Source organism: Streptosporangium sp. NPDC006930 (assembly GCF_040635605.1).
In the GTDB taxonomy this organism is placed as follows: domain Bacteria; phylum Actinomycetota; class Actinomycetes; order Streptosporangiales; family Streptosporangiaceae; genus Streptosporangium.
Genome location: NZ_JBEYID010000015.1, coordinates 169,985 through 212,455, shown reverse-complemented (window position 1 = coordinate 212,455; position 42,471 = coordinate 169,985). Strand labels below are relative to the sequence as shown.

Below are 42,471 nucleotides of genomic sequence, written 5' to 3'. Positions count from 1 at the left end.
ACCCGCCGAACCCGCTAGGATTGCGACCACCCCGTTTCCAGGGCAACCCCTCTAACTTACTCCAACATCCGGTCGCTGTCCAATCACATGGACACGCACGATTTGTCGAGATTTTCAGAGAGGGGGTGCAGGACGCTGCCCTGCATGAAGAACTCTAGCAGTCCTCTAGGGCTGCGATGACCAACTTTCCGGTAAGAACTAGGTCTTCCCTGGGGCACCAACCCTCAAACACGAGAACCCGGGGTCAAGAGACCCCGGGTTCTCGCCAAGACAGCTGCCTGTCCTGGACGCTCATCAGGTCGAGTTCCCGATCACCAGGTCGACCTGACAAGTCGACCCGAGTTCCTGCCGTGAACTCACCCCTCGGCCGGTCAGCCGGCCGGAAGCGATGCCAGCTGGGCGAGCAGTCGTTCGATGTCCTGATCCGCCTGCGCGGCACGGGAACGCACCTTGGTCACCACGTCGTCGGGTGCCTTGGCCATGAACTGCTCGTTGCCGAGCTTGGCGGCGACCTGGGCCGCCTCCTTGCGCGCTGCCGCGAGGTCCTTCTCCAGCCGCTTACGCTCGGCGGCCACGTCGATCGTCCCCGCCGTGTCGATCTCCACGGCGATTCCGGCCACATCGAGGCTGGCGGTCGCGGCGAACGACTCGGACGACTGGTCCAGCCGGAGCAGAGACCTGATCGCCCCTTCGTGAGGAGCGAGTGCCGTACCCGCGAGAGAGAGCCTCGCGGCGACCCTCTGGCCAGGCTTGAGCCCCTGGTCGGAACGGAATCTGCGCACCTCGGTGATCAATCCCTGCATGGCAAGGATCTCCTCCTCCGCCGAGGGGTCCCGCAACGACTCCTGAACCGTCGGCCAAGGTGCGACGACGATCGACTCACGCCCGGTGACCGCACGCCACAGTTCCTCGGTGACGAACGGCACCAGAGGGTGGAGCAGTCGGAGCAGCGCGTCGAAGACGTGGCCCAGCACGAGCCGGGTGTGCTCCTGGCCGGAAGCGATCTGGATCTTGGCAAGCTCCACGTACCAGTCGCAGACCTCGTCCCACGCGAAGTGGTACAGCAGGTCTGAGATCTTGGCGAACTCGAAGTTTTCGAACGCGCTGTCCACCGACGCGACGACCTCCTGGAGCCTGGAAAGGATCCAGCGGTCGGCGGCCGTCAGCTTCTCGATCGGGAGCTCACCCGTCACGGCGCCGTTCATCAACGCGAAGCGGGTGGCGTTCCAGATCTTGTTGCAGAAGTTGCGCGAGCCCCCGGCCCATTCCTCGCTGATCGCCACGTCGGAGCCGGGGTTGGCACCGCGCAGCAGCGTGAAGCGGGTGGCGTCGGCACCGAAGCGCTCGACCCAGTCGAGCGGGTCGACGACGTTGCCGAACGACTTCGACATCTTCTTTCCGTACTGGTCACGGACCATGCCATGGAGCGCCACGGTCCGGAACGGCGGCTCGCCGTCCATGGCGTAGATGCCGAACATCATCATCCGGGCCACCCAGAAGAACAGAATGTCGTAGCCGGTCACCAGGACGGAGGTCGGGTAGAACTTCGCCAGTTCCGGCGTCTTGTCCGGCCAGCCGAGAGTGGAGAACGGCCAGAGCCCCGAGGAGAACCAGGTGTCGAGGACGTCGGGATCCTGGACGTAACCCTCGGGCGCCTGCTCGTCGGGGCCGACACAGACGACCTCGCCGTCCGGGCCGTACCAGACCGGGATGCGGTGCCCCCACCACAACTGCCGGGAGATGCACCAGTCGTGCATGTCGTCGACCCAGTCGAAGTAGCGCTTGGCCAGCTCCGGCGGGTGGATCTTCGTCCGGCCATCACGGACCGCGTCGCCGGCCGCCTTGGCCAGAGGCGAGACGTTGACGAACCACTGGAGCGAGAGCCGGGGCTCGATCACGGTCTTGCAGCGCGAGCAGTGCCCGACCGAATGGAGATAGGGGCGCTTTTCCGCGACGATCCGTCCATCCGCGCGGAGCGCGGCCACCACCGCAGGCCTGGCCTCGAAGCGATCGAGCCCTTGGAACGGGCCGTGTGCGGTGACCACCCCGCGCTCGTCCATGACCGCCAAGGACGGCAGCGAGTGGCGTCGCCCGATCTCGAAGTCATTCGGGTCGTGCGCCGGGGTGACCTTGACCGCTCCCGTACCGAAGGCCGGGTCGACGTGCTCGTCGGCGACGATCGGGATGCGGCGACCGGTGAGCGGCAGTTCCACCTCGCGGCCGATCAGGTGCGCGTAGCGCTCGTCGGAGGGGTGCACCGCCACGGCGGTGTCGCCGAGCATCGTCTCGGCCCGGGTGGTGGCGACCACGATGGAGTCGTCGCCGTCGCCGTAGCGGATCGAGACGAGCTCGCCCTCGTCCTCGCTGTGCTCGACCTCGATGTCCGACAGCGCGGTCAGGCAGCGCGGACACCAGTTGATGATGCGCTCGGCACGGTAGATGAGCCCGTCGTCGAAGAGCTTCTTGAAGATCGTCTGCACTGCGCGGGAGAGACCGGGGTCCATGGTGAAGCGCTCGCGCGACCAGTCGACACCGTCGCCGAGCTTCTTCATCTGGCCGAGGATCCGGCCACCGGACTCCTCCTTCCACTGCCAGACGCGCTCGACGAACGCCTCACGGCCGAGGTCGTGCCGGGACAGACCGTTTTTCGCGATCTCGCGCTCGACGACGTTCTGGGTCGCGATGCCGGCGTGGTCCATGCCGGGCAGCCAGAGCGTCTCCTGGCCGCGCATGCGAGCGCGGCGGGTCAGCGCGTCCTGGATGGAGTGGTCGAGGGCGTGGCCGATGTGCAGGACACCGGTTACGTTCGGCGGAGGCAGGACGATGCTGTACGGCTCGCGCTCGCTGCTCGGGTCGGCGGTGAAGTGTCCCTCCGATACCCAGCGCTCGTAGCTCCGGGTCTCCACGTCGGCGGGTGCGTACTGGGTGGGCAGCTCTGGCGTCGTCACGATGCCCAAGTCTAGGGATGTCCGCGTGTTCCCCGTCCCACGGACCGTCCTGTGGATCGCTTCTCCCGTGACTTCTTCCGGCGAACGAGATGCTCCCCTCCCCGTTGAAGGCCGACGAACACCGAACGAGCACCGACGGATACGAAGCAGGCACCGGCGGACTCCGGCGAATACGTGGCCAGGATCGGCGGATACCCGCGGATGCGAAGCAGGGGCGGAGAGGGGCATCGGCGGGCTCAACCGGATACGTCACCGGCGGGAGTTGGTCGGCCGAAAACAGGCGGTGCCCCCCGCGGGAGAATCCGCGGGGGGCACCACTCGTGCGAGCCTGGAGCGGCTCGCGCGGACTTCTACGCCGACTTCTCCCGCGGCGGCCGCTGCTGCTTGTTGAGCTGGTCGCGCGGGACGAGCGTGGGATTGACGTGCTCCAGAACCGACTCGCGGGTGATCACCACCCGCGCCACGTCCTGCCGTGAGGGCACCTCGTACATCACCGAGAGGAGAACTTCCTCCAGGATCGCCCGCAGGCCGCGGGCGCCGGTGCCTCGGAGGATCGCCTGATCGGCGATGGCCTCCAACGCGTCGTCGGTGAATTCGAGCTCGACGTTGTCCAGCTCGAACAGGCGGCGGTACTGCTTGACGAGGGCGTTACGCGGCTCGGTGAGGATCTGGATGAGCGCCTCACGGTCGAGGTTGTGGACGCTCGTGATCACCGGAAGCCGGCCGACGAACTCGGGGATCATGCCGAACTTCAGCAGGTCCTCGGGCATGACGTTCTCGAAGATGTCGGCGCTGTCGATGTCTTCCTTGGAGCGGATGATCGCGTTGAAACCGATACCCTTGCGGCCGACCCGGGACTCGATGATCTTTTCGAGACCGGCGAAGGCCCCACCGCAGATGAACAACACGTTGGTGGTGTCGATCTGGATGAACTCCTGGTGCGGATGCTTGCGTCCGCCCTGTGGCGGCACGCTCGCGGTCGTGCCCTCCAGGATCTTCAGCAGGGCCTGCTGCACGCCCTCGCCGGAGACGTCCCTGGTGATCGACGGATTTTCGCTCTTGCGAGCGATCTTGTCGACCTCGTCGATGTAGATGATGCCGGTCTCGGCCTTCTTGACGTCGTAGTCAGCGGCCTGGATCAGCTTGAGCAGTATGTTCTCGACGTCCTCGCCCACGTAGCCCGCCTCCGTCAGGGCGGTGGCGTCGGCGATGGCGAACGGAACGTTCAGCATCTTCGCCAACGTCTGGGCGAGCAGTGTCTTGCCGGAACCGGTGGGGCCCAGGAGCAGGATGTTGGACTTGGACAGCTCAATGCCGTCGTCACGCCCGCGCTCGCCGGACTGCACCCGCTTGTAGTGGTTGTAGACCGCCACGGAGAGAGCCTTCTTCGCCTGGTCCTGACCGATGACGTAGGCGTCGAGGAATTCGTAGATCTCCCTCGGCTTGGGAAGGCTGTCCCACTTGAGCTCAGAGGACTCGCTGAGCTCCTCCTCGATGATCTCGTTGCAGAGGTCGATGCACTCGTCGCAGATGTATACGCCGGGTCCGGCGATGAGCTTCTTGACTTGCTTCTGACTCTTTCCACAGAAAGAGCACTTCAGCAGGTCTCCCCCGTCGCCGATGCGTGCCACCCCAGATACTCCTTTGCGTGGGACCGCCCTGGCTACCGCGGTCCGTTTCTTCCGACCGGCCCGATACCCGATCGAAAAGTCATCCCGCTTAGGTTTCGACGTTACCGTCTTCTGAGCCCTCAGTGAGCCCCCTAGCGGCGAGTCGCACCGGAACGTGCCTGATTCGGCACGGTTCCGGTGCGATATGCCTCGTTAGGAGGCTACGGCCTTCGCGAGTTTCTTGCGGGACGGGATGATGTCGTCGATCAGCCCGTACTCCTTCGCCTCGACGGCGTCGAGGATCTTGTCCCGCTCGATGTCCTTACGGACCGCCTCCGGCGCCCTGCCCGAGTGCTGAGCGATGATCATCTCCATCTGCGAGCGCATCCTGAGGATCTCGCGCGCCTGGATCTCGATGTCGCTTCCCTGGCCGCCGCCCTCGGTGGACGGCTGGTGGATCAGCATGCGGGCGTTCGGCAGGGCGAAGCGCTTGCCCGGCGTGCCACCGGCCAGCAGGACCGCCGCCGCCGAGGCCGCCTGGCCCAGGCAGACCGTCTGGATCTCCGGCCGGACGAACTGCATCGTGTCGTAGATCGCCGTCATGGCGGTGAACGAACCGCCCGGCGAGTTGATGTAGATGCTGATGTCGCGGTCGGGGTCGAGCGACTCCAGGGTCAGCAACTGCGCCATGACGTCGTTGGCTGACGCGTCGTCCACCTGCACGCCGAGGAAGATGATGCGGTCCTCGAAGAGCTTGGCGTACGGGTTCATCTCCCGCATGCCGTAGGACGTGCGCTCGGTGAAGGACGGAAGAACGTAGCGGCCGTTGATGTCTCCCGGCCGGATCAACTCACTCACCTTGTGCCCCTTCAGGAGACGGCGCCCGTGGAGGGCACCTGCCGAGCGCTGCGCACGACCTGGTCGATGAAGCCGTAGTCCTTGGCCTCCTCGGCCGTGAACCAGCGGTCGCGGTCGGAGTCGGCCTCGATCTGCTCGAGATTCTGGCCGGTGTGGAACGCGATGCGCTCGGCGAGGGTCTTCTTGACGTAGAGCATCTGCTCCGCCTGGATGGCGATGTCGGCGGCGGTGCCGCCGATGCCGCCAGAAGGCTGGTGCATCATGATGCGTGCGTGCGGCAGGGCGTATCGCTTGCCCCGCTCGCCGGCGCACAGAAGGAACTGGCCCATGGAGGCGGCCAGACCCATCGCGACCGTGCACACATCGTTAGGCACATATTCCATCATGTCGTAAATCGCCATACCAGCGGTCACGGAACCGCCTGGCGAGTTGATGTAGAGCCAGATATCGCGCTCTGAGTCGTCCGCGGCGAGCAGGAGCAGCTCGGCGCAGATCCGGTTGGCGATCTCGTCGTTGACCTGGGTGCCCAGCACGATGATGCGCTCACGCAGCAGCCGCTGGTAGAGCTGGTCTTCGAGCCTGAACGAGCCGGTCGGCTGGCTCATCGACTCGGGCCCGGAGCCGGTCGGCTGGTAGAAGGTCGGCGGGCTGGTCACAGCGTCACCTTCCGATGCGTCGTAATCGATTGGCTTTGCTTGTGACCTTAACGCGCGCCACCTACCGGACATGCCTCCTCAACGCACTGTTCGCTGACGGCGCATGCTGCCCGCCGTCTCCCCACCACGTCCGCGGCTCCCCTGCCGTGCCCCCCCCTGCGAGGGCTGAGAGGCCGGAGCCTCCACGGCGTGTCGCCACTCGCTGAAGCGGCGAAGGTGGGCATGCGAAGAAGAGCGTGCGACAGGTTGGGGCCACAAGATGCCTCGGCGGCTCTCAGAGGGTCCAGGAGCCTTCGAAGCTCTCGGGTAGAGCAGAGGTCCGGGGAGATACCGAAGACCCCCCAGGCATCGCCCTGCGGCACGCGCACCCTCATCCGGGGACGAAGACGCCCCCGTCGCGCGGAACGCGGCGGGGGCGCCGGGCGGCGGAGACAGCGGACGAATCCGGTCTCCCGCTCGGCCGGAGACTACTTGGCGGCGGCCTCGACCTCGGTGTCGTCGGCCTCCTCGGAGACCTCCTCACCGTTGATCTCGGTGTAGATGGCCTTGAGGTCGACCTCGTTGCCGGCCTCGTCGGTCACCTTGGCGGCGTCGCCGATGACGCTCTTGGCCTTGTCGCGGACGATCTCGACCATGGCCAGCGTGAGCTGGTCGTTGTCGGCCAGGTGCTGGGCCAGCGTGTTGGGCGCGACGTTCATCTGCATGGCGCGGCGCACCACGAAGTTGGTCAGCTCCTGCTCGCTGACACCGAGGTCCTCGCTCTTGACGATCTTGTCGAGGACGAAGCCCGTCTTGAGCGCCTTGGCGGCGCTCTCGTCGAACTCCGCGAAGCGCTCCTCCTCGGTGGTCTGGTAGAGGCGGAAATATGCCTCCCTGCTCAGGCCACTCTCGGCGATCTGGTGCTCAAGGTTGTGCTTGCGGTTGTCGACCTCGGCCTTGAGCGCGCTCTCGGGCAGCGGAATGTCGATCTTGTCGAGCAGGGCGGCGAGGGCGTTCTCGCGAGCCTGGACGACCTGGTCGATCAGCTTGTTACGGCGGGCCGTCTCGCTGATGCTCGCCTTGAGCTCGTCGAGGGTGTCGAACTCGCTGGCGAGCTGGGCGAACTCGTCGTCGAGCTCGGGGAGGACCTTCTCCTTGACGCTCTTGACGGTGATGGTGACCACGGCCTCCTCGCCGGCGTTCTCGCCGCCGACCAGGTTGGTCGTGAACTCCTTGGTCTCACCCGCGGACAGGCCGACCAGGGCGTCGTCCAGCCCCTGCAGCACCGAGCCGGCGCCGACCTCGTAGGAGACGTCGTTGGCCTGCTGCTCCTCGATGTTGACGCCGTCGATCGCGGCGGCCAGGTCCATGACGACGAAGTCGCCGGAGGCCGCGGGGCGCTCGACGCCGGTCAGCGTGGCGAAACGCTGACGCAGGCCGTTCAGCTGCTCCTCGATGTCCTTCTCGGAGACCTCGGAGACCGGGACGGTCACCTCGATGCCCTGGTAGTCGGGGACCTCGAAGCCGGGACGAACATCCACCTCGGCGGTGAACTCGACCTGCTGGCCGTCCTCGATCTTGGTGACCTCGATCTCCGGCTGGCTGACCGGGAAGATGTCGCTCTCGTCGACGGCCTGGCCGTAAAGCTTGGGCACCGCGTCGTTGAGGGTCTCCTCCAGCACCACGGCGCGGCCGAACCGCTGCTCGATGATGCGAGCCGGAACCTTGCCGGGGCGGAACCCGGGGACGCGCACCTGCTGCGCGACCTTCTTGTACGCCGCCTGCAGGCTCTCGCCGAGCTCCTCGAACGGCACCTCGACGGTAAGCCTTACCCGGGTCGGGCTGAGCTCCTCCACAGCGGTCTTCACGGGGTCGTCTCCTTGATCAAGCTTCGAGTGATCGCGGGCGCGTCAGGACTTAACGGCTACCGCGGCAAGCTCGCGCGCCGCGCCCACATGAGCGGCACCTGGCACAGCCGTCGAGACACGCGAGATTAGGGCATGCTCCACAGCGGCGGGTGTTCAGCGCCGCTGGCCAGTCTAAGGCAGAGCGGCACCAGGGAGCGACCAATGGCCGCTCAGTCCTCCTTGATGATTCGCCGCAGGATGTCGTTCGTCTCGCCGGGCGTGGTGCTGACCGCGCACAACCGCTCCATGACCTCGCTGTAGCGGTCGACGTCCTCACGCTTGTCCAGGTAGAGGGCGCTGGCCAGCTGTTCGACGTAGACGACGTCGGGGAGTTCGTTGTCGTTGAAGCGGAGCACGCTGAAGGCGCCGCCCTCCGCGCTGTGACCGCCGAAGCTGAAGGGCATGACCTGGATCGTGATGTTCGGCTGCCGCATGAGGTCGAGCAGATGCTCCAGCTGGGCCCGCATGACGTCCGCGCCGCCGATCGGACGCCGCAGGGCGGCCTCGTCGATCACGGCCCAGAAGAAGGGGCCGTCGGGTCGGCTGAGCACCTGCTGGCGCTGCATGCGCAGATCGATGCGGCGGGCGATCTCCTCGGGCGCGATGCCGGCGCTCCCCGCGGTGATGACCGCCCTGGCGTACTCCTTCGTCTGCAGCAGGCCCGGTACGAACTGCACCTCGTAGGTACGGATCCGGGAGGCCGCCTCCTCAAGGCCGACGTACGTCTGGAACCATGAGGGCAGCAGGTCGTTGAACCGGTGCCACCAGCCGGGCTCGTTGGCTCTGAGCAGCAGATCCATCACCGCCGACCGGGCTTGCTCGTCCTCCACCCCGTAGAAGGTGAGCAGGTCCGCCACGTCGCGTTCTCTCAGGCCGACCCTGCCGAGTTCCATCCTGCTGATCTTGGACTCGGATCCGCGGATCAGATGGCCCGCCTCCTCGCGCGACAGCCCCTTGGCCTCACGCAGGCGGCGCAGTTGGGAGCCTAAAAGGATACGCAGCGCTGTGGGACCCGATCCCGGTTGAACCTGCGTCACTTCGCCTCCCTCTGTACTTGGGCCAGCGCACACAGTGTCACTACTTCCGGCCGCTATGACAAGGTCTCAACTCCCTGCCCAATTCGCCAAGTCGACGTCCTAACCGCCCATGCGGCTGCACATTGCAACTGCACGTGCATTTGGGTCTTGCAGCGGACGTGCCGGTGACCCATGATGGCCTAGTGCATATTGGGCTTATGGTGCACAAGCTCTGAAAACTCTCAAGTAGTACGGAGACTCACGATGACAGCGGGAGGTACCGGCAGGATGGTGGAGGAGCCGAAATCGGCTGCCGACTACCTGCAGGCGACCCGCCAAGTGGGCTTTGACGAGCTACTGGAGGCCAACCACTCCGGCGCCACCGCGTGTCCCCTGCCCAATCAGGCCGACTCGGTGAAGACCGCCAGGGACGTGACACGTTCCACATTCCACGACTGGGGGCTGGCGGAACTCAGCGATGACGCAGCGCTAGTGGTTTCGGAACTCGTCACCAACGCGGTCCGTTACGCGCTGTGTCCGCCCGGCCGGACGGAGATCAACCCGATCACGCTCGTCCTGGTGCACCTCTCGCCCCACGTGCTCCTGGCAGTGACGGACCCGAGCAACGAGGTGCCGACGCCCAAGGAGCCCGACTTCGTCTCGGAGAACGGCCGAGGCCTCTACATCGTGGAGACCTACAGCCAGGGCTGGGGCTGGGACCACCTCAACTGCGGCGGCAAGGCCGTCTGGGCCTTCTTCAGCCCTCACTCCTGACATTCCCACCACAGTGGGATCATTTCCGCGTTTCTCCGCGGGCGCCCTTGACCCGCCCGCCCCGCGCGCGCCGCGAAGAGTGCTGAATGACGGGCTCGTTCAGCTCGGACGGCGCCCGTCCCACGCGAGCGACGCGAAGAGCCACTCGCCCTCCTGAACGAAGAACCGGGCACCGGTCGGAACCGATGCCCGGCACGCGTCGGGGTGACAGGATTTGAACCTGCGGCCCCCTGCTCCCAAAGCAGGTGCGCTACCAAGCTGCGCCACACCCCGTAGGTCGAGTGCGCGCACGCTCCGGAACTCCGGTACGCTTACGCCCTGACGAACGGATGAAGTCTAGACCAGACTGACGCCGGCTCGCGCGGACGTAGCTCAATGGTAGAGCCCCAGTCTTCCAAACTGGCTACGCGGGTTCGATTCCCGTCGTCCGCTCCAACGACGAAAGGCCAGGTCAGCCCATATGCGGCGACCTGGCCTTTCGTCTTTCCCCAAAGCTTCGGAAACTTACGCGCCCGATGGTTTTCGAGCACGTTTTCCCGGACTTTCTTGAATGCCCTGCCGAGCGCCCCCGCGATGACCTGGTCACGGACCCCACTCGTGGGCCGTCGGCTCTCCGATGCCGCCCCGCCATTCGATGCCAAGGCGTTACCGATCCGCCCGAGACCAACGGGCCTTCCAATCTGTTTCCCCCATCCCCGTCCGAGGAGGTCACGGATCTTCGTACGGGATCGGCTGCGGCCTTCGCGCCCCTCCGGCAACCACATCCGCTTCACCCGGTCGAAGGGCTGGGGCGCCGGCGTGACGGGTGAGGCGCCGGATCTCACAAGGAGGCTTTGCGCCTCAGGGCCGTGAGGTGCCCGGCGGCGCGCAGGAAGGTCCTCAGGCCGGCCCGGGCCACCGGGTTCTCGTCCACGAACCGGTGGGCCGCCTTGAGGGAGTCGCGCACGGCGGCGAAGCCGTACTCGCGCATCTTCGCCTCGTAGGCGGCGATGGCAGCGACAGGGTCGCCGCCACCGGTGAGAGCGTCGCGAAGCGACCGGGCGTCGCGTAAGGCGACGTTGGCGCCGATCCCCCGCATCGGGGTCATGCTGTGGATCGCGTCTCCGAGCAGGGTGATGTTCGTGGCGGGCCAGGGGCCGATCGGCACCGAGGTGCGGATCGGCAGCAGCGAGACGGTGTCGGGGTCGGAGGCGGTGACCAGTGTGCGCAGGTCCGGGTGCCAGCCCTCGGTCATCCGGGTCACGGTCTCCCTCAGCCGCTCACCGTCCATCGTGGCGAGGTCGTGGGGGAAGCGGCCGGTCGCGGCGCCGAAGGCCCACATGACGTAGCCGCCGGTGTTGTCGAACAGGGCACCCTCCCGTTCGGTCCTGCCGACCCCCGGCGGCAGGACCGCACTTCCTGCGTCCCCGGCGTCCGCGAGGTCGTGCGGCGCGGCGAACATGCCGAGGCCCCTCGGCGGGATGACCATGTTGATGGTCTCGTACAGGCCGGGGTCGACCAGAGGGCGCGTGGCGGCGGTGAGCGGGAACTTGCCCGCGATCGTGACGATGCCGGTGTCGACGCGGCGCGCGTGCGGCAGGTACTGGCGTCTGACGCGGGAGTTGCCGCCGTCGGCGGCGATCACGATGTCGGCGGTCTCGGCGGTGCCGTCGGCGAAGCGCAGGGTGACGGTGCCTTCGGGGTCACGGGTGTAGCCCTCGAAGGTCTTGCCGAACCGGACGACACCGGAGGGCCCTTCGAGGCCGGACAGCAGGATCTGCCGCAGGGTGATCCTGCTGACCGAGTGGTGGGCGTCCACCGGATCGGTCACGGGCGGACTTTCCAGGGTCAGCAGTGGTCTCATCCGGTGGCTGAGAAAGCGGAAGTCCTGGGCGCCTCGGCCAGAGGTGGCCAGGAACGCCTCCCACAACTCGGGGGGCAGGCAGTCGCGCAGGGCCCGGGAGCCGTCGGGGTCGATGTGGACGCGGTAGCCCTGGAGCCGGTCGGAGGGGGTGCGGTCGCGCTCGTAGACCGTCACGTCGACCCCCGCGCCGTGCAGCCCCTGCGCCAGGCAGAGACCGCCGATCCCGCCTCCGACGACGGCGACTCTCATGTTCGTCATGGCACCACTATCAACTATATGGATGAATCTATCAACCAAAAGGTTGATAGATTCATCCCGACGGTTGGCCGGTGTTACCGTGAGGCATGGACAAGCCCTCTCGCCGCGCCCCCGTGGAGCGCAGGCGTGATCCCGAGCGCACCAAGAGGCGCATCGTCGAGGCGGCCAAGGCCGAGTTCTCCGCCAAGGGATTCGCCGGAACGAGGGTGAGCGAGATAGCCGCCAGAGCCGGAGTGAACAAACAGCTCATCTCTTACTATTTCGGCGGGAAGGAAGGGTTGCTCAAGGCGCTCACGGCGGATTGGCAGGGCAAGGAGAGCACCTTCGCCGGAACGTCACCACCGCCGACGCTGCCCGAACTGGTACGCGGCTACGTCACCGCGACCGTGCGTGACCGCGACCTCGCCAGGATCCTCATCTGGGGCGGGCTGCAGGACGACGGCGAGGAGGACTCCGCGCTGCTCAGGGACATGCGGGACAACGTCGAGGACCTGCGCAGGCGGCAGGCGGAGGGGGAGTTCCCCGCCGACCTGGATCCCGCGTACCTGCTCCTGATGCTCTTCGCCGCGGCAGACGCCGGAGCGATATTCCCGCAGCTGGTCCGCGCGATCTGCGGGGATGATCCGGCGTCGGAGGAGTTCGGGGAGCGTTACGGGGAGCAACTGGCACGCCTGCTCCGCCACCTCAACACCGACAAGTCCTAGTTCGTATGGAAATATCTATGAATCTCTGTTAAACACGAGGTTCGCATGTAGATCATTCTTTACAATCCTCCATAACCAGAAGTCAGACTGCCCCTGGAGGGAAAGTGTCGGAGTTCGACGGCGTCATCGTGGGCGGAGGTCACAACGGCCTCACGTGCGCCGCCTACCTCGCGAAGGCGGGGTTGTCGGTCGCGGTCGTCGAGCGCAATGACGTCGCGGGTGGCGGTTGCAGCACCCAGGAGCTCACCCTCCCGGGGTTCCGGCACAACACTCACAGCAGCTACCACTTCCTGGAGGAGGGCCCGGTCCCCGCGGACCTGGAGCTTCAGCGGTACGGCCTGCGTTACATCTACCCCGAGACCCAGCACGCCACGGTCTTCAGGGACGGCCGGGCGATCACGGTCTACACCGACCCCAAGCGCACCGCCGAATCCTTCGCCCGCTTCTCCAGGGCCGACGCCGAGCGCTGGCTGGAGTTGTACGAGCGCTACGCCGAGGCGGCCAGGGGGCTGATGAACGGCTTCCTGTACTCCAGGCCACTGCCGCCGCCGGTGCTCGCCGAGCGGATCAAGGGTGACCTGGGACGCGACATGATGAGCTACATGCCGCTCTCGCTGTACGAGGCCGTCGACAGAAACTTCGAGAGCGACCAGGTCAGGGTGCTGTTCAAATCCTTCCTGCACGCGATCTCCATCGAGAACGTTCCCGGCACCGGCGGCTTCCTCCCCCGGCTGCTGTCGCGTATCGCCAGGCTCGGGGTGCCGGTGGGAGGTGCGGCCAACGTCGCGAGCGCGCTGCGCGCCGTCATCGAGGAGCACGGCGGCACCGTGGTGACCGGCGCCCATGTCGAGCGGATCCTGGTCGACGACGGGCGGGCCACCGGGGTACGGCTCGCCACCGGCGACGTGCTCACCGCCCGCAGGTTCGTGGCCAGCGCGGTGGACGCCCCCCAGACCGTGCGGCTCGCCGGTCCGGAGAACTTCGGCGCGGAGATCACGGCCAAGGTCGAGGACTACAAGTGGGCCGCGCACAGCCTCGTCACCCTTCACCTCGCGCTCGACGAGGCGCCGCGCTACCGGGCCGCCGAGTTCGAGCCCGACGTGGACCGGGCCTTCCTCGTGGTGCTCGGCGCCGACGACAGCGAGCAGCTCGGCCGTACCTTCGACCAGATCCACCGGGGGGAGCTGCCCGAGCGGCTGGCCGGCAACGGCGCGTGCCCCTCGCTGTTCGATCCCTCGTACGCCCCCGCCGGCAAGCACGTGGCTTTCTGGTGGCCGTGGGCCCCGTACGACCTCGGCGGCGACCCGGCCAACTGGGACCTGCGGCGCGAGGAGGTCGGGGAGCGGCTGCTCGCCGAGTGGGCCGAATACGCCCCCAACCTCGCGGGGGGCGCCGTCCTGGGTAGACGGGTCTTCTCGCCACTCGATATCGAGCGGCACTGCGTCAACATGGTGCGCGGCAGTCATCACGTGGGGGCCTACGAGCCGTCCCAGCTGGGCGGCAACCGCCCGGTCCCCGAGATGGGCCAGTACCGCACCCCTGTCGACGGCCTCTACCTCTGCGGCGCCAGCAGTCACCCGGGCGGCTCGGTCTCCGCGGCCCCCGGATACAACGGCGCCAACGCCATCGCAGAAGACCTCGAACTGGAAACCTGGTGGACGCCGGTTCCCGCACCCCGGTGGAGCGAGTGAAGTCCCGTTTCGTCACAAAAAATCCAGCCACGCCAGGGTTCAGGATGGGCAGCCCCGCGTCCATGCACGAGCAGCTGTCCCTGCTCAACGCCGCCAGCAAACGCATCGGCAGCACACTGGACGTGTTCGAGACCGGCAGGGAGTTGATGGACGTCGCCGTGCCGCGCTTCGCGGACGCGGCGGGCATCCTCGTACAGGACCGGCTGGTGACCGAGGGAGAGTTTCCCCAGGAGACCACCGACGGCTCGGCGCTGGTGCGACGGATCGCGGTCGGCGTGGCCGACCCATCTCCCGGCGAGTACGCCAGGGCGTTTCCCGTGGACGAGGTCGCCGTCTACGAGGCCTGGACCCCCTACGCCCGGTGCATGGCGACCGGCAACCCGATCCTCTATCCGCGCCTGGGGCGCAGGACCGCCGAGGAGATCGGGCGGTTCTGGAAGCGTGACTCGGTGTCGAAGGTGCTGGAGGACAGCTCGTTCCTGGTGGTGCCGCTGAAGGCGCGTGGCCGGGTGCTGGGCTTCGTCATCTTCACCCGCAGACCCACCAGCCAGCCCTTCGACGAGCAGGACGTCAACCTGGCCGAGGAACTGGCGGCCAGGACCGGGGTCTGCCTCGACAACGCGCGCCTCTACAACCGCGAGCGCCGCACCGCGCTGACCCTGCAGAGCAGCCTGCTGCCCGTCGACCTCTCCCAGCCTCTGGGCCTGACGATCGCCTCCCGCTACCTGCCGGCCAGCGACCTGGTCGGGGTGGGCGGCGACTGGTACGACGTGATCCCGCTGCCCGGCTGCCGGGTCGCCCTCGTCGTCGGCGACGTGATGGGGCACGGCATCAGAGCGGCCGCCACCATGGGCCAGCTCCGCACGGCCGCGCGCACGCTGGCCAGCCTGGACCTGAGCCCGGCCGACGTGCTGTTCCGGCTCAACCTGATGAGCCAGGACCTGGACGCCAGCCAGATCGCCACGTGCGTGTACGCCACCTACGACCCTGTCACGCGGCGGTGCGCGATCGCCTGTGCGGGACACGTGCCGCCGATCCTGGTACAGCCCGGCGGCGAGACCGAACTGCTGGAGCTGCCGCCGGGGCTCCCCCTGGGCATCGGCAACGAGCCCGCCGAGATGCGGGAGTTCACGCTTCCCGGCGGGACCGTGCTCGCCTTCTACACCGACGGCCTGGTGGAGAGCCGCAACCGGGACATCGAGGAGGGCATCAACGCGTTGCGCGGCCTGCTCTCCGGTCCCGACCACGACCTGGAGGAGGTCTGCGACCTCACGATCAGGGCACAGCGGCCCGGACACGAGCGTGACGACATCGCCCTGCTGCTGGCCAGGGTGTCGGAGCTGACGGAGAAGGACTTCGCGGAGAAGTCACTGCCCTCCGACCCCCGCTCCGCCTCCCAGGCCCGCCGTTTCGTCCGGGCCACGCTCGACGACTGGGGACTGTCCTCGCTCAGTGACAACACCGAGCTCATGGTGAGCGAGCTGGTCGCCAACGCGGTCGAGCACGGCCGGGGCGAGGTCGAGCTGCGTCTGCTGCGCGGGCCCACGCTGGTCTGCGAGGTGTCCGACGGATCGGTGTCGGAGCCGGTCATGCGGGAGGCGTCCACCAGCAGCGACACCGGCCGCGGCCTGCACCTCATCAACTGGCTCGCCCACCGCTGGGGATCCCGTCTCACCCCGAAGGGCAAGATCGTCTGGATCGAGCAGAGGCTGCCCTAGGCGAGCCCTCAGCGGATCTCGTGGAGGGCGGTGGTGCCGCTGACCTCGTTGCCGACCGCCAGGAGCGGGCGGCGGGTGGGACTGTCGGAGGCGGGGATGAACAGCACGCCCTCGGGACCGACGTCCCCGGCGGTGCCGTCCTTGACCGAGCCGGTGAAGTCACGGGTGTTGACGTAGCCGGCCAGGCGCGGGGCGCGCGGGTCGCCCAGGTCGTAGGCGACGATCCCGCCGACCCGCTCCAGCCCGGCGAAGGCGTAGGTCCGGCCACGCACCTCACCGACCGTGATCCCCTCGGGCTCGGGGCCCTTGTTGTCGCTGCGGCTGTCGAAGGAGTCGTTCTCCTCGTTGTCGGCGTTGAAGGCGCCGGGCAGTTCCCCGGCGACGAGCCGCTCCAACTGGTCGCCGGAGTCCCAGACGAGCGCTCCCGAGGTGGACCTGACCGAAATCGAGCGGGCGCCGAACGCGTGCAGTTCGGTGTAGGCGCCGTTCGCGTCCCTGGGCGAGTCGGCGGCCACGTTCAGCCGGCCGAGCTCGGCGTCCTTCTTGAGGTTCTCCGCGTCGGGCAGCGCGAGGTTCAGCGACTTGACCCTGACCTCGTCGGCGTGGCAGCCCCACTCGCGCCCGTCGCCCTCGTTGGCGGTGACCAGGTAGGTCCGCCCACGGTCGCGGAAGTGCGCGATCGCGTCGGGCTGGTACACGCCCTTCACCGGCCGGGCTCTGATGTCGATCTTCCCGTCCTTGTCCGACGCGTCGAACCCGCTCTTCGACCAGTCCTTCAGCCCCAGCGGGACGACGTCGCGAACCACGACCCGGTTCAGGTCGACGATCGCGAGCGCGTTGTTCTCCTGAAGGGTCACATAAGCGGTGTCGCCGTCGACGGTGACGTACTCCGGCTCCAGATCCTGGGCCACGGTGGCGCCGGGGCCGGTGATCCGCACTCCCCTGGCCCGCAGCCGCTCGGCGTCGAAGTGATGCCCCCATGGCCGGATTCGGCGGTGACCGGAACCGCGGAAAGGGGCAGAAGGAGCAGGCCGGTGACCGCCGCGGTGGCTACCCGGGTGAAAGTCATGGTGCGCATGAGGTGAAGTTTCGCGAAATATCGTGACTTACTGCTGACGTCGATCTGACCGTGGAATGAAGCTCCCCGGTCAGGTGTGCACCCTACGGAATTCCTTGGGCACCTCGGGCATGCCGGTCATGTCCATTGACGCGATGACTACTGGCTGTTCAGGGGTTACGGTCAAGATGAGAGCCGGGAGGAAACCCGGGAGGGCATCGGGAGGGGCATGATGACCATCGACGTACCCGAGGCTTACCACCGCGCACTGGAGGACTTCGGCGCTCTTGTCCATCGGATCGGCCCCACGCAGTGGGAGAACCCGACCCCGTGCGTCGACTGGGACGTGCGTGCTCTCGTCAACCACGTGGTCGGCGAGAACCTGTGGGCCCCCGTGCTGCTGGCCGGGGGGACCTCCGCGGACGTCGGCGACGCCTTCGAGGGGGACCTGCTGGGCGACGATCCCATCAAGGCCTTCGACACCTCGGCCGTACCCGCCATCCAGGCGGCGACAGGCGTTCACGCCCCAGGCCGCCTCGTCCACCTGCCGTTCGGCGACGTGTCCGGCCGGGAGTACATCACCGAACTGTTCGCCGACGCGCTCATCCACACCTGGGACCTGGCCCGCGCCATCGGCGCCGACGAGCGTCTCGATCCCGAGTTGGTCGAGGCCTGCGCCACCTGGTTCAGCGACGCGGAGCCCGGCTACCGGCAGGCCGCGGCCACCGGGGAGCACCGGCAGCCTCCCTCAGACACCGACCCGCAGACCCTGCTGCTCGCCTCCTGGGGCCGCCGCGCCTGACCGCCGGAGCGCGTGCCGTCAGCCGGCCGCCGGCCGCCGGCCGTGGTTGGCCCTGCGCTTCTTGCGTGCCCTGGCCTTGCGTGCTCGTCTGCCCATGCCGACCACCCCTTCGCCGAGGTTCCTCCGGATCCGTACGGGACTCGATCTCACTCGCCCAGACCTTCACATTCCTCCTGGAACGCCCATGACACAAGGCCTGGACGGCGATCGGTCCGGCTCCGGTGGACCGTATTTCCCCGGCGTTTCCCCGGTCTTGACGTTCCCCACCCGTTGGACGGGACGCGTGACCGGGCTCCTCACCCGTCAGGCCGGACTCTAGGCTCCGTCACATGAGCGAGAAGCTGATGGCCCGCTGGCGATCCCTCGCCGGCGCGGGGGCCGACCCCCTCGGCCGCGAACTGATCACCCGGTACGACGAGCCGCACCGCAGGTATCACACGACCGCCCATCTGGAGGCGGTGCTCACCCATGTCGACGCCCTCGCCGACCACGCAGGGCACCCGGACCTCGTACGGATGGCGGCCTGGTTCCACGACGCCGTCTACGACCCGCGACGCGCGGACAACGAGGAGCGGAGCGCGAGGCTGGCCGAGCGCGCGCTGCCGGAGCTGGGGGTGCCCGCAGAGGATGTGGCGACGGTCGCCCGGCTGGTCAGGCTGACCGTCACGCACGCACCCGCGTCCGGCGACACGGACGGGGCCGTGCTGTCCGACGCGGACCTGGCGATCCTGGGCTCCTCCCCCGAGGTCTACGCCGCCTACGCGGCGGCCGTGCGCGAGGAGTACGGCTTCGTCCCCGACGACGCGTTCAGGGCGGGAAGGGCCGCCGTGCTGCGCTCGCTGCTCGATCTTCCGGTGATCTTCCATGTCGCCGACCTGGAGGGGGAGGCGAGGGCGAACATCACGGCGGAGCTTGATCGACTGTGAGCGGCCGACCATCACAATCCAACAACCTCCCCCACCTGGTCGTGGTATTTTGGTGGAATCTGGTGGATTAAGGGGAGTGAGTCAATGCTCGCCCAGCAGCGGCAGCAGGCGATCCTGGAAAGGGTGCGCGGCAGCGGCGGGGTCAGGGTCGCCGATCTCGTCCGGGAGCTCGGCGTGTCCGACATGACGATCCGGCGCGACCTTGAGGTGCTCTCCGAGCGCGGCCTGGTGGAGAAGGTCCACGGCGGCGCCACCGCCGCAGGGCCCGGCTCGACCGAAGAACCGGGCTTCGCCGCCAAGTCGGTGCGCCAGCAGGCGGAGAAGGAGACGATCGCCCGGCACGCCGCCCGGCTCGTCCGGCCGGCCACGGCCGTCGCGCTCTCCGCGGGCACCACGACCTGGACGCTCGCCCACCACCTCGTCGACGTGCCCGAGCTGACCGTGATCACCAACTCGATCCGGGTCGCCGACGTCTTCCACCGCTCCCTCAGGGCCGACCGCACGGTCGTGCTGACCGGCGGGGTCCGCACTCCCTCCGACGCCCTGGTCGGCCCGGTCGCGGTCTCGGCGATCCGCGGCCTCCACGTCGACACCCTCTTCCTCGGCGTGCACGGTATGAGCACCCGCGCCGGATTCACCACCCCCAACCTGCTCGAGGCCGAGACCAACCGCGAGCTGGTCGCCTCCGCGCACCGCCTGGTGGTGCTCGCCGACCACACCAAGTGGGGCACGGTCGGCATCAGCACGATCGCCGAGCTGGCCGAGGCCCACATCGTGGTCACCGACTCCGGCATGACCGAGGAGGCCCGCGAGGAGCTCGCCGCCTCGGTGGGCGAGATGATCATCACCGAACCCCAGCGGGAGAGCGAGATCGCCGGCCGATGAAGCGTACGATCACCCACCTGGCCGACGGCCGGGAGCTTTTCTACTTCGACCGGCGCGACGACGCCGACCGCACGGCACCCGACCGGCGCGACCTGCCGCCCCGCCCCGCCGCCTCCGAGCTGCGCTACGACCCGCTCACCGAGGAGTGGATCGCGGTGGCCGGGCACCGCCAGAGCCGCACCTTCCTGCCCCCCGCCAACGAGTGCCCGCTTTGCCCGTCGACCCCGGGCAATCTCACCGAGGTCCCCTCCTCCGACTACGAGGTGGTGGTCTTCGAGAACCGGTTCCCCTCGTTCTCCGCCCAGCCGGGCGACCACCGGCCGATCGGAGGGCTGAGCGAGGTCCGTCCGGGGGTCGGCAGGTGCGAGGTGGTCTGCTTCACCTCCGAGCACGACTCCGCGTTCTCGCGGCTCTCCCCCGAGCGGGTCGAACTGGTCATGGAGGCCTGGGTCGACCGTACGGCGGAGCTGTCGGCGACGCCCGGCGTGGAGCAGGTCTTCTGCTTCGAGAACCGGGGGGCGGAGATCGGCATCACCCTGGCCCACCCGCACGGCCAGATCTACGCGTACCCCTACGTGACCCCGCGCACCAGGCTCACCCTCGGGGCGGCCGAGCGCCACAGGGAGCGGACGGGCGGCAACCTGTTCGCCGACGTCCTGGCCGCGGAGCGTGAGGCCGAGATCCGGGTGGTGGGCTCGAACGAGCACTGGACGGCCTTCGTCCCCGCCGCGGCGCGCTGGCCCGTGGAGGTCCACCTCTACCCGCACCGCAGGGTCCCCGACCTGGTCGCGCTGGATGCCGGGGAACGCGCGGCGTTCGGCCCCCTCTACACCGACGTACTCCGCCGCCTCGACGGGATCTTCGGCGTGCCCATGCCGTACATCGCGGCCTGGCACCAGGCACCGGCCTCCACCGGCCGTGATCTGTCGTACGCGCACATGGAGCTGTTCAGCATCCGCCGCGCGCCGGACAAGCTGAAATACCTCGCCGGGTCGGAGTCGGCGATGGGCGCCTTCGTCAACGACGTGTCGCCCGAGGCGACAGCACATCTGCTGCGCTCTGTTGTCACGAACTGATTACCGCTTGGTCTCGTCTTGAGGTCGCATGACCTGCTGTTTACCACTACTATCCTTCCCACATCGGCTGTAAACGCTGATTTGCCTAATCCCGGGCACCTTGCCCGGGAGCCGGGGAACCACCGCACCTGGGGTGAAACCACTTCGGTGGAAGGGCTTCCTCCAGCCCGAACCCGTCAGCTAACCCGGTAGGCGTAAGGAGAGGAGAGTGCGTGGCGGCCCCGTCCCCCACGTTCCGTCGGCGTGCGTCTCTGGCCCTCTGCCTGAGCTCGATCGTCGTGTTCACCATCGGCGCCCCCACCGCCGGAAGCGCGGACCCCAAGCCCACCGAGGCCAAGCTCCGCGCCGAGCTGGCCAAGCTCGGCAAGCAGGTCGACAAGCTGATCGAGACCTACGCGGCCACCCGCGAGTCGCTCAAGATGGCGCAGAAGGCCGAGATCGTCGCCAAGCAGAACCTGGAAAAGGCCGAGAAGACCTACGTCGAGGCCAAGCGGGAGGTCGACTCCATCGTCCAGTTGCGCTACCAGAGCAGCGGCGGAGGGCTGCCCGCGCTGATGTTCTCCGGCGACATGGGCGCCGCCGCGGTGATGGAGCAGCTCACGGCCCAGCAGGCCGCCCACCTGGAGGGCTTCGTCAACAGCATCGAACGCAGGAAGAGGGCGGCCGAGACGGCCGCCAGGCTCACCGACGAGATCGGCGACGAGGCCAAGGAGGTGCAGGCGCAGCGCGAGAAGGCCGAGAAGCTGATCCGCGACATGAAGAACAAGCTCGACCGCCTCGCCCCCACCGGTTCCGGCCGTCGCGCCGACGGCAGCTGGGCGCCGCAGCTGCCCACCGGCCCCGACAACATCACCGACCGCACCCGGATCATGCGCAACGCCGTCATGAGGCGCTTCAACCTGCCGTACTCGGTCGGCTGCTACCGGGCCGTCAACGACGGCGGCGAGCATCCTCTGGGCCGTGCCTGCGACTTCATGATGAGCGCCGGTGGCGCGATGCCCACGGCCGCCAACCTCGCGCTCGGCGACGAGATCGCCGCCTGGGCCATCAAGAACAAGGCCAAACTCGGCGTGAAGTACGTGATCTGGCGCCAGCGCATCAACCACGGCTCCGGCTGGAGGTTCATGTCGAACCGAGGCGGCATCACGGCCAACCACTTCGACCATCCGCACATCTCGATGTACTGATCTTCGGGGCGGCGTCCGGTCTCGTGAGCGGCGGCTCACCCCTGGGCGCCCCCGTGGGCGAAGGCGGGCGCCGCACCCGTGGACGCGGGCTCGACGGCGTCCACGCCCGTGTGGAGGGGGGCGAGGTCGACGAATATGCGGTAGTCCGAGATCAGGCCGTCGTCGCGGGTGCGCCAGATCGATACGGCCACGACACTGACGTCCGTGCCGTCGAGCCGCCGGTAGGTCACCTCGGTCTCGGCGATGACGTCGGCGTCCACCTGCCAGTTCCGCACGATCCTGTGCCGCAGGCCTCCGATGGTGGAGAAGAACTCCCGCAACCCGGCGGCGATGGCCTCGCGTCCCGCCCTCGGCTCCGCGTTGCCGAACACCAACGTGGCGTCCTCGGCCAGCAACCGCACGAACTCGTCGGGGTCGAACGAGTCGACCGTCCGGAAAACGCGTCGCACCGCGTCGTCGCTCATGCCGATCCTTCCTCATACCGTCGGGATCACTGGTGGGGACGATACGGGGCGAGGGGCGGGGCACAACTATCGCCGGAGTAGGTGTCCCGTCGCCCGGAGGCGCGCCAAAGGTCTGCGGAACCGGGGCGCGGCGGCCGGGTCGGCGCACCGGGCCGGATCGCGGCGCGTCCAAACCTCCGAACTCCTCGTCGACGGCGCCGGCCCCTGGTTCACCGATGCGCGGCCTTCAGGCCGACCTCCCCCAGACATTCCAGTACGGCGTCGACGGACATCAGGAAGGGGTCGGACTGCAGAATTCGCGTGTGCGTCGTGCTCATCTCCTGGCCCGGCAGGATTCCCAGCTCCCGGTCGAGCAGCACGAGGGTCTCCTGGAACACCTCCAGCGCCTCCCCTTGGCGACCGGTCCGGTAGAGGGCGAGCATCAGCAGGGTGCGGAACCGTTCGTGGAACGGGAAACGCATGATCAGGCTGCGCAGCTCGGGTATGGTCTCGAAGTGGTTCCCGAGGCCGATGTCCGCGCCGATGCGAAGCTCCAGGAGTGAGGTTCGCAGTTCCTCCAGCCGGCTGACCTCGTGGTCCGCGACGGCGCTCTCCGCCAGGTCCGCGTACGGTCTACCGCGCCACATGTCGAGCGCCTCCGCCGAACAGCGCGCCAGATCCTTTATGTCGGAGGAGAGCATGGCGTTCAGCGCCTGCTTGGCGAGCGCCTCGAACCTGTGGACATCGAGTTCGTCGGGATGCGTGACCAGCGCATAGCCCTCACCCCGCTGCTGGATCCGGTCGTGGCCGAGAACATGCCGGAGGCGGAACACGTAGACCTGCATCGCCTTCCGCGGATTCTTGGGCTGTTCGGTCCACAAGATGTCCGACAGGATCCCGACGGGCACCGACTGCCCCGCTCTGCTGAGCAGTATGCTCAACAACTTTCGTGGTTTCTGGGCCGGCATCGGCACCTCGACGCCGTTCACGGTAACCGCCAGATCCCCGAGAACGCGGAACTGTACCTCGCCCTCCGGGAGGGTGTTAGGCGACATGTGTTTTCCTTCGCGGGTGGGAAAGGGACGTCAGCCTCTTCATGGGAATGTCGTCTTCTCCGCCGTGCATGCCGTTACGGAACGACGGTCGCGCACGGATCGGGAACGTGAGGTGTCGGTCGATGACAGGCGCGTACGACGTCTCGACGAAGCGCCGCCTCGATCAGGGCGGAACTGTGCCGCCGCGCTCGGAACGGGTGGCCTGTGGCTCGGCCGGAAACGTGGATCGCGGACCTCGCCGGCCTCGCACCCGATGGGAACACCCGGAAAGGGTGCCCAAAAGGGGGTGGTGAACCGCCTTCGCCTCATGGACGACGGGACGGGACCCGCTGCGAACCCCCTGACAGCGCGTACGATCCCGGGGAAACCATCGCGGGCGCGCTCCGGCGCGACAACCGCGGCTCAGGCCACACCACTCCGGCGAGCGCGGCCGCTTCAGCCGAGGGCCGGATCCCGCCCCGTGCTCCCGGTCAAGGCCCGTACGAGCGGGATGTGACCGGCCTTCGCCCGGCGACTCTCCCGCCTGATCCCGCGCGGCCGCCCTGTGACGTGCCCTTCCTCGACGCGCGGCGACATGAACGCGGACCGCTCGCACCGGCGGCGCCCCAAGCCGCCCATGTGCCTGTCCGCGGTGATTTCAACTTGCCTGAGAACACGAAAACGCACAGCCATCCGGTAGCCCCCATACCTCTTGTCTGCTTCCGGCCATTATACGTAAATGCTGGACACAGTTGTGGCTTTTACCTCAAGCTGAAAAGTTGTCATAAGCGGATATATCTCGCACGAGTTACGGACATGACGTTATGTCTTCATAAGGTCATGTCGTTACCGGCATTCCCGGCGGACAGCGCGCTGTCCCCCCGAGCCCCGGCTCGGCGAACCGCGCGGTGAAGTCACGCGGGCGCCCGCGGCTAGCCGTTCTCCGGAGCGGCCTTCGTCCAGCTCGGCTTCACCGCCATCATCCGCGCGGTCTTGGCGGGATCCCGGTCGACGAGGTCCCCGAGCACCTCGTCCACCCGCTTCAGGACGGCCTCGTCGATCGTCCTGCCGGACGCCGAGGCGTTCTCGGTCACCTGTTCGGGCCTGGTGGCACCGGCGACCACCGAGGAGACCCCCGGCTGCCGAAGCACCCAGGCGATCGCGAGCTGGGCCGCCGAGAGGCCGCACTCCCCCGCGAGCGGGAGCAGGGCCTGCACACGTTCGAGAAGCGTCGTGCCCAGAACCCTCCTGATGAAGGTGGGAGCCCGCCCGCCGGCCGTTCCCCGCGACCCGTCCGGCGGCTCCTGGCCCGGCCGGTACTTGCCGGTCAGCACCCCCTGCGCGAGCGGCTGGAAGGCCAGCTGGCCGATGCCCTCGCGCAGGCACAGCGGGACTATCTCCGGTTCGACGACCCGCCACAACATGTTGTACTGCGGCTGATTGGAGACGATGCGGCTGCGCAGCCCGAGCTCGCCGGCGATGGCCACCGCCGACGCGATCTGCGGGGCCGTCCACTCGGAGACGCCGAGATAGAGGACCTTGCCCTGGCGTACCAGGTCGTCGAAGGCGATCAGCGTCTCCTCCAACGGGGTCGTCTCGTCGAAACGATGCGCCTGGTACAGGTCGAGGTAATCGGTACGCAGCCGGCGCAGGGACGCCTCGCAGGATTCCACGATGTGCTTGCGGCTCAGGCCACGATCGTTCGGTCCCTCGCCGGTGGGCAGGCAGACCTTCGAGGCGAGGACCAGCGACGATCGTCTCACCCCGTCGAGCGCGGCGCCCAGCACCTCCTCGGCCGCCCCCCGCGCGTAGACGTCGGCGGTGTCGAAGGTGGTGATGCCCGCGTCGAGTGCCGCCCGGATGCACGCGACGGCCTGGTCCCGATCCACCAGTTCGCCGTGGGTGAGCCAGTTTCCGAAGGTGACTTCGCTGATCATCAGGCCGCTCTGCCCGAGGTGGCGATATTCCATTGGCCGTCAGGATGCGGCGCCCTCCTACGAGGAGCCCGTCTTCCCGACCCTCCTTTCAGATGAAGGTCACGATACTGCTCCGCGCGCGGCACGGCGGATCGGTCGCGTGGGCGCCGATCCGCCGACGTGTCAGGACGCGCGGCTCCGGTGTGCGTTCCCACCTCTGAACTCGCCCGCCTCGCCCGGACGCGCGTCGTCCCGAGGGAGGGACGGGTCGCCTGGGCGACCTCCGGGGAAGACGGTGGCGAGAGGGTGAAAGGCCCTCCTGTAGTAGATCAGCGGGGCACCGTCACGCACGCTGTACGCCTGCACCGCGCCGATGACGACCTCGTGGTCACCCGCGGTGAGCACGCTGTGCACGGTGCACTCCAGTGAGAAGAGCGCGTCGGGGACGACCGGCGGGCCGTCCGGGGTGAGTGCCCCCCATCCGCCCTTGACCTTGTCCACGGCCGTCGTCGCGAACAGGCGCGCCACGTCGTCGTGGTGCTGGCGGAGCATGCTCACCGCGAAGCGTCCCGACTCCTGTATGGCGGGCAGCGTGCGTGCGGACCGCGCGAGGCAGACCAGGACGAGCGGAGGTTCGGCGGAGACGGAGCAGAAGGCGCTCACGGTCAGCCCGTGCGAGCCTTCCCGCTCCCCCCGTGCCGTGACGACCGTGACGCCGCTGGGAAACCGGGCGAGTGCGGCCCGGAAGCCGTCCACGGTGATCATCGTCGGGACGTCATGCCGTGAACGGACGCAGCACCAGTTCGACCGTGCGGTCCTGGAGGGTGAACGTCGCCTTCTGCCCGGGTACCGCGTCGTCGAGCCAACGGTGGAAGTCCTCCATCTCCTTGAGCGTGACGCCGTCGATGGCGTGGATCTCGTCGCCGGGCTGGATCCCGACGAACTCGGCGGCGGAGTTGATCGCCACATCCTGCACGACCATCCCGGTCTCCGGGGTGACCCCCAGCGGGATGATGCCCGTCTTGGGCGGCGTCAGCGTCTTGTGGAACTGGAACGGGCGGTGCTCCAGGTAGGCCGCGAGCCGCTCCAGGTAGTGCCACCAGTGGTGGTCGTAGGCGTCGAACTCCACCCTGGAGCGCACCGAGTCACTGAAACCGGAGTGGCGCACCTTCACCTCGGTGCTGTCCTCGTCGACCTGGACGAATTCCACCTCCACGGAGGTCGGCTCGTCGTTCCCCGGCACGTCCCAGTCGTAGGAGCACGAGAAACCGGGGTTGACCTCGCGCAGCGTCGCCGTGAAGACGAGGTCGACCCTCCCTCCCCGGTTGAAGTGCCAACGAAGCGGATCACCCGGCTCGACCGGGACGCTCGCGTCGTGCAGGTTCAGCCAGGCGCGGACCTCCTTGGGGTCGGTCCAGGCCTGCCAGACGCGCCCCCGGCTCACCTTGATCTCACGTGCCGTCGATGTTTCGAGTGCCATGACACCGTTCTCCATTCTTGGGATTCGTGCCGACGAGGGCACGGGTTCAGCCGTTGCACCGGTCGATCGCCTACTTGGCTCCCGCCTCGTGCAGGGCCCTCTCGACTGCGGCGTTGGAAAGCGTCAGTAGTCCGATGAGTGACACGGCCGCCCCGAACAGGCCGCCCACCCGGTAAACGGCCTCCAGGTCGGCGTGGGTCGCGATCTGGCCGGCCAGGAATATGCCGACCGGCATCAGCCCGAAGGCCACCAGCCTGTTCACGCTGCTCACCCGTCCGGTCAGCTCCTTCGGGACGATCGCCTGCCGGATCGAAACGGTCGTGACGTTCCAGGTCATCGCCGTGTAGCCGGTGATGGCGAGGCCGAGGGCGACGAGGGCGACCTCACTGGTGAACCCCAGGATCGTGAAGCCCAGCGCGCCCAGCATCGCCCCGCCGAGCGCGGACCTCGCCGGTCCCAGCCGACGGGTGAACATCCGGCACGTGAAGCCCGCCGTCACGCTGCCGACCGCGACCGAGGCGAGCAGCAGACCGTACGCCACGTCGCTGATCAGCATGACCTGGCGCGCGTACAGCACCAGCATCGCCAGCTGGCCGACCGTGCACATGTTGGTGAGACCCGCGACCAGGGTGAACACGCGGAGCACACGATGGCGGGCCAGCCAGCGCACCCCCTCGCCGATCTCCTCGCGCATCGCGCGCCGGGGTTTCGCGCCGGACGCCGTCGCCGCCCGAACACCGTCGGTGCGAAAATCGCCGCGCATGAGGAACGAGAAGAGGGAGCTCAGAGCGAAGCTGACGGCGTCCACGCCCACAGGCAGGGCCCGGCCCACGGTGTAGAGCACGCCGCCGAGCGCCGGTCCCAGAAACTTCAGTGCGACCGTGTTCGCGGTCATCAGCCTGCTGTTGGCCCGCTCCAGCGCCTCCCGGTCCTGCGAGACCGCCATCGGCAGGATCGCCGAGCGTGAGCTGTCGTAGACGGTCTCGATCGACGTGATACTGAAGGCGATCACCATGAGGAGCGGGATCGAGGCCCAGCCGCCGAGCACCGCGACGAACAGGACGATGAGGATCGCGCACCGGACGGCGTCCGACACCCACATCGCCCGGCGCCGGTCCCAGCGGTCGGCGAGCGCGCCTCCCATCAGGGCGAGCAGCAGCCAGGGGAGCTTGTCCGCCATCCCGACGAGGGAGAGCGTCGCCGGATCGCTGGTGAGGTCGGCGGCCAGCAGCGGCAGCGCGGTGACGGTCAGGCCGTTTCCCACGCTCGAAACCGACCAGCCTCCCCAGAGCAGCCAGAAGTTGCGGCCGAGGCCGCTGGAGATCTTCGAGCCCGGGCGCCGTCCTCCCGGCCCGCCCGGTAGCGCGCCGGAGCCCCTCGGCTCCGCCGTGGTCCGCAGGTCCCCGCCGCCCGGGACCTCCCTCGTCGTCATGCGCCTACGCCCTCCGGGGTGGAGTCCTCGGGCAGCAGTGCGGCGGGATCGAGTTCGAAGAGCAGGCGAGTGGTGCGCGCGACTCCGTCCGCGTCTCCCAGCCGCCGCCGGCAGAGCACCGCCTTGTACGCCGCGCCGGCTCCCCGAAGACCACCCGCCCGGGCACCGAGCTCGAACTCCACGGCCGCCCGCTTGAGGTCGCCTTCGCGCTGGAACCAGGCGCCCGCGAAGTAGCGCGCGGAAGGCTCGTTGCCATCCAGCCGCAACAGCTGCTCGGCCGCCTGTTCCACGTGTTCTGCGGGGTGGAGCATGGTGCCCGCCTTCACGGTCACGTCCAGGAGCAGCCTGGTGTTCTCCCTGGCGCTGTGCCACTGCTGCGAGTCGGCGGCGAGGCTCTCGGCTTCGGCACCCGCCTCGTACGCCGCGTCCATCGCCTCCCGCGCCCCGTACTCGTCCTTCTCCGTGATCCGGTGAAAGGCCGCGGCCCGCCAGAACCTGCTCACCGTGAGCGCGCGCGACCAGGGCTCGACCTCGTTCAGGGTGGGCAACAGCTCCTGGCCGTACGCCATCCAGTAGTCGCTTCCGCGCTCGCCTCCCCTGTCCCGCAACAGGATCGAGATCAGCTGGGTGCACGAGAGTACGCGCGGTACCGGCAGTTCTCCCTCTGTGGCGAGCCTGGCGAAGGCGTCCGTCACCGCGGAGTCGCGCAGATGCTGGCGCAGCGCCCGCGCGGTCTCGTAGGCGAGGTGGTCACCCGCGGGATGGGGGCCTTCGGCGCCACCGACGGTCAGCTCCGCCGCGATCCGGTAGAACCCGAGCTGCGTGAGGATCCTGACGAGCACCGCGCGCCGCGGTACGGACTGATGCGGCCACTCGGCGATCTGGCGGCTGAGGAACAGCCACGGCTCCAGTCCGGTGTTCGCCGCCACGTCCGCCGGCGAGTCCCCCAGGAACACGTCTTGCCTCGCCTGCCTCGCCAGCCAGGACCGCGAGTCTCCCTGCAGGATCAGGGAGCAGTGCGGAAGCAGTTCGTCCTGGTTCTCGTCGCGCAGCAGGGCGAGCAGCAGGGGGGTGCTCTCGGCGCAGAGCGGCCCGTCCACCGTGGAGGTCAGCCTGAACCAGGCGCTCCAGTTGCGCCGCAGTCCGACGGTGTCCAACTCGACCACGGGCGGGAATTCCAGATCCCCCCACGCGACATCGTCCGCGCGCGTATACGTGTGCAAGCCCGCCAATGCCCCACTCTTTTCCGGATCAGCCGATCACATGGTCAAGTATGGTTAAAAGGCGGGAGAAGACTTATGCAATCCTCTCCCGCCAGATATCGGCGTTCAATTCACCGAATTAGTAGACCTCGCTCGGCGCGTACACCTCGCTCGGCGCGTAGACCTCGCTGGGGGCGTACACCTCGCTGGGGGCGTAGACTTCACTCCGCATCTGAAACACCTCCTTTCGGGGTTGTTCCTTGCTGGCGGAGTCAGCTTTTCCGAGTGCAGTTTCACGACGGTTTCGCGTCGGTTTCACGGCACCCTTGACAGTTCTTGAATATGGTTGTCCTGCCTGGTGGCCAGGGGTTTGAATCTTTTCCGCGACCCGCTGGCCCCGGTGGTTCGACCCGGTGCCGGAGGTCGTTCGGACCGGGGGCCCGGGGTGCCGGACATGAGTCCGCCCCCGGCCCAAACGGCCGGGGGCGGGTTGTGCGACGGCGTTCTCAAAGCGTCTTCGGCCGGTCCGTGTCCCGCCCGGGAGAGGCAGGAGACGCCGGAGACGCAGGGCGCTCGGAGGACTTCGAGCGCTCGGGAGCCTCGGGACGGCGGACGTGGACGGGAGTACCGATCGGGGTCATGTCGTAGAGCGCCTTGGCGTTGTGCAGCGGCACCCGGATGCATCCGTGGGACGCGGGGTGTCGCGGGACCCGCTCCGAGCCGTGGAAGCCGATGCCCTGGTTGAAATAGATGGTGTAGAACTGGTCGCCCAGGGGCCCGCTCGTCCATCCGGGCGTCCGGAACCAGGCGCGGAAGTCACCGGTGGGCGTGACGGCGACCCCGCAGTGACCCTTCTTGCAGTAGTGCTCGCCGTTTCCGGTTGAGATGTGGGAGACCAGCGCGGGCTTGCCGTCCTTCCACGCCGTGAGCAACTGGCGACGCAGATCGATCTCCACCCTCGTGGGCTCCCCGTACGACACCAGCGGCTTGAGGCGCGCCGGGCGAGAGAGCGCCCGCCAGGTCCGCGGGTCGATCTGGTCGGTGGCGGGCAGTCCGTTCGCCTTCTGGAAGGCCCACACGGCCGCGCGCAGCGCGGGACGGTACTCGTCGCCGACGTCTCCCGGCCCGAACCCCAGCCGGTCGAGGCGCCGGTGGATCTGCTGGACCTGATCCCCCCTGTCGCCGACGCGAAGCAGGGGAAACCTGGCCGGCGGGGTGTGCTCGGAACGAGGCGCGGGGGAAGGGCTTTCATGGGGAGCCGGCGGTCCTGAATGCCGCGACGACATGACACCGGTGTTCACGACACCGAATGGCAGGCACGCGGTGAGCACGAGGGCCGAGTTCGCGGCCAGGAAGCACTTGACGGTTCTCCGCATTTTTGACGCCTATCCACTCTCTGGCGAGGTCCACTAGAAGGAGTACGAGTACTTGCGGTCCTCTATCGCCGCGCGCACCAGGCCGACGGCCTCCTGGGCGCAACCCCAGGAAAAACTGAATCCGGCCCCGCCGTGCGCGAAGTTGTAGACGACCTTTTCCTCGTCGTCCCACTCAAGGCAGACGTTCTCGGCCCGGAACGGCCGCAGGCCCACCCGTACCGGCTCGTCGGGATCCAGCCTGGCGTGTCGCAGCGCGGGCATGAAGGCGAGGCACCGCTCGTACATCTCCCGTACGGGAGCGTGGTTCTCCAGATTGATTCCGGTATCCCACTCGTCCTTTTCCGCCAGCCCGCCGAGAACGAGGAGTCTCGGATTGCGCGGCACGATGAAGACGATGTCCTGCTCGTCCTTGTTCTCCTCGTCGTGGGAGACGCAGTGGGCCTCGCGGATCCGGCGTCCGCGAAGCCCGTCGTTGCGTACCCGCACCAGCGCGCCGCGCAGCGGGTACATGCCGATGCCGCGGAGTGCGGCGGTGCCCAGACCCGCGCAGCAGACGATCACCTCGGCGTCGAAGCGGTCGAGGAGCTCGTCCTTCCGCTCGGCCAGCAGGCCCTCGACCCGGTACCGCTCGACCCGCACACCGTGGATCTTGACCTGCCGCATCAGCCACGCCATGTACTGATCGGTGTCGATCATGGGCGCCATGTGCGAGTACGCGTCGACCACGCCGTAGTCGGGACTGACACCGTTGCGTTCGGCGAGTGTCCGGTCGCGGACGAAGCCGCGCACCTTCCCCGCGAGTTCCCGCATCTTGTGGAGATCGTGCGGATTCTCCTCGACGGGGTGCTTGAAATAGAAGTTGGACCTTCGCATCGCCACCCCGGGAACCTTCGCCCTGGCCAGCCTCTCGAACATCTCGTACGAGGTGACGCACCAGTCCTTGGAGCGGGCGAGCGAGATCTGGTCGTGGTGGTAGCCGCACACCGCGGGTGGCCACTCCCACAGCGCGCCCGCGACGACCGAGACGATGTCGGGGGCGAATCGCTCCGCGACGACGGTGACGCGGAACCCCTCCCTGGCCAGGCACAGCGCGCTGGTCAACCCGCTTACCCCGGCTCCGACGACAAGTATTCTCTCTGAATTCGCGCGCACCTGGGAACGCCTTCTTTCCTGATCCATCCAGCTCGATCACTTTTCGGCGCGACCGAAGCGGGAGGCCGTCACGACGAACACCGAAACCCCTCCACAGTAATTCGAGCACCGGCGAATCCCCGAATGGCGGCGAACCCGGCACCGGAGAACATCGGCCTCGGGACGATGGGAAAGCATGACCGATCAAGGAAAGAATCTGGATTGAACGGGGAAAAGCCGCACTCGACCCGAATGATCCAATGACAAACCTTTGGCCGCGTGCCGGATTTTCATCACCGATCCACCGATCGACCCGGGCGAATATTGACACTCCCTGATCCGGCCCCGGCTGTCGCGAAGGGCCGATCGAAGCGATCGCAGGGTGAATTGCCTACTTTACTCGTGGACTCGCCTATACGCCCTCAGTGGGATTGTTAAGGGGCAGGTAGCGGGCCAAGTCTCACTTGTTGTAGAACATGATGACTAAACACATATACCGAGGGGCGCCCCCTTCCGATCACCTCCGACGCCGCCCGGCAGGGGCGTACGCGGCCAGGAGGCCGCACAGGCCCCGCGAAGACACCGGGCCGGGGAGGGCGGAGAACCGGGTCAGCCCGGGGCGGAAGTCTCCGCGAGAGCCTCGGAGATCAGCCGGTCGAGGTTGACCAGGTTCGCCGGACGGGCGACGGCTGCCTCGGCGAAACGGCCGAGCAGCCGGGCGAAGACCTCGCGGTCAGGCTCGTCCCAGTCGGCCATCAGGTTGTCCAGGTAGGTGCGCCGGTGACGGACCACCACCTCCAGCACGCGGCGGCCCCGCTCGCTCAGCACGAGCCTGGCCCGCCTGGCGTCCACGGCCGACTCCTCACGCTCCACGAACCCCGCGCCGACCGCGTCGTTGACCAGTCTGCTGGCGGTCGACGGATCGACGCCCAGCTGCTCGGCAACGGCGCCCACGGTCACCTCGGGCACATCCAGGCTCAGCTTGTGCACGGCGTGCACGACCATCACGTTCGACATGTGCACCGGCCGCTGCGGCTCCCCGGCGTTGCGCGGGCGCAACGGCCGCGACCAGATCCGGCGCAGCCGGAACAGGGCCACGTCGATCACCGCTCCAGGCGTCCCCTCGTTCACGGCGCCACCCTAGCCGCTGCGGACGGGGGTGCCGCGTGTCCCGGCCCTGCGGCGACGGCGCGCACGACGCCGTCTCGGGCCGGGGCCGGGAAGATCGGCGCGCACGGGACGCCTGGGCGGGAGACGCTCAACCGGACAGGCGGACCGGATTGACCAGGTCGGCGTACATCAGCAGGCCCGCCATGATGATCATCAGGAAGGCGATCGCGTAGGTGAGGGGAAGCGCCTTGGCGATGTCGACGTGGCCGGGCGTGGGACGGCGCGCGACGCGGGCGAAGCCGCGCTTGAGACCCTCCCACAGGCCGCCCGCGATGTGGCCGCCGTCCAGGGGAAGCAGCGGGATCAGATTGAACAGGCCGATCGCCAGGTTGAAGCCCGCCAGCAGGTTGATGAAGACGACGATCTTGTTTTCCAGCGGGATCGCGGCCGCGGCGATCTCACCGCCGATACGGCTCACGCCGATGACACCGATCGGGCCGTTCCTGTCACGTTCGTCGCCGGAGAAGGCGGCGTGCCAGACGCCCACCATCTTCTCGGGGAACCTGAGCAGCGCGGCGGCGGTGGCCGAGGTGAGGTCCCCCATGTGCTCTGCGACGGCGCCGAAGCTCTGCTGCTCGATGACGATCTTTGGGCTCACCCCGAGATAGCCGACACCCTTTTCGATCTTGCCGGGCTCGTCCAGCGACTCACGGTCCTGCGCGATGAGGCCGGCGGTGACGGTCAGCTCCTGACCGGCCCGCCTGATACCGATCTCGACCGGGCCCGCGCCGTGATCGCGGATGGCCCGCGTCGCGACGTCCCAGCTCGTGGCGGGCATACCCGCCACGGACACGATGACGTCCCCCGGCCGCAGCCCCGCCACGCTGGCCGGGCTGGGCATGTCGGCCGCGGTGCACTCGGGGTTCTTGGCGTAGTCGGCGGCGGTCTTCACGCACTGCGGGATCGAGGCGATCTCGGTCTTCTGCGTGGGAATGCCGAACCCCATGAGCACGACGCCGAACAGGATGAACGCCAGCACGAAGTTCATCGCCGGGCCGCCGGACATGATGATGACCTTCTGCCACCAGGGCTTGCGGTAGAACACCCGGTCTTCGTCGCCCGGTCGTACGTCCTCGAGGGCGACGTCGCGGGCGTTGTCGATCAGGCCCTGCCAGGGTCCCGTGGAGACCGAGCGCACCTTGCCGGGGGCGTCGGTGGGCCGGGGCGGCAGCATGCCGATCATGCGGATGTATCCGCCGAGCGGCAGCCACTTGATGCCGTACTCGGTCTCGCCCTTGTGACGCGACCACATCGTCGGACCGAACCCGACCATGTACTGGGTGACCTTGACACCGAACAGCTTGGCCGGCACCAGGTGACCGATCTCGTGCAGCCCGATCGACACCATCAGCCCCACGAGAAAGACAATGACCCCGACCACGGAGAGCCAGCTCACAGGTTCGTACTCCCATCGCGGTTTCACCGACAATGCCCCATAAGAGGTTAGCCCAAGTATCCGCCCTCCACGCCGACGCGGAGCGCGGCGTTCCCGGCCGCTCCGGGCCGTTCGGGGCCATTGCCCGCCCTTCGCCGATTGGACGCACTCCGTTGACATTCAGCGATCACACGAACACTCTTTGATGAAGGTGAGGGAGAGAGAGGGGCGTTTTGATCGGGATCCTGGTGGCCGAGCATCTTCCCCTGGTCCGGCGCGGACTGGTGGCGACGCTGGAGAACGAGAACGACATGAAAGTGGTGGCCGACGTCTCCACCGGGGAGGACGTGCTCCCCGCCGTCCTGCGGCACACCCCGGAGACGGCGGTCATCGATCTCGAACTGCCGGACGTCTGTGGTTTCACCGTCGCGCTCCGGCTGCACGAGAGGGCTCCCGGCTGCCGGGTCCTCCTGTTGTCGCGCACTCCCAGTCCGGTCCAGGTCCGCCGGGCCTTCGCCGTCCACGCGCTCGGGTTCATGAGCCTGGAGGTCGGCCCCGAGCAGCTGGCCGACGGCGTCCGCCAGGTCGCGGCCGGCCGCCGCGCGGTCGACTCCGAGCTCGCGGTGGCCGCCCTCAGATCGGCGGAGAACCCCCTGACCCGCCGGGAGCTCGACGTGCTCCGGCTGGTCGCGCAGGGGGCCAGGTCCGGCGAGATCGCCGACCAGCTGTTCCTCTCCGTGGGAACGGTCCGCAACCACCTGTCGCGGATCATGTGCAAGACACAGGCGCGCAACCGCCTCGACGCCGTACGCATCGCCGGCGACTCGGGGTGGCTCTGACCTTTCCCCGACGACGCCGGATTCAGGGGCGCCAGATGAGGATGAGGGCGCAGTCGTCGTCGTTGTGGCCCGACGACATGGAGGCGACCAGGTTGCGGGCACCGTCGCGGAACCCCGAGGGCATCAGGCGCTCGGCCTCTCCGAGCAGGCGGTCGAGACCGGCGTCGATGTCGCGCCCCGGCTGCTCGATCAGGCCGTCGGTGTAGAGCATGAGCGCGTCGCCCTTGCGCAGCATCCCCCGGTCGACCTCGCAGTGCAGGTCGGGCACGACACCGAGGACGACCCCCTTGGCCGTGGAGACCCGCCACGTCCCGGTCCCCGACTCGAACTTGACCACCGGGGGGTGGCCGGCCGAGGTGATGACATATTCGCCCGTCACGAGGTTGAGCCGGAGGTGGACCGCGGTGACGAAGCCCTCGGCCTCGCGCTGGCGGTGCAGATAGGTGTTGCAGGCAGGCAGGAAGTCGGTGGCCGAGCCGAGCAGCCCGCCGAAGGTGCCCGACAGCAGCAGTGCCCGGGTGCCCGCGTCGACACCCTTGCCCGACACGTCGACCAGGGCTAGATCCATCATGTCGCCCTCGCGCATGGAGACCAGGAAGTCGCCTCCGAAGGAGGAGCCTCCGGCCTGCTTGAGAACGACCTTGGAGCCCCACTCCTTGGGCAGCGGGGGCAGGTCGCTCTGGCTCTTGAGACGGTCGCGCAACTCCAGCAGCATCGCGTCGCCGCGCAGGCCCTGCACACCGAGCTTGCCTCGGGTGCGGGCCATCAGCGCGGCCAGCACCGCGGTGAAGCCGAAGGTGACCAGCAGGCCGGGGCCGATGTATCCCACCCCCCGCACCACGGCCACGTAGATCAGGGAGACCGCGACCGCGCACAGCAGCTTGACGAGACTGTTCAGCCGGAGCTGGAGCCCCGCCACGAGGGTGATCGGGATCATCAGCGCCGGCGAGAACCACTCCATGGAGACCCTGGCGGCCAGCCCGCCGATCAGCAGGGTGAGCAGAATCAGGGTGATGAGCAGGTTCCGGTCGCGTGCCAGAGGGCCGCGCCGCAGGAATCGTACGATGGGGACGAGAAGCGGGATGCGGACCAGGAACGCGCGGAGCGCCGGAGGGAGCAGCGGCACCGGACGGGAACTCATGATGCGCTCGACTGTATCGGGCTATCCCCCCTTTGGGCAGCCCACTTGACCAACGCCTTGATCATTAAGCAGGGATATTAGATGGCCAGACCCGTTTGTCCCCTACTACCGTTTGACAGATGACTCTCAGCATGCGCCCGATCGGCAAAGCCGAATGGTCCTCCTGGAACACTCTGGACGAAGAGGCGTTCGGCATCGCCACCCCCGAACACCGGCAGGAGCTCTTCAGGCGCATCGCCGAGTTCGACCGCTCGCTCGGCGTGTTCGACGGCGACCTGCTCGTGGGCACCGCCGCGACGCTCAGCTTCAGCATGAACGTGCCCGGCGGCCCGATCCCCGTCGGCGGCGTCACCGCGGTCGGCGTGCTGCCCTCGCACCGACGCCGGGGCATCCTCTCCTCGCTGATGACCCGCCAGCTGTCGGATCTTCACGAGCGAGGTGAGGCCGTCGCCGCGCTCTACGCGGCCGAGGCCGCGATCTACGGTCGTTACGGCTACGGCAGGGCCGCCGACAGCCTGCTCTTCCGCATCCCCACGGCGAAAGCGGCCTTCACCAGAAACGCCCCGGTCGATCCCACCCTGCGGTTGCGCATCGTCAAACCGGCGGACGCCAGGTCCGTCTTCGAGAAGATCTACGAGTCCGCGTTCGAGGAGCGCCCTGGACTGTACGACCGCCCGACCGCGCGTTGGGACGCGGTGCTGAGCGACCACGAGTCCGACCAGGGCGGCGCCGGTCCGCTGCGCGCCGTGGTCGCCGAGGACGACGGCGGCCCGCGCGGCTACGCGCTCTTCCGGATCAAGGCCTCCTTCGACGACTACGACCTTCCCGCGGGCGAGTTGCGGCTCAGGGAGCTGTTCGGCCTCGATCCCGCCGCCTACGCGTTGCTCTGGCGCCACGTCCTGGATCGCGACCTGGTCTCTCACGTCCTCGCCCCGAGCCGGCCCTCCGACGACCCGCTGATCCACCTGCTCGCCGAGCCGCGCGCACTTCACGCGCTCTGGCTGGATGACCTGTGGATCCGCGTCGTGGACGTCGAGCGTGCCCTTCCCGCCCGCCGATACAGCGCGCCGGTGGATGTGGTGATCGAGGTCGAGGACACCGTGTGCCCGTGGAACGCGCGCCGCTGGCGACTCACGGCCGACACCTCCGGCGCCCGCTGCGCCCCCTCGGAGGACCCCGCCGACCTGACCCTGCCCGTCTCCGTACTGGGCGCCGCCTACCTGGGCGGGCGCCCGCTGGCGGCGCTGCTCGCGGCGGGCGTGGTGCGGGAGTCGCGTGCGGGTGCCCTGCGAGAGCTGTCCACCGCCATGTCGTGGGGCCCCGCTCCCTGGGCCGGCCTGGTCTTCTGAGGCCCTTCTGAGGGTGGGCCCGGGCGGGTTATGGTGACCGGCATGGCACTGCAGAGCTTGCAGATCACCGCGATCACCGCGATGCGGGCGCGAGACGTCTCACGCCCGTCGCGCGAGCAGCAGGAGGCCGCGGACCGCCGCCCCCTGCGCGACGAGACGCCACCCCGTAAGGAGCCCGCGCGGGGCGGGTCGCGCCGGGAGGCGCCGCGCGGGGAGTCACCGCCCCGCGAGCGCCACCGGTGAGGACTACGGCAGCGGCGGGAGCTGGCCGATGGTCTCGTACGAGTCGAGCTGCGCGATCCTCCGGTTGTGCCGCTCGGCCCCTGAATAGGCGGTGCGGAGGAAGGTCTCGACGAACCGGATCGCCTCCTCCGGCTCGTGCATCCGCGCGCCGACGCTGACGACGTTGGCGTTGTTGTGTTCGCGGGCGAGCCTGGCGGTCTCCTCGCTCCAGGCCAGGGCGGCCCGGACGCCGCGCACCTTGTTGGCCGCGATCTGCTCGCCGTTCCCCGAGCCACCGATGACGACGCCCAGGCTGCCCGGGTCGCCCACGACGCCCTCGGCCGCGCGCAGCACGAACGGCGGGTAGTCGTCCTCGGCGTCGTAGACGAAGGGACCGCAGTCCTCGACCTCGTGGCCGTTCTCCTTCAGCCAGGAGACGACGTGGTTCTTGAGCTCATAGCCGGCATGGTCGGCACCGATGTAGACGCGCACCCGCACAGTTTCGCAGGTGTGCGCGGGCGACTCCACCCGGCCCCCGACTAGAGTAATAGCCGCAATACTTCCTTGCCCCTTACAAGAGAGAGTTCCCACATGCGTGACATCCGAGTGGTCGGTGACCCTGTCCTGCGCACACCCGCCGAACCGATCACCGACTTCGACCGCGACCTGCGGCGCATGATCGACGAGATGTTCGCCGTGATGTACGCCGCTCAGGGTGTCGGTCTGGCCGGTCCGCAGATCGGCGTGTCGAAGCGGATCTTCGTCTACGACTGCAGCAACCGCAAGGGCCATGTGATCAACCCGGAACTGACCGTGGACGACGACGCCGAGGTCCTCGACGAGGAGGGCTGCCTGTCCGTCCCCGGCCGCGAGACCGGCACCCCGATCTACGCCAGGACGCCCCGGGCCGCGGGAGTCACCGTGAGCGGCCTGGACCGGCTGGGGCGGCCGATCCGGATCAGGGCCCGCGGCACGCTGGCGCGCTGCTTCCAGCACGAGACCGACCACCTCGACGGCAGGCTCTACGTGGACAGGCTCGCCAGGGACGCCGCCAGGAAGGTCCTGCTCCAGGCTCCCTGACCTCCGTGGTCGCCGGGCGGCCGTCACGTGGGGGCGACCTCGGACCGATCCCCGGTGGTCGCCGGGCGGCCGTCAGAGCTGGACGGCCTTGATCTCCAGATATTCCTCGAGCCCGAACTCGCCCAGCTCGCGGCCGATACCCGACTGCTTGTAGCCGCCGAAGGGCGCCCGCGGGTTGAACCGGCCGCCGTTGACCGCCACCTGGCCGGTGCGCAGCCGCCTGGCGACCTCGACCGCGCGCTGCTCGCTGCCCGCCCACACCGCGCCCGCCAGGCCGTACGGCGTGCCGTTCGCGATCGCGACCGCCTCGTCCTCCCCCCGGGTGTAGGGGATGATCGTGAGGACCGGCCCGAAGATCTCCTCCTGCTCGATCACCATCCCCGGCTCCACCCCGGCGAACACCGTCGGCTCGACGTAGAAGCCGCGCTCCAGGGGCCGGTCGGTGCCCCCCGTGACCAGCCGGGCGCCTTCCTCCTCGCCCCGGTTGATGTAGCGGACGACCCGGTCGCGCTGGGCCGCCGACACCAGGGGACCGAGTCTGGTCGCCTCGTCGAAGGGGTCGCCGACGGTGTATCTCCCCGCGGCCTCGACGGCGAGACGGACGGCCTCGTCGTACCGGTCGCGATGGACGATCATGCGGGTCCATGCCGAACAGGTCTGGCCGGAGTTGACGAAGGCGTTGGCCACCGTCGCCTTCGCCGCCGCCGCCAGGTCGGCGTCCGGCAGGATCAGGCTGGCGGACTTGCCGCCGAGTTCCAGGGCCACCCGCTTGATCGTCTCGGCCGCGAGCACGGCGACCCGGCGTCCGGCCCGGGTGGAGCCGGTGAACGACACCATGTCCACCTCGGGATGGGCGGCCAGCGCCTCACCCACCACCGGGCCGTGACCGCTGACCATGTTGAAGACCCCGGCGGGCAGTCCGACCTCGTCGAGGATCCCGGCGAGCGCGAAGGCCGCCAGCGGCGCCACCTCGCTGGGCTTCAGCACGACCGTGCAGCCCGCGGCGAGCGCGGCGCCCACCTTGCAGACGACCTGGTGGAGCGGGTAGTTCCAGGGGGTGATCGCGGCGACCACCCCGACCGGCTCCCTGAAGACGCGGGAGTTGCCGACCTGCCCGCCCTCGAAGTCGTAGGTCTCGGCCAGCTGGGCGTACGAGGCCAGCACACCGGCCGGCATCAGCGTGTGCACCCTCATCGCCACGCCGTACGGGGCGCCCATGTCCGTGGCGATGATCCTGGCTATCTGGTCGGAGCGTTCTCGTATCAGGTCCGCGGCCGAGGCGAGGATCCTGCCTCGCTCGGCGGGAGGCGTCGCGGACCAGGAGGGGAAGGCGGCGCGGGCGGCGGCCACCGCGGCCTCGACGTCGGCGGGCGCCCCCGCGGGAACCTTGTCGATCCGCTCCTCGGTGGCGGGGTTGATCACGTCGATGCTCTCGCCCGACGCGGACGCCTGCCAGGCTCCATTCAGATAAAGGTGACGCATGCCCTCATCCTGGCGTGCGTGCCGTTGTTGCGCGAGGGCGCACGAAACGCGCCCTCGCGCAAAGACGACCTTGGTATGGGAGCAGGGCGTCCCACACGGGCGGGCCCGCCCGCCGCAGTCGCGCACGGCGGGCGGAAACGCCGGAGAGGCGGATCAGTCGAAGATCGGTTCCCGGGTCCTGGAGCGCTTGAGCTCGAAGAAACCGTCGGTGCCCGCCACCAGGCGCACGCCGTCCCAGAGCCTGCCCGCCTCCTCGCCCTTGGGGGCGGGCGAGATGACCGGGCCGAAGAAGGCCACGCCATCGACGGAGATCACCGGAGTGCCGACCTCCTGGCCGACCCGGTCGATGCCGTCGTTGTGCGAGGCGCGCAGTGCCTCGTCGAACTCCGTCGAGTCCATCGCGTCGGCGAAGTCGCGGTCGAGCCCCGCGGCCTCCAGTGCCTCCTCGACCGTCTCGCGGAGCGTGTCGAGCTGCCTGGCCCTGCCCTGGTTGTGGAGACGGGTGCCGAGCTCGGTGTAGAGGCGGCCGACCGTCTCGGAGTCGTACTTCTCCTGCACGGCGGTGACCACCCGGACCGGGCCGATGGCCTTGGCGATCAACTCACGGTAGCTGTCCGGGACGTCCTTGTCCTCGTTCAGCACGTTGAGGCTCATGATGTGCCAGCGGGGCTCGATCGGCCGTACCTTCTCGACCTCCAGCAACCAGCGGGAGGTCATCCACGCGAACGGGCAGAAGGGATCGAACCAGAGATCGACAGGGGTTCGCTCAGTCATCTTTTCCGGCTTCCTGGTCGTGAGGCTTCTTCGGTAGCGACAACCCGGAGAGCGGAGTTCCCTATTCCACGGGTGGATTAATACCTTGACATGCCTCTTTATTCTCGGATCTGGGGTACCAGTCCGCAGTCCGAGGTGAAGCGGCGGCCCGCGGCCTTACGTGGCAGGATTCAGTCACCCCTTAGCAATGGAGCGGGGGAAGTTGTGAAGAGGGAGCGGTAGTGGCAGGCAATCTGACCCGTGACGAGGCGCGCGAGCGCGCACGGCTGCTCAGCGTGCAGTCCTATGCGGTGGAGCTCGACCTGACCGAGGGTGAGGAGCGCTTCGAGAGCGTCACCACGGTCCGCTTCACCAGCACCCGGCCGGGTGCGGAGACGTTCGTCGACCTGGCCGGCGCCAAGGTGCGCGCGGCGGTGTTGAACGGCGTCGAGCTGGACGTGAGCGGCTACGACCTGGAGACCGGACGGCTGCCGCTGCCTGGCCTGGCCGAGACCAACGAGCTGCGGGTGGACGCCGACTGTTCCTACAGCCGCACCGGCGAGGGCCTGCACCGCTTCGTCGACCCGGTGGACAAGAGCGTCTATCTGTACAGCCAGTTCGAGACGGCAGACGCGCACCGCATGTACGCGTGCTTCGACCAGCCCGACCTCAAGGCCTCCTTCGAGCTGACCGTGCTCGCCCCCTCCCACTGGGAGGTCATCTCCAACACGGCGCCCGACGCGGCCGATGAGCTGCCGGAGCACCACGGCAGGCACGGCGCGCTCCAGGCCGCCAAGCGCTGGCACTTCCCGCCCTCCCCCGTGATGTCGACCTACATCACCGCGCTGTGCGCCGGGCCGTACCACAAGGTGACCTCCGAGCACGACGGCATCCCGCTGGGCCTGTACTGCCGGGCCTCGCTCGCCGAACACCTCGACGCGGAGAACATCTTCGAGGTCACCAGGCAGGGCTTCGACTTCTTCCACCGGATCTTCGGTGTCCGCTACCCGTTCGGGAAGTACGACCAGCTCTTCGTCCCCGAGTTCAACGCCGGGGCGATGGAGAACGCGGGCTGCGTGACCTTCCTGGAGGACTACGTCTTCCGCTCGCGCGTCACGGACGCGGTGATCGAGCGCCGCGCGGAGACGATC

General features: G+C 68.3%; 38 protein-coding genes, 2 tRNA genes and 1 riboswitch (1 of these 41 running past the window's edge). Of the genes, 15 read left to right on the top strand and 25 right to left on the bottom strand.

Annotated elements, in window-relative coordinates; all coding sequences use genetic code 11:
- Window positions 1–371: 371 nt before the first annotated feature.
- The 6 genes from ABZ664_RS25660 to ABZ664_RS25635 all read right to left on the bottom strand — a co-directional run bounded on the left by ABZ664_RS25660 (window position 372) and on the right by ABZ664_RS25635 (window position 8,995).
- Entirely contained in the window at window positions 372–2,948 is a 2,577-nt protein-coding gene (locus ABZ664_RS25660) for a valine--tRNA ligase (protein ID WP_362514989.1), read from the bottom strand.
- A gap of 350 nt (window positions 2,949–3,298) precedes the next feature.
- Window positions 3,299–4,579, bottom strand: coding sequence for an ATP-dependent Clp protease ATP-binding subunit ClpX (gene clpX / locus ABZ664_RS25655; protein WP_350949523.1), 1,281 nt, complete (start codon window positions 4,577–4,579; stop codon window positions 3,299–3,301).
- A gap of 192 nt (window positions 4,580–4,771) precedes the next feature.
- Window positions 4,772–5,416: an ATP-dependent Clp protease proteolytic subunit gene (locus ABZ664_RS25650; protein WP_350949522.1), complete on the bottom strand. Its 645-nt coding sequence runs from the start codon at window positions 5,414–5,416 to the stop codon at window positions 4,772–4,774.
- Window positions 5,417–5,427: 11 nt separating this feature from the next.
- The gene (locus ABZ664_RS25645) at window positions 5,428–6,021 is read right to left on the bottom strand and encodes an ATP-dependent Clp protease proteolytic subunit (protein WP_344896003.1); all 594 of its coding nucleotides are present in this window, start codon (window positions 6,019–6,021) and stop codon (window positions 5,428–5,430) included.
- Window positions 6,022–6,539: 518 nt separating this feature from the next.
- Complete coding sequence (gene tig, locus ABZ664_RS25640) at window positions 6,540–7,919, bottom strand: trigger factor (protein ID WP_362514986.1); 1,380 nt, start codon at window positions 7,917–7,919, stop codon at window positions 6,540–6,542.
- Between the two features lie 209 nt (window positions 7,920–8,128).
- Window positions 8,129–8,995, bottom strand: coding sequence for a helix-turn-helix transcriptional regulator (locus ABZ664_RS25635; protein WP_362514983.1), 867 nt, complete (start codon window positions 8,993–8,995; stop codon window positions 8,129–8,131).
- A gap of 243 nt (window positions 8,996–9,238) precedes the next feature.
- Between ABZ664_RS25635 and ABZ664_RS25630 the strand changes: the two genes are divergently transcribed.
- A complete protein-coding gene (locus tag ABZ664_RS25630) occupies window positions 9,239–9,748 on the top strand; it encodes an ATP-binding protein (RefSeq protein ID WP_350949519.1) in 510 nt (169 codons plus the stop codon).
- A gap of 199 nt (window positions 9,749–9,947) precedes the next feature.
- Here ABZ664_RS25630 and ABZ664_RS25625 read toward each other — a convergent pair.
- Window positions 9,948–10,021 (bottom strand) — tRNA-Pro (locus tag ABZ664_RS25625).
- 88 nt (window positions 10,022–10,109) lie between these two features.
- On the opposite strand from ABZ664_RS25625, the gene ABZ664_RS25620 reads away from it, so the two are divergent.
- A tRNA-Gly gene (locus tag ABZ664_RS25620) sits at window positions 10,110–10,183 on the top strand.
- A 385-nt stretch (window positions 10,184–10,568) separates the two neighbouring features.
- On the opposite strand, the gene ABZ664_RS25615 is transcribed toward ABZ664_RS25620, so the two are convergent.
- Complete coding sequence (locus ABZ664_RS25615; protein WP_362514980.1) at window positions 10,569–11,849, bottom strand: NAD(P)/FAD-dependent oxidoreductase; 1,281 nt, start codon at window positions 11,847–11,849, stop codon at window positions 10,569–10,571.
- Window positions 11,850–11,935: 86 nt separating this feature from the next.
- Between ABZ664_RS25615 and ABZ664_RS25610 the strand changes: the two genes are divergently transcribed.
- The 3 genes from ABZ664_RS25610 (at window position 11,936) to ABZ664_RS25600 (ending at window position 15,962) form a co-directional block, all read left to right on the top strand.
- Window positions 11,936–12,553, top strand: coding sequence for a TetR family transcriptional regulator (locus ABZ664_RS25610; protein WP_362514978.1), 618 nt, complete (start codon window positions 11,936–11,938; stop codon window positions 12,551–12,553).
- 104 nt (window positions 12,554–12,657) lie between these two features.
- Complete coding sequence (locus tag ABZ664_RS25605) at window positions 12,658–14,244, top strand: NAD(P)/FAD-dependent oxidoreductase (RefSeq protein ID WP_362514976.1); 1,587 nt, start codon at window positions 12,658–12,660, stop codon at window positions 14,242–14,244.
- 44 nt (window positions 14,245–14,288) lie between these two features.
- On the top strand, window positions 14,289–15,962 hold the full coding sequence (locus ABZ664_RS25600) for a SpoIIE family protein phosphatase (protein WP_362514974.1): 1,674 nt from the start codon (window positions 14,289–14,291) through the stop codon (window positions 15,960–15,962).
- Window positions 15,963–15,970: 8 nt separating this feature from the next.
- Here the strand turns inward: ABZ664_RS25600 and ABZ664_RS25595 are convergent, their stop codons facing one another.
- Window positions 15,971–16,951: a choice-of-anchor I family protein gene (locus ABZ664_RS25595; RefSeq protein WP_362514996.1), complete on the bottom strand. Its 981-nt coding sequence runs from the start codon at window positions 16,949–16,951 to the stop codon at window positions 15,971–15,973.
- Window positions 16,952–17,248: 297 nt separating this feature from the next.
- Between ABZ664_RS25595 and ABZ664_RS25590 the strand changes: the two genes are divergently transcribed.
- Window positions 17,249–17,821, top strand: coding sequence for a TIGR03086 family metal-binding protein (locus ABZ664_RS25590; protein ID WP_362514972.1), 573 nt, complete (start codon window positions 17,249–17,251; stop codon window positions 17,819–17,821).
- 18 nt (window positions 17,822–17,839) lie between these two features.
- On the opposite strand, the gene ABZ664_RS25585 is transcribed toward ABZ664_RS25590, so the two are convergent.
- Window positions 17,840–17,971, bottom strand: a complete 132-nt coding sequence (locus ABZ664_RS25585; protein ID WP_350949513.1) for a hypothetical protein — start codon at window positions 17,969–17,971, stop codon at window positions 17,840–17,842.
- A 179-nt stretch (window positions 17,972–18,150) separates the two neighbouring features.
- Here ABZ664_RS25585 and ABZ664_RS25580 point away from each other — a divergent pair, with 179 nt between their 5' ends.
- The 4 genes from ABZ664_RS25580 (at window position 18,151) to ABZ664_RS25565 (ending at window position 21,895) form a co-directional block, all read left to right on the top strand.
- Window positions 18,151–18,747: a metal-dependent phosphohydrolase gene (locus ABZ664_RS25580; protein WP_362514969.1), complete on the top strand. Its 597-nt coding sequence runs from the start codon at window positions 18,151–18,153 to the stop codon at window positions 18,745–18,747.
- Window positions 18,748–18,831: 84 nt separating this feature from the next.
- Window positions 18,832–19,632 carry a DeoR/GlpR family DNA-binding transcription regulator gene (locus tag ABZ664_RS25575; RefSeq protein ID WP_362514967.1) on the top strand — a complete coding sequence of 267 codons (801 nt, stop codon included), beginning with the start codon at window positions 18,832–18,834 and terminating at the stop codon, window positions 19,630–19,632.
- Entirely contained in the window at window positions 19,629–20,708 is a 1,080-nt protein-coding gene (gene galT / locus ABZ664_RS25570) for a galactose-1-phosphate uridylyltransferase (RefSeq protein WP_362514965.1), read from the top strand. Before ABZ664_RS25575 ends, galT begins: the two co-directional genes overlap by 4 nt.
- A gap of 72 nt (window positions 20,709–20,780) precedes the next feature.
- Window positions 20,781–20,917, top strand: a riboswitch (cyclic di-AMP (ydaO/yuaA leader).
- Window positions 20,918–20,920: 3 nt separating this feature from the next.
- Window positions 20,921–21,895: a hypothetical protein gene (locus ABZ664_RS25565; RefSeq protein ID WP_362514962.1), complete on the top strand. Its 975-nt coding sequence runs from the start codon at window positions 20,921–20,923 to the stop codon at window positions 21,893–21,895.
- Between the two features lie 35 nt (window positions 21,896–21,930).
- Here ABZ664_RS25565 and ABZ664_RS25560 read toward each other — a convergent pair whose 3' ends face one another.
- The 11 genes from ABZ664_RS25560 to ABZ664_RS25510 form a co-directional block, all read right to left on the bottom strand.
- On the bottom strand, window positions 21,931–22,359 hold the full coding sequence (locus ABZ664_RS25560; protein ID WP_362514959.1) for a nuclear transport factor 2 family protein: 429 nt from the start codon (window positions 22,357–22,359) through the stop codon (window positions 21,931–21,933).
- 209 nt (window positions 22,360–22,568) lie between these two features.
- A complete protein-coding gene (locus ABZ664_RS25555; RefSeq protein ID WP_362514955.1) occupies window positions 22,569–23,393 on the bottom strand; it encodes an AfsR/SARP family transcriptional regulator in 825 nt (274 codons plus the stop codon).
- A 911-nt stretch (window positions 23,394–24,304) separates the two neighbouring features.
- Window positions 24,305–25,342, bottom strand: a complete 1,038-nt coding sequence (locus ABZ664_RS25550; protein WP_362514953.1) for an aldo/keto reductase family protein — start codon at window positions 25,340–25,342, stop codon at window positions 24,305–24,307.
- Window positions 25,343–25,471: 129 nt separating this feature from the next.
- Complete coding sequence (locus ABZ664_RS25545) at window positions 25,472–26,053, bottom strand: flavin reductase family protein (RefSeq protein WP_362514949.1); 582 nt, start codon at window positions 26,051–26,053, stop codon at window positions 25,472–25,474.
- A 10-nt stretch (window positions 26,054–26,063) separates the two neighbouring features.
- Window positions 26,064–26,768 (bottom strand): SRPBCC domain-containing protein, encoded by a 705-nt coding sequence (locus ABZ664_RS25540; protein WP_362514946.1) that lies wholly within the window; start codon window positions 26,766–26,768, stop codon window positions 26,064–26,066.
- Window positions 26,769–26,838: 70 nt separating this feature from the next.
- Window positions 26,839–28,200, bottom strand: a complete 1,362-nt coding sequence (locus ABZ664_RS25535) for an MFS transporter (protein ID WP_362514943.1) — start codon at window positions 28,198–28,200, stop codon at window positions 26,839–26,841.
- On the bottom strand, window positions 28,197–29,366 hold the full coding sequence (locus tag ABZ664_RS25530) for a hypothetical protein (protein WP_362514940.1): 1,170 nt from the start codon (window positions 29,364–29,366) through the stop codon (window positions 28,197–28,199). Before ABZ664_RS25530 ends, ABZ664_RS25535 begins: the two co-directional genes overlap by 4 nt.
- 542 nt (window positions 29,367–29,908) lie before the next feature.
- Window positions 29,909–30,778, bottom strand: a complete 870-nt coding sequence (locus ABZ664_RS25525) for a L,D-transpeptidase family protein (RefSeq protein ID WP_362514936.1) — start codon at window positions 30,776–30,778, stop codon at window positions 29,909–29,911.
- Between the two features lie 33 nt (window positions 30,779–30,811).
- Entirely contained in the window at window positions 30,812–31,957 is a 1,146-nt protein-coding gene (locus tag ABZ664_RS25520; RefSeq protein WP_362514933.1) for an FAD-dependent oxidoreductase, read from the bottom strand.
- 561 nt (window positions 31,958–32,518) lie between these two features.
- Entirely contained in the window at window positions 32,519–33,040 is a 522-nt protein-coding gene (locus ABZ664_RS25515; RefSeq protein WP_362514930.1) for a MarR family winged helix-turn-helix transcriptional regulator, read from the bottom strand.
- A 127-nt stretch (window positions 33,041–33,167) separates the two neighbouring features.
- Window positions 33,168–34,475 (bottom strand): site-2 protease family protein, encoded by a 1,308-nt coding sequence (locus tag ABZ664_RS25510; RefSeq protein ID WP_362514928.1) that lies wholly within the window; start codon window positions 34,473–34,475, stop codon window positions 33,168–33,170.
- A gap of 212 nt (window positions 34,476–34,687) precedes the next feature.
- On the opposite strand from ABZ664_RS25510, the gene ABZ664_RS25505 reads away from it, so the two are divergent.
- Window positions 34,688–35,293 carry a response regulator transcription factor gene (locus ABZ664_RS25505; RefSeq protein WP_362514925.1) on the top strand — a complete coding sequence of 202 codons (606 nt, stop codon included), beginning with the start codon at window positions 34,688–34,690 and terminating at the stop codon, window positions 35,291–35,293.
- A gap of 22 nt (window positions 35,294–35,315) precedes the next feature.
- Here the strand turns inward: ABZ664_RS25505 and ABZ664_RS25500 are convergent, their stop codons facing one another.
- Entirely contained in the window at window positions 35,316–36,434 is a 1,119-nt protein-coding gene (locus ABZ664_RS25500; protein ID WP_362514922.1) for a PP2C family protein-serine/threonine phosphatase, read from the bottom strand.
- A gap of 119 nt (window positions 36,435–36,553) precedes the next feature.
- On the opposite strand from ABZ664_RS25500, the gene ABZ664_RS25495 reads away from it, so the two are divergent.
- Window positions 36,554–37,783: a GNAT family N-acetyltransferase gene (locus ABZ664_RS25495; protein ID WP_362514918.1), complete on the top strand. Its 1,230-nt coding sequence runs from the start codon at window positions 36,554–36,556 to the stop codon at window positions 37,781–37,783.
- Between the two features lie 42 nt (window positions 37,784–37,825).
- Complete coding sequence (locus tag ABZ664_RS25490; protein WP_362514916.1) at window positions 37,826–38,026, top strand: hypothetical protein; 201 nt, start codon at window positions 37,826–37,828, stop codon at window positions 38,024–38,026.
- 3 nt (window positions 38,027–38,029) lie between these two features.
- Here the strand turns inward: ABZ664_RS25490 and ABZ664_RS25485 are convergent, their stop codons facing one another.
- Window positions 38,030–38,497: a ribose-5-phosphate isomerase gene (locus ABZ664_RS25485; protein ID WP_362514914.1), complete on the bottom strand. Its 468-nt coding sequence runs from the start codon at window positions 38,495–38,497 to the stop codon at window positions 38,030–38,032.
- Between the two features lie 99 nt (window positions 38,498–38,596).
- Between ABZ664_RS25485 and def the strand changes: the two genes are divergently transcribed.
- Window positions 38,597–39,085: a peptide deformylase gene (gene def / locus ABZ664_RS25480; RefSeq protein ID WP_362514912.1), complete on the top strand. Its 489-nt coding sequence runs from the start codon at window positions 38,597–38,599 to the stop codon at window positions 39,083–39,085.
- Window positions 39,086–39,157: 72 nt separating this feature from the next.
- On the opposite strand, the gene ABZ664_RS25475 is transcribed toward def, so the two are convergent.
- Both ABZ664_RS25475 and ABZ664_RS25470 read right to left on the bottom strand, forming a co-directional pair.
- Window positions 39,158–40,567, bottom strand: a complete 1,410-nt coding sequence (locus ABZ664_RS25475) for an aldehyde dehydrogenase family protein (protein ID WP_362514910.1) — start codon at window positions 40,565–40,567, stop codon at window positions 39,158–39,160.
- Window positions 40,568–40,720: 153 nt separating this feature from the next.
- Window positions 40,721–41,341 carry a disulfide bond formation protein DsbA gene (locus tag ABZ664_RS25470; protein WP_362514908.1) on the bottom strand — a complete coding sequence of 207 codons (621 nt, stop codon included), beginning with the start codon at window positions 41,339–41,341 and terminating at the stop codon, window positions 40,721–40,723.
- Window positions 41,342–41,562: 221 nt separating this feature from the next.
- On the opposite strand from ABZ664_RS25470, the gene pepN reads away from it, so the two are divergent.
- Window positions 41,563–42,471, top strand: the beginning of a protein-coding gene (gene pepN / locus ABZ664_RS25465; RefSeq protein WP_362514906.1) for an aminopeptidase N. 1,659 nt of this gene lie beyond the right edge of the window; the window shows 909 of its 2,568 coding nt (coding positions 1–909); its start codon is at window positions 41,563–41,565; its stop codon lies off the right edge, out of view.

Excerpts from the sequence above, each read along its gene's own strand:
- ABZ664_RS25615 (WP_362514980.1), bottom strand. The coding sequence starts at position 11,849 with ATGACGAACATGAGAGTCGCCGTCGTCGGAGGCGGGATCGGCGGTCTC.
- ABZ664_RS25545 (WP_362514949.1), bottom strand. The coding sequence starts at position 26,053 with ATGATCACCGTGGACGGCTTCCGGGCCGCACTCGCCCGGTTTCCCAGC.
- ABZ664_RS25500 (WP_362514922.1), bottom strand. The coding sequence starts at position 36,434 with ATGAGTTCCCGTCCGGTGCCGCTGCTCCCTCCGGCGCTCCGCGCGTTC.
- ABZ664_RS25590 (WP_362514972.1), top strand. The coding sequence starts at position 17,249 with ATGATGACCATCGACGTACCCGAGGCTTACCACCGCGCACTGGAGGAC.
- ABZ664_RS25470 (WP_362514908.1), bottom strand. The coding sequence starts at position 41,341 with ATGACTGAGCGAACCCCTGTCGATCTCTGGTTCGATCCCTTCTGCCCG.
- ABZ664_RS25550 (WP_362514953.1), bottom strand. The coding sequence starts at position 25,342 with ATGGAATATCGCCACCTCGGGCAGAGCGGCCTGATGATCAGCGAAGTC.
- ABZ664_RS25580 (WP_362514969.1), top strand. The coding sequence starts at position 18,151 with ATGAGCGAGAAGCTGATGGCCCGCTGGCGATCCCTCGCCGGCGCGGGG.
- ABZ664_RS25520 (WP_362514933.1), bottom strand. The coding sequence starts at position 31,957 with ATGGATCAGGAAAGAAGGCGTTCCCAGGTGCGCGCGAATTCAGAGAGA.
- ABZ664_RS25475 (WP_362514910.1), bottom strand. The coding sequence starts at position 40,567 with ATGCGTCACCTTTATCTGAATGGAGCCTGGCAGGCGTCCGCGTCGGGC.
- ABZ664_RS25630 (WP_350949519.1), top strand. The coding sequence starts at position 9,239 with ATGACAGCGGGAGGTACCGGCAGGATGGTGGAGGAGCCGAAATCGGCT.
- ABZ664_RS25560 (WP_362514959.1), bottom strand. The coding sequence starts at position 22,359 with ATGAGCGACGACGCGGTGCGACGCGTTTTCCGGACGGTCGACTCGTTC.
- galT (WP_362514965.1), top strand. The coding sequence starts at position 19,629 with ATGAAGCGTACGATCACCCACCTGGCCGACGGCCGGGAGCTTTTCTAC.
- ABZ664_RS25610 (WP_362514978.1), top strand. The coding sequence starts at position 11,936 with ATGGACAAGCCCTCTCGCCGCGCCCCCGTGGAGCGCAGGCGTGATCCC.
- ABZ664_RS25535 (WP_362514943.1), bottom strand. The coding sequence starts at position 28,200 with ATGACGACGAGGGAGGTCCCGGGCGGCGGGGACCTGCGGACCACGGCG.
- ABZ664_RS25645 (WP_344896003.1), bottom strand. The coding sequence starts at position 6,021 with ATGAGCCAGCCGACCGGCTCGTTCAGGCTCGAAGACCAGCTCTACCAG.
- ABZ664_RS25490 (WP_362514916.1), top strand. The coding sequence starts at position 37,826 with ATGGCACTGCAGAGCTTGCAGATCACCGCGATCACCGCGATGCGGGCG.
- ABZ664_RS25525 (WP_362514936.1), bottom strand. The coding sequence starts at position 30,778 with ATGCGGAGAACCGTCAAGTGCTTCCTGGCCGCGAACTCGGCCCTCGTG.
- ABZ664_RS25600 (WP_362514974.1), top strand. The coding sequence starts at position 14,289 with ATGGGCAGCCCCGCGTCCATGCACGAGCAGCTGTCCCTGCTCAACGCC.
- ABZ664_RS25495 (WP_362514918.1), top strand. The coding sequence starts at position 36,554 with ATGACTCTCAGCATGCGCCCGATCGGCAAAGCCGAATGGTCCTCCTGG.
- ABZ664_RS25540 (WP_362514946.1), bottom strand. The coding sequence starts at position 26,768 with ATGGCACTCGAAACATCGACGGCACGTGAGATCAAGGTGAGCCGGGGG.
- def (WP_362514912.1), top strand. The coding sequence starts at position 38,597 with ATGCGTGACATCCGAGTGGTCGGTGACCCTGTCCTGCGCACACCCGCC.
- ABZ664_RS25575 (WP_362514967.1), top strand. The coding sequence starts at position 18,832 with ATGCTCGCCCAGCAGCGGCAGCAGGCGATCCTGGAAAGGGTGCGCGGC.
- ABZ664_RS25555 (WP_362514955.1), bottom strand. The coding sequence starts at position 23,393 with ATGTCGCCTAACACCCTCCCGGAGGGCGAGGTACAGTTCCGCGTTCTC.